The organism is Pantoea sp. EKM101V, assembly GCF_011800325.1.
In the GTDB taxonomy this organism is placed as follows: domain Bacteria; phylum Pseudomonadota; class Gammaproteobacteria; order Enterobacterales; family Enterobacteriaceae; genus Pantoea; species Pantoea anthophila.
Genome location: NZ_JAALFP010000001.1, coordinates 1 through 56,006 on the forward strand (window position 1 = coordinate 1; position 56,006 = coordinate 56,006).

Annotated in this window: 57 protein-coding genes, 2 tRNA genes and 3 pseudogenes (1 of these 62 running past the window's edge); 36 read left to right on the forward strand and 26 right to left on the reverse strand. The window is 53.2% G+C overall.

Features of this window, described 5'->3' with window-relative positions:
* Positions 1-147: 147 nt before the first annotated feature.
* Complete coding sequence (locus HFD92_RS00005; RefSeq protein ID WP_046102104.1) at positions 148-1,602, reverse strand: AMP nucleosidase; 1,455 nt, start codon at positions 1,600-1,602, stop codon at positions 148-150.
* A 464-nt stretch (positions 1,603-2,066) separates the two neighbouring features.
* On the opposite strand from HFD92_RS00005, the gene HFD92_RS00010 reads away from it, so the two are divergent.
* The 13 genes and pseudogenes from HFD92_RS00010 to HFD92_RS00075 all read left to right on the forward strand — a co-directional run bounded on the left by HFD92_RS00010 (position 2,067) and on the right by HFD92_RS00075 (position 24,762).
* Positions 2,067-3,476 carry an EmmdR/YeeO family multidrug/toxin efflux MATE transporter gene (locus tag HFD92_RS00010; protein WP_167428060.1) on the forward strand — a complete coding sequence of 470 codons (1,410 nt, stop codon included), beginning with the start codon at positions 2,067-2,069 and terminating at the stop codon, positions 3,474-3,476.
* A 179-nt stretch (positions 3,477-3,655) separates the two neighbouring features.
* Entirely contained in the window at positions 3,656-4,768 is a 1,113-nt protein-coding gene (locus HFD92_RS00015; protein WP_167428061.1) for a beta-propeller fold lactonase family protein, read from the forward strand.
* A 138-nt stretch (positions 4,769-4,906) separates the two neighbouring features.
* Positions 4,907-5,062 carry a hypothetical protein gene (locus tag HFD92_RS00020; protein WP_009089509.1) on the forward strand — a complete coding sequence of 52 codons (156 nt, stop codon included), beginning with the start codon at positions 4,907-4,909 and terminating at the stop codon, positions 5,060-5,062.
* A 395-nt stretch (positions 5,063-5,457) separates the two neighbouring features.
* Positions 5,458-7,125 (forward strand): ShlB/FhaC/HecB family hemolysin secretion/activation protein, encoded by a 1,668-nt coding sequence (locus HFD92_RS00025; protein WP_167428062.1) that lies wholly within the window; start codon positions 5,458-5,460, stop codon positions 7,123-7,125.
* Between the two features lie 15 nt (positions 7,126-7,140).
* A complete protein-coding gene (locus tag HFD92_RS00030) occupies positions 7,141-20,025 on the forward strand; it encodes a hemagglutinin repeat-containing protein (protein ID WP_255461674.1) in 12,885 nt (4,294 codons plus the stop codon).
* 1 nt (position 20,026) lies between these two features.
* Positions 20,027-20,518: a hypothetical protein gene (locus HFD92_RS00035; RefSeq protein WP_167428063.1), complete on the forward strand. Its 492-nt coding sequence runs from the start codon at positions 20,027-20,029 to the stop codon at positions 20,516-20,518.
* 310 nt (positions 20,519-20,828) lie between these two features.
* A pseudogene (locus HFD92_RS21695) lies at positions 20,829-21,731 on the forward strand (hemolysin); the annotation flags it as partial.
* Complete coding sequence (locus HFD92_RS00050) at positions 21,728-22,081, forward strand: immunity 8 family protein (protein WP_150029796.1); 354 nt, start codon at positions 21,728-21,730, stop codon at positions 22,079-22,081. The pseudogene HFD92_RS21695 and the gene HFD92_RS00050, both read left to right, overlap by 4 nt.
* Before the next feature lie 600 nt (positions 22,082-22,681).
* Complete coding sequence (locus HFD92_RS00055; RefSeq protein ID WP_167428064.1) at positions 22,682-22,888, forward strand: polymorphic toxin type 25 domain-containing protein; 207 nt, start codon at positions 22,682-22,684, stop codon at positions 22,886-22,888.
* Positions 22,875-23,336 carry a hypothetical protein gene (locus tag HFD92_RS00060; protein ID WP_167428065.1) on the forward strand — a complete coding sequence of 154 codons (462 nt, stop codon included), beginning with the start codon at positions 22,875-22,877 and terminating at the stop codon, positions 23,334-23,336. The genes HFD92_RS00055 and HFD92_RS00060 overlap by 14 nt, the downstream gene beginning before the upstream one ends.
* Positions 23,337-23,412: 76 nt before the next feature.
* Positions 23,413-23,553: a hypothetical protein gene (locus HFD92_RS00065; protein ID WP_160297551.1), complete on the forward strand. Its 141-nt coding sequence runs from the start codon at positions 23,413-23,415 to the stop codon at positions 23,551-23,553.
* Entirely contained in the window at positions 23,550-24,185 is a 636-nt protein-coding gene (locus HFD92_RS00070; RefSeq protein ID WP_221412759.1) for an SMI1/KNR4 family protein, read from the forward strand. Before HFD92_RS00065 ends, HFD92_RS00070 begins: the two co-directional genes overlap by 4 nt.
* A 199-nt stretch (positions 24,186-24,384) precedes the next feature.
* Entirely contained in the window at positions 24,385-24,762 is a 378-nt protein-coding gene (locus tag HFD92_RS00075; protein WP_167428066.1) for a hypothetical protein, read from the forward strand.
* 61 nt (positions 24,763-24,823) lie between these two features.
* Here the strand turns inward: HFD92_RS00075 and HFD92_RS00080 are convergent, their stop codons facing one another.
* Positions 24,824-25,018 (reverse strand): type I toxin-antitoxin system SymE family toxin, encoded by a 195-nt coding sequence (locus HFD92_RS00080; protein WP_167428067.1) that lies wholly within the window; start codon positions 25,016-25,018, stop codon positions 24,824-24,826.
* Positions 25,019-25,137: 119 nt separating this feature from the next.
* On the opposite strand from HFD92_RS00080, the gene HFD92_RS00085 reads away from it, so the two are divergent.
* The 10 genes and pseudogenes from HFD92_RS00085 to HFD92_RS00130 all read left to right on the forward strand — a co-directional run bounded on the left by HFD92_RS00085 (position 25,138) and on the right by HFD92_RS00130 (position 30,201).
* Positions 25,138-25,596 (forward strand): VENN motif pre-toxin domain-containing protein, encoded by a 459-nt coding sequence (locus HFD92_RS00085; RefSeq protein ID WP_167428068.1) that lies wholly within the window; start codon positions 25,138-25,140, stop codon positions 25,594-25,596.
* Positions 25,597-25,749: 153 nt separating this feature from the next.
* Positions 25,750-26,130, forward strand: coding sequence for a hypothetical protein (locus HFD92_RS00090; protein WP_167428069.1), 381 nt, complete (start codon positions 25,750-25,752; stop codon positions 26,128-26,130).
* Between the two features lie 8 nt (positions 26,131-26,138).
* The gene (locus HFD92_RS00095) at positions 26,139-26,378 is read left to right on the forward strand and encodes a hypothetical protein (RefSeq protein ID WP_167428070.1); all 240 of its coding nucleotides are present in this window, start codon (positions 26,139-26,141) and stop codon (positions 26,376-26,378) included.
* 1 nt (position 26,379) lies between these two features.
* A complete protein-coding gene (imm45, locus tag HFD92_RS00100; protein WP_167428071.1) occupies positions 26,380-26,712 on the forward strand; it encodes an Imm45 family immunity protein in 333 nt (110 codons plus the stop codon).
* Positions 26,713-27,514: 802 nt separating this feature from the next.
* Positions 27,515-27,865 carry a toxin glutamine deamidase domain-containing protein gene (locus HFD92_RS00105; protein ID WP_255461676.1) on the forward strand — a complete coding sequence of 117 codons (351 nt, stop codon included), beginning with the start codon at positions 27,515-27,517 and terminating at the stop codon, positions 27,863-27,865.
* Positions 27,850-28,128, forward strand: a complete 279-nt coding sequence (locus HFD92_RS00110; protein ID WP_167428072.1) for a YrhB domain-containing protein — start codon at positions 27,850-27,852, stop codon at positions 28,126-28,128. The genes HFD92_RS00105 and HFD92_RS00110 overlap by 16 nt, the downstream gene beginning before the upstream one ends.
* A 246-nt stretch (positions 28,129-28,374) precedes the next feature.
* Positions 28,375-28,665, forward strand: a complete 291-nt coding sequence (locus tag HFD92_RS00115; RefSeq protein ID WP_167428073.1) for a hypothetical protein — start codon at positions 28,375-28,377, stop codon at positions 28,663-28,665.
* A gap of 117 nt (positions 28,666-28,782) precedes the next feature.
* A pseudogene (locus HFD92_RS00120) lies at positions 28,783-29,088 on the forward strand (recombinase XerD); the annotation flags it as partial.
* Positions 29,089-29,235: 147 nt separating this feature from the next.
* Positions 29,236-29,574, forward strand: coding sequence for a hypothetical protein (locus HFD92_RS00125; protein WP_150029807.1), 339 nt, complete (start codon positions 29,236-29,238; stop codon positions 29,572-29,574).
* Positions 29,575-29,844: 270 nt separating this feature from the next.
* Complete coding sequence (locus HFD92_RS00130) at positions 29,845-30,201, forward strand: hypothetical protein (RefSeq protein ID WP_150029808.1); 357 nt, start codon at positions 29,845-29,847, stop codon at positions 30,199-30,201.
* Positions 30,202-30,252: 51 nt separating this feature from the next.
* Here the strand turns inward: HFD92_RS00130 and HFD92_RS00135 are convergent, their stop codons facing one another.
* Positions 30,253-30,402, reverse strand: coding sequence for a SymE family type I addiction module toxin (locus HFD92_RS00135; RefSeq protein ID WP_072052725.1), 150 nt, complete (start codon positions 30,400-30,402; stop codon positions 30,253-30,255).
* Positions 30,403-30,583: 181 nt separating this feature from the next.
* Between HFD92_RS00135 and HFD92_RS00140 the strand changes: the two genes are divergently transcribed.
* The 3 genes from HFD92_RS00140 (at position 30,584) to HFD92_RS00155 (ending at position 32,883) form a co-directional block, all read left to right on the forward strand.
* On the forward strand, positions 30,584-30,931 hold the full coding sequence (locus HFD92_RS00140) for a hemagglutinin repeat-containing protein (RefSeq protein WP_167428074.1): 348 nt from the start codon (positions 30,584-30,586) through the stop codon (positions 30,929-30,931).
* Positions 30,870-31,595: a hypothetical protein gene (locus HFD92_RS00145; protein WP_255461677.1), complete on the forward strand. Its 726-nt coding sequence runs from the start codon at positions 30,870-30,872 to the stop codon at positions 31,593-31,595. The genes HFD92_RS00140 and HFD92_RS00145 overlap by 62 nt, the downstream gene beginning before the upstream one ends.
* A gap of 1,096 nt (positions 31,596-32,691) precedes the next feature.
* Positions 32,692-32,883: a DUF4926 domain-containing protein gene (locus tag HFD92_RS00155; protein ID WP_167428076.1), complete on the forward strand. Its 192-nt coding sequence runs from the start codon at positions 32,692-32,694 to the stop codon at positions 32,881-32,883.
* 64 nt (positions 32,884-32,947) lie between these two features.
* On the opposite strand, the gene HFD92_RS00160 is transcribed toward HFD92_RS00155, so the two are convergent.
* The 3 genes from HFD92_RS00160 to HFD92_RS00170 all read right to left on the reverse strand — a co-directional run bounded on the left by HFD92_RS00160 (position 32,948) and on the right by HFD92_RS00170 (position 34,114).
* Positions 32,948-33,151, reverse strand: a complete 204-nt coding sequence (locus HFD92_RS00160; RefSeq protein WP_185185182.1) for a SymE family type I addiction module toxin — start codon at positions 33,149-33,151, stop codon at positions 32,948-32,950.
* Between the two features lie 295 nt (positions 33,152-33,446).
* Entirely contained in the window at positions 33,447-33,827 is a 381-nt protein-coding gene (locus HFD92_RS00165) for a YidB family protein (RefSeq protein ID WP_167428077.1), read from the reverse strand.
* A 26-nt stretch (positions 33,828-33,853) separates the two neighbouring features.
* Positions 33,854-34,114, reverse strand: coding sequence for a GlsB/YeaQ/YmgE family stress response membrane protein (locus tag HFD92_RS00170; RefSeq protein WP_150029815.1), 261 nt, complete (start codon positions 34,112-34,114; stop codon positions 33,854-33,856).
* 252 nt (positions 34,115-34,366) lie between these two features.
* Between HFD92_RS00170 and HFD92_RS21700 the strand changes: the two are divergent.
* Positions 34,367-34,528: pseudogene (locus tag HFD92_RS21700) on the forward strand (LysM peptidoglycan-binding domain-containing protein); the annotation flags it as partial.
* A gap of 205 nt (positions 34,529-34,733) precedes the next feature.
* On the opposite strand, the gene HFD92_RS00180 reads toward HFD92_RS21700, so the two are convergent.
* The 6 genes from HFD92_RS00180 to HFD92_RS00205 form a co-directional block, all read right to left on the reverse strand.
* A tRNA-Asn gene (locus tag HFD92_RS00180) sits at positions 34,734-34,809 on the reverse strand.
* Positions 34,810-35,023: 214 nt separating this feature from the next.
* Entirely contained in the window at positions 35,024-35,908 is an 885-nt protein-coding gene (locus HFD92_RS00185; protein ID WP_167428079.1) for a hypothetical protein, read from the reverse strand.
* 77 nt (positions 35,909-35,985) lie between these two features.
* Positions 35,986-36,414 carry a CesT family type III secretion system chaperone gene (locus HFD92_RS00190; protein WP_167428080.1) on the reverse strand — a complete coding sequence of 143 codons (429 nt, stop codon included), beginning with the start codon at positions 36,412-36,414 and terminating at the stop codon, positions 35,986-35,988.
* A 242-nt stretch (positions 36,415-36,656) separates the two neighbouring features.
* Positions 36,657-36,732 (reverse strand) — tRNA-Asn (locus HFD92_RS00195).
* Between the two features lie 104 nt (positions 36,733-36,836).
* Complete coding sequence (mtfA, locus tag HFD92_RS00200) at positions 36,837-37,613, reverse strand: DgsA anti-repressor MtfA (protein WP_009089517.1); 777 nt, start codon at positions 37,611-37,613, stop codon at positions 36,837-36,839.
* Between the two features lie 172 nt (positions 37,614-37,785).
* Positions 37,786-38,463 (reverse strand): hypothetical protein, encoded by a 678-nt coding sequence (locus HFD92_RS00205; protein ID WP_046102090.1) that lies wholly within the window; start codon positions 38,461-38,463, stop codon positions 37,786-37,788.
* A 610-nt stretch (positions 38,464-39,073) separates the two neighbouring features.
* Between HFD92_RS00205 and HFD92_RS00210 the strand changes: the two genes are divergently transcribed.
* Both HFD92_RS00210 and HFD92_RS00215 read left to right on the forward strand, forming a co-directional pair.
* Positions 39,074-39,778, forward strand: a complete 705-nt coding sequence (locus HFD92_RS00210; protein WP_111208699.1) for a phosphohydrolase — start codon at positions 39,074-39,076, stop codon at positions 39,776-39,778.
* A gap of 73 nt (positions 39,779-39,851) precedes the next feature.
* Positions 39,852-40,133, forward strand: a complete 282-nt coding sequence (locus tag HFD92_RS00215; protein WP_046102088.1) for an Arc family DNA-binding protein — start codon at positions 39,852-39,854, stop codon at positions 40,131-40,133.
* Between the two features lie 254 nt (positions 40,134-40,387).
* On the opposite strand, the gene dcm is transcribed toward HFD92_RS00215, so the two are convergent.
* Positions 40,388-41,764, reverse strand: coding sequence for a DNA (cytosine-5-)-methyltransferase (gene dcm, locus HFD92_RS00220; protein WP_167428081.1), 1,377 nt, complete (start codon positions 41,762-41,764; stop codon positions 40,388-40,390).
* A gap of 189 nt (positions 41,765-41,953) precedes the next feature.
* On the opposite strand from dcm, the gene HFD92_RS00225 reads away from it, so the two are divergent.
* The 5 genes from HFD92_RS00225 (at position 41,954) to HFD92_RS00240 (ending at position 44,209) form a co-directional block, all read left to right on the forward strand.
* The gene (locus HFD92_RS00225) at positions 41,954-42,433 is read left to right on the forward strand and encodes a very short patch repair endonuclease (RefSeq protein WP_009089525.1); all 480 of its coding nucleotides are present in this window, start codon (positions 41,954-41,956) and stop codon (positions 42,431-42,433) included.
* A 56-nt stretch (positions 42,434-42,489) separates the two neighbouring features.
* Positions 42,490-42,765 (forward strand): hypothetical protein, encoded by a 276-nt coding sequence (locus HFD92_RS00230; protein ID WP_009089527.1) that lies wholly within the window; start codon positions 42,490-42,492, stop codon positions 42,763-42,765.
* Between the two features lie 10 nt (positions 42,766-42,775).
* The gene (locus HFD92_RS00235) at positions 42,776-43,687 is read left to right on the forward strand and encodes a DUF808 domain-containing protein (RefSeq protein WP_009089528.1); all 912 of its coding nucleotides are present in this window, start codon (positions 42,776-42,778) and stop codon (positions 43,685-43,687) included.
* A gap of 33 nt (positions 43,688-43,720) precedes the next feature.
* Positions 43,721-43,852, forward strand: a complete 132-nt coding sequence (locus tag HFD92_RS21705) for a hypothetical protein (RefSeq protein ID WP_003854444.1) — start codon at positions 43,721-43,723, stop codon at positions 43,850-43,852.
* Between the two features lie 177 nt (positions 43,853-44,029).
* Positions 44,030-44,209 (forward strand): YodC family protein, encoded by a 180-nt coding sequence (locus tag HFD92_RS00240; RefSeq protein WP_009089530.1) that lies wholly within the window; start codon positions 44,030-44,032, stop codon positions 44,207-44,209.
* A gap of 164 nt (positions 44,210-44,373) precedes the next feature.
* On the opposite strand, the gene HFD92_RS00245 is transcribed toward HFD92_RS00240, so the two are convergent.
* From HFD92_RS00245 to HFD92_RS00255, 3 genes are all read right to left on the reverse strand, one after another.
* Positions 44,374-45,594 carry a glycosyl transferase gene (locus HFD92_RS00245; RefSeq protein WP_009089531.1) on the reverse strand — a complete coding sequence of 407 codons (1,221 nt, stop codon included), beginning with the start codon at positions 45,592-45,594 and terminating at the stop codon, positions 44,374-44,376.
* Positions 45,595-45,624: 30 nt separating this feature from the next.
* Positions 45,625-46,416 (reverse strand): mannosyl-3-phosphoglycerate phosphatase-related protein, encoded by a 792-nt coding sequence (locus tag HFD92_RS00250; RefSeq protein WP_167428082.1) that lies wholly within the window; start codon positions 46,414-46,416, stop codon positions 45,625-45,627.
* A gap of 354 nt (positions 46,417-46,770) precedes the next feature.
* Positions 46,771-47,004 carry a DUF2525 domain-containing protein gene (locus HFD92_RS00255; protein WP_009089534.1) on the reverse strand — a complete coding sequence of 78 codons (234 nt, stop codon included), beginning with the start codon at positions 47,002-47,004 and terminating at the stop codon, positions 46,771-46,773.
* Between the two features lie 317 nt (positions 47,005-47,321).
* Between HFD92_RS00255 and HFD92_RS00260 the strand changes: the two genes are divergently transcribed.
* Together HFD92_RS00260 and dsrB are read left to right on the forward strand one after the other, a co-directional pair.
* On the forward strand, positions 47,322-47,480 hold the full coding sequence (locus HFD92_RS00260; RefSeq protein ID WP_009089537.1) for a YqaE/Pmp3 family membrane protein: 159 nt from the start codon (positions 47,322-47,324) through the stop codon (positions 47,478-47,480).
* Positions 47,481-47,542: 62 nt separating this feature from the next.
* Positions 47,543-47,737: a protein DsrB gene (gene dsrB, locus HFD92_RS00265; RefSeq protein WP_009089538.1), complete on the forward strand. Its 195-nt coding sequence runs from the start codon at positions 47,543-47,545 to the stop codon at positions 47,735-47,737.
* 97 nt (positions 47,738-47,834) lie between these two features.
* Here dsrB and HFD92_RS00270 read toward each other — a convergent pair whose 3' ends face one another.
* The 10 genes from HFD92_RS00270 to HFD92_RS00315 all read right to left on the reverse strand — a co-directional run.
* Positions 47,835-49,541: a methyl-accepting chemotaxis protein gene (locus tag HFD92_RS00270; RefSeq protein WP_167428083.1), complete on the reverse strand. Its 1,707-nt coding sequence runs from the start codon at positions 49,539-49,541 to the stop codon at positions 47,835-47,837.
* A 142-nt stretch (positions 49,542-49,683) separates the two neighbouring features.
* The gene (rcsA, locus tag HFD92_RS00275) at positions 49,684-50,319 is read right to left on the reverse strand and encodes a transcriptional regulator RcsA (RefSeq protein ID WP_009089542.1); all 636 of its coding nucleotides are present in this window, start codon (positions 50,317-50,319) and stop codon (positions 49,684-49,686) included.
* A 628-nt stretch (positions 50,320-50,947) separates the two neighbouring features.
* A complete protein-coding gene (gene fliR / locus HFD92_RS00280; protein ID WP_009089544.1) occupies positions 50,948-51,733 on the reverse strand; it encodes a flagellar biosynthetic protein FliR in 786 nt (261 codons plus the stop codon).
* Entirely contained in the window at positions 51,733-52,002 is a 270-nt protein-coding gene (fliQ, locus tag HFD92_RS00285) for a flagellar biosynthesis protein FliQ (RefSeq protein WP_003854466.1), read from the reverse strand. The genes fliR and fliQ overlap by 1 nt, the downstream gene beginning before the upstream one ends.
* Positions 52,003-52,027: 25 nt before the next feature.
* Entirely contained in the window at positions 52,028-52,759 is a 732-nt protein-coding gene (fliP, locus tag HFD92_RS00290) for a flagellar type III secretion system pore protein FliP (protein WP_009089546.1), read from the reverse strand.
* A complete protein-coding gene (gene fliO / locus HFD92_RS00295; RefSeq protein ID WP_167428084.1) occupies positions 52,759-53,157 on the reverse strand; it encodes a flagellar biosynthetic protein FliO in 399 nt (132 codons plus the stop codon). The genes fliP and fliO overlap by 1 nt, the downstream gene beginning before the upstream one ends.
* 2 nt (positions 53,158-53,159) lie before the next feature.
* On the reverse strand, positions 53,160-53,567 hold the full coding sequence (gene fliN, locus HFD92_RS00300; RefSeq protein WP_058957683.1) for a flagellar motor switch protein FliN: 408 nt from the start codon (positions 53,565-53,567) through the stop codon (positions 53,160-53,162).
* Positions 53,560-54,567 (reverse strand): flagellar motor switch protein FliM, encoded by a 1,008-nt coding sequence (fliM, locus tag HFD92_RS00305; RefSeq protein WP_009089551.1) that lies wholly within the window; start codon positions 54,565-54,567, stop codon positions 53,560-53,562. The genes fliN and fliM overlap by 8 nt, the downstream gene beginning before the upstream one ends.
* 4 nt (positions 54,568-54,571) lie before the next feature.
* A complete protein-coding gene (gene fliL / locus HFD92_RS00310) occupies positions 54,572-55,057 on the reverse strand; it encodes a flagellar basal body-associated protein FliL (RefSeq protein ID WP_009089553.1) in 486 nt (161 codons plus the stop codon).
* A gap of 129 nt (positions 55,058-55,186) precedes the next feature.
* A protein-coding gene (locus HFD92_RS00315) for a flagellar hook-length control protein FliK (protein WP_167428085.1) crosses the window boundary here: on the reverse strand, positions 55,187-56,006 show its 3' portion. Its footprint extends 470 nt past the window's final position; the window shows 820 of its 1,290 coding nt (coding positions 471-1,290); its start codon lies beyond the right edge, outside the window; its stop codon occupies positions 55,187-55,189.

Genomic DNA, 56,006 nt, shown 5'->3' on the forward strand with positions numbered 1-56,006 from the left:
CCGGAGCCCGGGGTCAAGGGGGCGCGGCGACTGGCGCCCCCTTGTCGGTCGCCTGCAGAGGCGAAGCTGAAACTGCCCGGTTTACCCGGCGAACGAAACCTTCTCATAGCACGTTCGCGCAGCGAACATCCCCCGGCAGCGTCACTCTTACCGGAAAGGCGGCTCATTAAACGTCCGCAGCTTCCGCGAATGCAGCTTGTCACCCTCGGCGCGCAGCAGTTCTACCGCGTGGATACCAATCTGCAGATGCTCCGAAATCGCGCCTTCATAGAAACGATTGGCCTGACCCGGCAGCTTGATTTCACCGTGCAGCGGCTTATCGGAGACGCAAAGCAGCGTGCCGTAAGGCACCCGGAACCGGTATCCCTGAGCGGCAATGGTGGCGCTCTCCATATCGACCGCCACCGCGCGGCTCAGGTTAAAACGCAGCGCCGACGCAGAGTAGCGCAGCTCCCAGTTGCGGTCATCCGTGGTCACCACGGTGCCGGTACGCAGCCGCTGTTTGACCTCTTCACCCGGCATGTTGCTCACCGCTTTGGTGGCGTCATACAGCGCACGCTGCACCTCGGCGATACTCGGCACCGGAATGTCAGGCGGCAGCACGCTGTCGAGCACGTGGTCGTCGCGCAGATAGGCGTGTGCCAGCACATAGTCGCCAATCCGCTGACTTTCGCGCAGACCGCCGCAGTGACCAATCATCAGCCAGGCGTGCGGGCGCATGACCGCCAGATGATCGCAGATGGTCTTCGCATTCGACGGGCCAACGCCGATGTTAATCAGCGTAATGCCGCGACGGTTGGGTGAGGTGAGATGCCAGGCGGGCATCTGATGTTTCTTCCACGCCAGATCGGAGAGCATCGCCTCGCTGTCGGCCGTGTCGGCCGTCAGCACCACGTCCCCGGCGCAGGCCAGGCTGTCATACGGTGTCTCCGGGTCGCGCACCTGCTCGATCGCCCAGCGGACAAACTCATCAACATAACGGGTGTAGTTGGTGAACAGCACAAACGGCTGGAAATGTTCCACGCTGGTGCCGGTGTAGTGGCGCAGACGGGCCAGCGAGAAATCGGTGCGCAGCGCGTCGAAGTGGGAGAGCGGAAACTGAGCGTCGGCGTGGAACAGCCCGTCGGTGGTCTCATCCCCAATCTGCGACAGCTCGGTGGTCGGGAAGTGGCGTGCGATTCCGGCGCTCATGGTGCGATCCAGTGAGAGATCGGAGCCGTCAATCACGTAGGGATAGGGGATCTCCTGGCGGGAAGGCACCACGTCAATCTCCAGCTCATACTCCTTCTCCAGCATAGCCAGCTGTTCCGCAATGTAGTGGCGCAGCAACGCCGGGCGGGTAATGGTGGTGCTGTAACTGCCGGTATGCGTAAAGCGTCCCCAGGCGCGCGTGCGATTCTGTTGCGGGCCGTCACCGCGCCAGGTGATGCGCAGCTCCGGGTAAACAAACAGTCCCTGCTCCCGGGCGTCGGCGTCGGGCAGCGTGCCGTTTTCGGTAAAGGTTTTAATCGCCGCACGCAGTGCATCGACCGCGCCACTGTAAAGGCGTTCAAGTTCATCCAGCGCCTGCTGGCTGGTCAGGTTTTTCCGTAATGTCGGCATGGTTTCTCCTTCCATTTTTTTCCGCAGTTTGCCCCAAGCTTAGCGGGTTTGTTGCAGAGATTGGTGAAGAATGTGTGATCGCCTTTTTTTTGCACGAACCCGGCGGAAAATCTGAGCAGCGTGGCCGGATGCGCCCGTGAGCGGCGCTGAAAGCTCATAAGAAAATCTTCACGATCCAGGCCGGGGTTTTGTTTACGCTGCCCGCATTATGAGGGCGAAAAGAGGGCAGGATGAGTACCCGCTGGCGCGCGCTGTGTGTTCGTAACGTCGGGGAAATAAACAGGATTGCTACAGCGGGCAGGGCGACGGGGCAGAAAATGCCGTGACAGCCCGAAAAAGTTTGTAACGATGATTAATTTGTCCCGGAAAGACTTTGCATATTTCTCTGCCCACTATCATCATTAGAACTCCTGTCCAGTCTCTTCTGATTTGGTAATCCTTTGCAAAATCCCGGCGTAGCAGTGATGCAGGCGATCAGGCGCACGGCGTGGTACCCGAAACGTCGCGCTTATCGCACGCTCTACTGGCGTGAAATATCGCCATTAGCAGTGCCTATCTTTTTCGAGAACGCCTGTGTGCTGTTGATGGGCGTACTGAGCACCTTCCTGGTCAGCTGGCTGGGCAAAGAGGCGATGGCGGGCGTGGGCCTGGCCGACAGCTTCAACATGGTGATCATCTCGTTCTTTGCCGCCATCGATCTCGGCACCACGGTGGTGGTGGCGTTCAGCCTGGCTAAACGCAACGGCAAGCGCGCCCGCGCCGCTACGCGTCAGTCGCTGGCCATGATGACGATACTCGCCTTCGTGCTGGTGATCGCCATCGAGTTCTGGGGGCATCTGATTATTGATGCGATTGCGGGATCGGCCGAACCCAAAGTCAAAGCGCTGGCGCTGAGCTACCTGCAGACATCCGCCTGGAGCTATCCGGCTGCCGCCATTACCCTGATTGGCAGCGGGGCGCTGCGCGGCGCAGGCAACACCAAAATTCCGATGCTGATTAACGGCGGCATGAATATCCTTAACATCATCATCAGTAGCGTGCTGATCTACGGCTGCTTCTCCTGGGACGGTTTAGGGTTTATCGGTGCCGGGCTGGGGCTGACCATTACCCGTTATATCGGGGCAATCGCCGTGATTTACGTGCTGATGATCGGCTTTAACGCCTCCCTGAAAATCACCCTGTCGAGCTATTTCCGGCGCTGGAACAGCAGCATCCTGATGGAAGTTTTAGGTATCGGCGTGCCTGCCAGCATCGAGTCGGTGCTGTTCAACGGCGGTAAACTGCTGACTCAGGTCTTTGTCGCCGGGATGGGCACCAGCGAGATTGCCGGTAACTTTATTGCCTTCTCGGTGGCGTCGCTGATCAACCTGCCGGGCAATGCGCTGGGGTCCGCTTCGACCATTATTACCGGCACCCGACTGGGTAAAAATCAGGTGTTTCAGGCGGAGCGCCAGGTGCGGCATGTTTTCTGGCTGGCGACGATCTGTCTGAGCGCGATAGCGCTGATGACGGTGCCGCTGGCCGGATTGCTGGCGCGCTTTTACACCAGCGATCCGGAGGTGATAAACGTGACGAAACACCTGCTCTGGCTCAACGCCCTGTTCATGCCGCTCTGGGCCGCCTCCTGGGTGTTGCCCGCCGGACTCAAGGGCGCACGCGATGCGCGTTACACCATGTACGTGTCGATGTTCAGTATGTGGGGCGCGCGCGTGGTCGCGGGCTATCTGCTCGGCATTGAACTGGGCATGGGCGTCACCGGCGTCTGGCTGGGGATGTTCCTCGACTGGACGGTGCGCGGCGTCTTCTTCTGGTGGCGACTCTACAGCGGTAAGTGGCTCGATCGCTATCGTCAGATGCTCGCCAGAATCGGCTAGCGGCCTGCTCACGCCTTCTCCGGTGCGGGGAAGGCGTGGCGCATTCCGGTCTGAAACACTTCCGCCGTCACATCTCCAGACTTTTACGCTACCGTTCAGGCAGTTACACAATGCGCGACGCGCCCGACCTGGCTATCGTCATTCGGATGCCCGGACCCGATAATCAGAAAGGTGATTCTATGAACCGTTTTAAAACGGCGCTGGCACTTTTGCCGCTGCTCTGTAGCCCGTCAGTATGGGCAACGACCTTTGTTTATGTTTCGAATGCGGAGTCGGGCACCGTCTCCCGCTATGCGCTTAATGAGGCCACTGGCAGCCTGCACTGGCGCGGCGAGACCCCCGCCGGGGGAAAGATTATGCCGCTGGCGGCCAGCCCGGATGGCCAGCACCTCTATGGCGCACTGCGCAGCCCGCCTTACGCCATCGTCAGCTGGCGCGTGACCCGTCCGCATGGCGACCTGCAGAGAATGGCGGTGACACCGGTCGCGGCCAGTTTTCCGTGGATCACCACCGACCGGCGCGGTCACTTTCTGCTGGCGGCCTCCTATGACAGCGATATCGTCACCAGCAACCGGATCGATAACCAGGGCAGAGTGACGGAGCAGGTCACGGGCGAGGTGAAGACCGGGCCGCACGCCCATTCTGTGATCACCGACGTCAGCAATCACGCCCTGTACGTCGGCAACCTGGGCACCGATCGGGTGCTGCAGTATGCCTTCAGTGACGATGGCGTCATCACCCCGCTGGGTAAAGGGTTCGTTCAGGGCGAGAAAAACAGCGGGGCGCGGCATTCGGTGATCTCACCGGATAATCGCTTTATCTACAACCTCGCGGAGATGAGCGGCACCATCACCCAGTTCCGGCGGGCGGCGGATGGCTCTCTGACGGCGCTGAAACGCTGGCCGAATGCGGTGGCGAAGCACTATAACCTGCAGCACGGCGAGCAGCGCCCGGCGGGCTACAGCGATCCCACGCCACGTATCTGGGCGGCAGACATTCAAATTACGCCGGACGGGCACTTTATCTATGTGACCGAGCGGACATCCAGCACCGTCAGCGGTTACCGGGTCGATAAAGCGTCTGGTGAGTTAACGCTGATCGGCAGCTGGCCGGTGGAAAAACAGCCGCGCAGTATCGCGATTGATGCACAGGGAAAATGGCTGATCGTCAGCGGAGAGAAAAGCGCAGTGACAGGCAGCTACGCCATCGACCCCGCCAGCGGCGAGCTGAAACGGGTGTCAGAAGCTCCCGCCGGTAAAGGGGCTAATTGGGTTACGCTCATCGCACAGTAAAGCGGCGCCATCCGGTGGCTGGCTGGCCGGGCAGGGCGCGTTATGCCAGTTCCGGCATAAGCAGTGCAGAAATTTTTGGTTCAGATCCGGCCGATAAGCAGGTTTACTCAGGGCATCAACTGATGCGGAGAGTCTGAGATGAAACAGAAACTGAAAGCCTGGTTTGAACAACTGCTGAGCGGCCCTGCGGCGGATGACGCCGGGCGCGATATTAACGTCGAACTGCTGCTGCCGCTGAGCCAGCTCTATGGGCTGGAATATTACCCGGCGGTGCATCGCTACCATGAAAAATAGCGGTTGTTCTCTTCCCGGTTAAAGGCCCGCTTACTGAGCGGGCCTTTTTGCGTTCTATAAGCGGCAATGACTTTCGCCCGCAACCCTGAGCGAGACAACATTTAATTCCCGCTCAATCCTCAGCGCTGTTACTTAAATCAGGCATCCTGCGTCGATATTCCTTCACAACCGCATCGGATTATATTCACATCGTTAACACTCGCAAAAACACCCTTTGTAAATAATGTCTCAGGTGCATTGAAAATTTGGCTTAAAGAATGTTTTTACACTGCCAGTTTTACTTTCGCCGTCATGAGGTTGTTATTTTAAGTCAATAAGGAACTTCTGATTATTAAGGTGTTAATCTGCACGCCTGTCCTTACACAAAACTTACAATTAGCGTTGTTAAACCTTCGATGAAAATGCCGCAGACAGGGATGTGGCTGGCTTTCGGAGCCAGTGTTTTTATGAGCAACGTCATGGCGGCGCCGGTCACGCCCGGCGACCTTGATGTTATTCAGAATCAGCAGCAGCAGCGTCTGCAACAGGATCAGCAGCAGCGCGATGCGTTAACGCAGTCACATCAGGTGGCACTGCCTCAAAGTAAGCCCGCGCAGGTCGGCGGTCCCTGCTTTGATATTCGCCAGATTATCCTGCAACAGGCCTCCTTAATCACGCAAGCGCAGCAGGCGAAACTCGTCGCGCCTTATATCAATCAGTGTCTGACGCTGGAACGCATTAACCAGCTGGTACGCGCAATATCGGACTGGTATGTCCAGCGCGGCTATATCACCAGCCGTGCTTTTCTGACGGAACAGAACCTCTCCCGCGGAGTGTTAACGATTACGGTGCTGGAAGGCAGGCTGGAAGAAATTCGTTTGCAGGGTGCCCCTTCACACCAGCTGAAAATGGCCTTTCCGGGCCTGGCCGGTCGCATTTTAAATTTGCGTGATATTGAACAGGGCATGGAGCAGATCAACCGCCTCCGCACAGAGCCGGTGCAGATTGAGATCATCCCGTCGACTCAGCCCGGCTACTCCATCGTTAATCTGACCAGTAAACCTGAATTTCCGCTGACGCTGGGTCTGAACATGGATAACAGCGGCCAGAGAAGCACCGGCGTCGGCCAGCTTTCCGCCTCGCTGGTGGGGAACGATCTTCTGGGGTTGGCCGACCGCTGGTTTGTGAGCGGCGGTCGCAGCAGTGCGTTCAGCGACTGGCGTGACGCGCAGAATTTTCAGGCGGGTGTCAGCGTGCCTTATGGCTACGGGCTGCTGGATTACAGCTACAGCTGGAGCAACTACCACAGCCGCTTCAACGCGAACAGCTTCGACTGGTACAGCAACGGCGATAACATCTCAAACCGTCTCAGCGGTTCATGGGTCCTGTTCCGCAATGGACAGATCAAAACCGGTGTTCAGGTCGGACTCAGCCACTATGTCAGCCATAACTGGCTGAATCAGACACTGCTTCAGAGCAGCAGCCGCAAAATCACCAGTCTGCAACTCGGCGTGAATCATACGCAAAAAGTGGCAGGCGGCGTGGCAACCTTTAATCCGATGCTGAGCCGCGGGATGCCGTGGTTCGATGCCGAAAGCGACAGCGGTAAACGCGACGATCTCCCCAAAGCGCAATTCCGCAAGTGGAGTGTCAGCAGCAGCTATCAGCGACCATTGACGCAGAAAATGTGGTGGCTCAGCAGCCTCTACGCCCAGTGGTCGCCCGATCGCCTCTATGGCAGCGAACGCCTGACGATAGGCGGTGAAAGCTCAGTTCGCGGCTACAAAGAGCAATACCTCTCCGGCGATGTCGGCGGTTACCTGCGCAACGAACTCAACTACACGCTGTTTACGCTGCCAGTGATTGGCGAAGTCAGCTCCACGCTGGCCGTGGATGGCGGATGGCTGCAGAGCGACAGACAGGATCGCTATGCCGCCGGCACGTTGTGGGGCAGTTCGCTGGGGCTGGGTACCCGCAACGCTCATGTCTCCACGCAGCTGTCGCTGGGCATTCCCGTCAGCTATCCCGACTACCTGGCGCCCGATCGCCTCAGCGTTTACGCACGTATTGGACTCGTTTTCTAAAAAAAGGCCCTGATTATGGATGATCAATTACCGATTTCACTGCCGCGTCGTCTGCTGAGCTATCTCATCTGCTCGCTGATTGCGTTTCAGCCTCTGCTGCCTGCTTTTTCAGCCGTGATTACGCCTGCGACGCCGGGAACGCAGGTAGATAGCGCCGGAAATGGCGTGCCGGTCATTAACATCGCGACACCCAATGCGTCGGGCCTGTCCCACAACCAGTACCAGAATTATAACGTCGGCCAGGAAGGGCTGATCCTGAACAACGCCACTGGCCGGCTGACGCAGACGCAGCTGGGTGGACTCATCCAGAACAACCCGAATCTGAAAGCGGGGCAGGAAGCCCGGGCAATCATCAATGAGGTAGTGGGGGCCAACCGCTCGCAGCTTCAGGGCTACACCGAAGTGGCGGGAAAAGCAGCCAACGTGATGGTCGCCAACCCCTACGGCATCACCTGTAACGGCTGCGGCTTTATCAATACGCCAGATGTGACGCTCACCACCGGTAAACCGCAGCTTGATGCGCAGGGAAATCTGCAGTCGCTGGAAGTGACGAAAGGCGCCATCACCATTGAGGGTAAAGGGCTGGATGGCAGCCAGGCCGACGCTGTCTCGATCATCGCGCGCGCAACAGAAATTAACGCGGACATTCATGCCAGAGATCTCAATGTCATGCTGGGCGCAAACCGGGTCGGTGCTGATGGCAGCCTGACACCTGTCGCGGGCGAAGGGGCTGCGCCGTCAGTCGCCGTGGATACCGGTGCGCTGGGCGGGATGTATGCAAACCGCATCCATCTTGTCTCCAGCGAAAACGGGGTCGGCGTTAATCTCGGCAACCTCAACGCCCGTCAGGGCGATATGGTGCTGGATGCGCAGGGGCGGCTGAGCATCAATAACAGCCTGACCAGCGGTAACCTGACGGCCAGAGGCAGCAGCATTGCGCTGCAGGGTGAGCATAAAGCGGGTGGCAACGTCGCACTGACTGCACAGCAGGAGATTGCCTTAACAGGCGCAAAACTCGGCAGCGACGCGTCGCTCGACCTTAACAGTCAGGGTCAGATAACGCTTAAAGGCAGCAGCCTGACCGCAGGCCAGAGCGCCCGTCTCAGCAGTGGCGCTCTGAGCATCGATAAAAACAGCAGCGGCAATGCGGCTGACCGGATGCAGCTTTCCGCCACCTCGCTGCTACAGAATGAGGGTCAGCTGACCGCAACTAAGCAACTGGATATCCAGGCCGCACAGGTGGTTAACCGTGGCAGCCTGACCAGCCACGGCGAGGCGAAGCTCCGCAGCAACAGCCTGCAGCAGCAGGGCATGCTGCTCTCTAAGGGCACCAACACGGTCGTCGTTGCCGGCAACCTGAGTAATAGCGGGGAGATCAGCGGCAGCAGTCTGAACGTTCAGGGCGACACCATCGATAACAGCGGCAGGCTGTTAAGCGCCAGTGATGCACTAATCACAGCGAACACTCTTCAGCAGCGCGGCACTCTTTCAGCCAGCAGAAAAAATCAGCTTAACTTGACCGGTGCGCTGAACAACAGCGGGGAGATCAGCGGCGGTAGCCTGAACGTTCAGGGCGACACGATTGACAACAGCGGCAGGCTGTTAAGCGCCGGTGACGCGCTGATCACAGCCAGTAACGTCAGGCAGCGCGGCATCCTGTCCGCCACTAACCGTAATCAGCTGAATGTTGCTTCAGAACTGAACAACAGTGGCGAACTAAGTGGCAGCAGTCTGGCGATTCACAGCGGTTCGCTGCTCAACAGCGGCAGCCTGCTGGGCAGTCAGGAGGCGGATATCACGTCCGGTAGCCTGCAGCAGGATGGGACGCTCTCCTCTCAGGGAAGGGTGCAGCTGAACGTGGCCGATTGGCTAAACAACAGCGGTGAGCTGAGCGCGGGCCGTCTTGATATCAACAGCGGTGCGCTGACGAACAAAGGAAAAGTCATCAGCAGCGGTGACACCACGCTGACGGCGAAACGTCTGGATCAGGACGGTGCACTCTCTGTACAGGGTAACGCAACGCTTAACCTCGCCGACGCGCTCAGTAACAGTGGCAACATCGTCAGTCAGCGGTTGCAGATTGACACTACGGCCCTGAAAAACAGTGGCGAAATGGTCAGCCAGGGCGATGCCGTGGTTAACGCCGACACGCTGCAGCAGAATGGCTCCATCACAGCTCGCGGTGACGCGCAGATGACCGCCCGTGGCTGGCTGGAAAATCAGGGAGCCATCAGCAGTCAGAACGCCCTTATCCTGAACAGCGCAGAGCTGCGTAATAGCGGGTCATTAACCGCGCCTGAACTGACGCTGAACGCCGCGCAAATCAGCAACGGCGGCCTGCTGCAGGGCAACAGATTACTCTCCATCAGGGCCACACAGCTGGATAATCTTGCTGCGGGCACAATCAGCTCCGACAACGATTTTACGCTTGGCCTGCCACAACTCAGTAACAGCGGACTGATCACCAGCGGCAAAACGTTGCTGCTGAGTGGTGACCAGCTGAACAACAGCGGCGAGATTAACGCCGCCAGCCTGAGCAGCACATTCAGACGCGTAAGTAATCAGCCGAGCGGAAAATTGCTGGCGGACGACCAGATCCGCCTGCAGGGTGATGCGCTGAACAATCAGGGGACAGTCGCTGCCGGCGCAGTGAACAGTGACGTCAGCCTGCTGGAAAACAGCGGCACGCTGCAGGGTAACAGGGCGCTCTCGCTGCAGGGCAGCGGGTTAACCAACAGCGGCACGCTGCTCAGCGCAGGGCAGCTGAGCGTGAAACAGCAGACCCTGGAAAACAGCGGCACGCTGCAGGGCAAACAGCTTACCGTTCAGACCAGCCGCTGGCAGAACAGCGGCAATGCGCTGAGCGAGACCGACGCCGATCTGCAAAGCAGTACGCTGGAGAATAGCGGTAAAATTCTGGGGCAGCAGGGCATCGGGCTGAAGGCTGACCACACTGACAACAGCGGCTGGCTGATGGCCCAGGTACTGACGCTGCGCGGTGACATGATTAACAGCGGTCTGCTGCAGGGTAATCGTCAGCTTTCACTGGCAGGCAGCCAGCTGGACAATCAGCAGGGAGGCCAGCTGCTCACGGATGGCACGCTCACCGGAAACGTGGCGACGCTGACTAACCACGGCGCCATTCAGGCCGATGAGATGGTGCTCAACGCCGATAGGGTGCAGAACGGCGGGAATGTCCGCGCCGGCAAAGCGTTAACCGCCGTGGTCAATGGTGCGCTGACTAACAGCGGCAGTCTGCTCAGCCAGCAGCAGATGAATCTGCAGGGCACAGCCATTGAGAACACGGGAACGCTGGCGGCGAATAACCTCAGCCTGCATTCACCTACCCTTAGCAACGCCGGGCTGCTGCAGGGCAACAGCAGCTTAACGCTCGATCATCAGCAACTCCATAACCTCCATGACGGCCAGTTGATCGCCGGGGGACCGCTGACCCTGACGCTCGATCAACTCGATAATGAGGGCCTGCTGCAGGTCAACGGGGCGCTGGCAATCAACAGCAACCGTCTCAGCAACAGCGGACGCCTGTTAAGCGATAACCTCGGTCTTCAGATTAGCGATTCGCTGAGTAACAGCAGCACAGGAGAGATCGTCAGCGCCAGCCAGGCCGATCTGCATGCGCAGACGCTCAGCAACAGCGGGCAGATTGCGGCGAAGCAGCTCAGCGCCAGCGGCAACACGCTGGAAAATAGCGGGCTGCTGCAGGGCGAGACGCTGCTGGATCTCCGGTTCGCCCAGCTCCACAACGGCAACGGTGGTCAACTGCTGAGCGGCGATCGGCTGGTTATCCAGGGTGGCAGCGCAGTCAATGATGGCAGCTGGCAGGGTCAGCAACTCGATTTCACACTGGACTCGCTCAGTAATCACGGCAGCATTACTGGCATTAATGCTTTGCAGGGGCATGTCGCCAGCGATCTGATTAACAGCGGCACGCTGGTCAGTCAGGGTGATAGCGATCTCAACGCCAGCACGCTGCGCAACAGTGGCAAAATCATGGCGAACCGGCTGGGGTTACAGGCTACCCGCCTGAACAATGACGGTCTGCTGCAGGGCAGCACGGCACTGACTGCACAGGCTGATAACCTCACACAATCGGCCGGTGGCAAAACGCTGAGCGGTGGAGCGCTGACGCTGAACGCGGGCCAGCTCACCACTCAGGGTGTGCTGCAGGGTGAGCAGGCAACGGTAAACGCGGACAACTGGCTGCATCAGGGATCGCTGCTGGGCAGCAAGGATCTGAGCGTCAGCATCAGCAACGAACTGCAGAACGCCGGCGCTTTACTGAGCCAGGGCAGGGCGCAGATCGCGGCCAACACGCTGAACAACAGCGGTTCACTGCTCGGTGAAGGGGCGATGACCCTGAACGGAGCCATCCTGAATAACCGCGGTTCGGTGCAGGGTAAAACCCTGACCATTACGCCCGCGAGCGTCATTAATCAGGGCAGCCTGATCGGCCTGCAGGCATTAACCTTTGCAGCGATGCCGCAGGTCAGCGGGCGGATGCTGCTCAGAGCACTGGCCGCGCCAGCACGCCAGTTAATGAATAACCACGGGGGATCGCTACTGACGCAGGGCACGCTGACCATCAACGGCGGAGATGTTGTGAATAACGGCAGCTGGCAGGGACAGCAGATCCTGCTGAATGCCCGGCAGCTGACCAATAATGGCGCGATCCAGAGTGCGGATGCGCTGCAGCTGATTCTGTCCGATCGCCTTGATGCGGGCGCAGGCAGTAAGATTTCGGCGAATGGTACGGCGGCGCTGCAGGCTCTGACGCTGGCCAATCAGGGCGAATGGATCGCCCGTAACCTGACGCTGCGGGGCGACACGTTAAACAATAACGGTGCCGTAACCGGTGTCGAGGCGCTGACGGTGGGCCTGAATGGCGCACTGACCCAGCAGCAGGATAAAACGCTGCTCAGCGCAGGCAGGTTAACGCTTCAGTCATCCTCGCTCAATAATGCCGGGCGCGTGCAGGGCGGCGACCTGCAGATCACCAGTGGTGCGGTGGATAACAACGGGCGCTTACAGGGTGACAGCAATCTGCTGATTAATGCCGGCGGACGCATTACCAATGGCGGCAGCGGCACCCTGATCACGCAAAATACCCTGACGCTGACCGGGCCGGAACTCTTCAACTCTGGCCTGATTCAGGGCAACGGCAACGGTGTGGCGACCCTAACCGGTTTAACGCAAAACGATGGCCGGTGGCTTTCGGGTGGTGCGCAGACACTGAATACGCCGCAGCTGAATAACAACGGCTGGTTACAGGCGTCGCAGCTGATTCTCAACGCGACCAATGCCAGCAACAACGGCACGCTGCTGGCCGACGGCCAGGGCACGCTGACCGGTAATGGCTTCAGCAACCAGGGCACAGCCCAGGGCGGCAATCTTGAGGTCAATTATCAGCAGGTCAACAACAGCGGAACGCTGCTGGGTAACAACCGGCTGAGCGTGATGGCTGCTCAGGTGGGCCAGCCGGGCAGCGGTCGCCTGTTCAGCGGTGGCGATCTGCTGGTTCACAGCAACGGCTTTGATCAGCGCGGTCAGGTGGTGGCGCTGGGTAACGCCACGCTGGACATCGCCAATGGCTTTACCGGTCGCGATGTGCTGGCGGCAGGCGGGCGACTCACCGTCAGCAGTAACGGCGCGATAGATAACCAGGGCACGATGCAGGGCGGGGCGCTGACGCTGAGTGCAGGCGGCGATCTCACCAATAATGGTCAGCTCACTACCGGTGCCGGTGACAGTGCGTTAAGCGGCAATCGCATCGCCATGAACGGGAATGGCACGCTGCAGGGCGGCGGTAACATCAACTTAGCCAGCCGCAGCGATATCACGCTGGACGGGTTCACCGGGACTGCTGGCAATCTGGTGCTCAGCGCACCAGGCAGTATCGTTAATACCGCGCTGCTCTATGCGGGCGGTAATCTCTCTCTGTTTGCTAACAGTATTCGTAACCAGCGTGCCGATATGCTGGCAGGCGGCAGTATGTGGCTTCAGGGTGACGCGGCGGGGAATGCCAACGGCGAAGTGATTAATACCTCCGGCACCATCGAAACGCAGAACGGCGATATCACGATTAATACGGGGCATCTGCTGAATACGCGGGATGGGTTGCGGACGTCGCAGACGGACACGAGTTCACCTTCACGGGCTGGTGTAGGTAACGCTACAATCAGAATTAATGTTAATGAGTTACCTGCCGGTTCTTATGGCTATTATACCGTTACTACTACAACTGAAAATGGTGGCGGGTGTGCTGGCGCTGATGGTGGCTGCTCTGTTCACACAACCACAAAAAGTTACTACGCGCCCTATGAGTCAGCGTTAATACAAAAGTTTGCACTTTCCAGTTCAACGATAGATGTCAGCAGTGACGGTGCAGCAGGACAGGTTTCATCCGGGCGCGACTTGCTGATCAGGGCTAATAGTCTGGATAACCAGGCGAGTAATCTACTAGCGAATCGTAACATCAGCCTTGATGGGGGCAATTTAAATAATCAGTCCTGGCAGGCTGGTGTGCAAAATAACTATGCGGTCTATAAATACAAAGGTAATAAACCCAAAAAAAGTGTAGGTGGGTCTAACACCGGTCCCTTTAAAAGTTCGGGCCAGTTAGGTACAGAAAGTAATTTTATTACCTATACCCTTGACGGCCAGGAGACGACTTTTACGCCTGGCCAGCTCTACCGCGCCGTTATTCAGGCAGGCGGTAACGTCTCTGCTAACTTCAGCGGCGATATCAGTAATACCAATACCACCGCAAATGCTGGCTGGAGTGGTAATACGCTTTCTGCTCCGGCCCTGCGCGGATTAACTGCCATAGGCACCGCTGGCGCGCAGTCTCACCAGCAATTGGCTAATGCTGATAAAGCCGCAATCAATACACCGCAATGGCGCGATCAATTGCAGAATGCGCTGCAGCAGGTCAATGGCGCAGGAGCGCTGGAGACGGCCTCACCTGGCAGCGCCTCGCTGACGCAGTACGCAACGGCAGGTAAAAACAACGCGCTCCTGGGCAAGGCCCTTAACCTGAATAACGCTGCTCAGGGATCTGCGACACTGCATAACTACAAGGCTGCTGAAGTTGATATCAGTGCCTATCCTTTACCTTCGGGCGAAAACGGCTACTTTGTCGCGTCAAAAGCCAATAGCCGCTACCTGATCACCGTTAACCCTAAACTCAACGGCCTCGGGCAGGTTAATCAGGGGCTGTTCAATGACCTGAATACACTCCTTGGCAAACAGCCCGCTACCACGCCAGTTCAGGAAACGCGTCCTCAATATACAGACGAGAAGGCTTTCCTTGGCTCCTCGTACATGCTCGACCGCCTTAACCTGAAGCCAGATTATGATTATCGCTTCCTTGGCGATGCGGCATTTGATACCCGCTATGTCAGCAACACGGTACTGAATCAGACCGGTAACCGCTATATCAATGGGCTGGGTTCCGACCTTGAGCAGATGCGCTATCTGATGGATAACGCTGCCGCCGCTCAGCAGTCAATGGGCCTGGAATTTGGTGTTTCACTCTCTGCAGAACAACTCGCTTCATTAGACAAGAGCATGCTCTGGTGGGAAGCCACCACGATCAACGGTGAAACGGTAATGGTGCCGAAGCTCTATCTGTCGACAAAAGATGTTGAAGTGCGTGATGGCAGTGTGATCGCCGGGAACAACGTGACGCTGAACGGCGGCAACGTCACCAACACCGGCAGTAGCGTGATGGCCAAAAACGATCTGACCATCGACAGCCAGAATACGCTCAGTAACCTCAACGCTGGTCTGCTCCATGCGGGTGGCGATCTGCAGCTCAGTGCGTTGAATGATATCAATAACGTCAGCGCAACCATCAGCGGTAAGAAGGTGGCACTGGAGAGTATTAACGGTGACATCAACAATCTGACTACGTCACAGCTCTGGCATCTGGATGCAGACAACGGCAAGGGAGCGAAGAAATCCTATACCGAAACGCTGACCGGGCCGACCGCGAGCATCACGTCACTGGATTCACTTAGCCTCAAGGCGGGCAATGATATTGCTGTCACCGGCGCGAACCTCAAAGCGGGTGGCGATCTGCTGCTGAACGCATGGAATGATATTGCCATCACCGGCAATCAGAACGTCACTGGCAGCGCGCAGTCCGGTTCCGGAAATCGCTGGCAAAAAGTTGATGCGACCAGCACTAAGACCGTCAATACCGTCGGCAGCCAGATTGCCGCAGGCGGCAACATGGCGATGCAGGCAGGCCACGATCTGACCGTTACTGCCAGCAGCATCAACGCCGGTAAAAACGCGGCGCTGGCAGCCGGTAATGATCTTAATCTCAACAGCGCGACCAGCAGCAAGAATGAGGTGAAGGGTAAACGTGAAACCCATTCAACCGGTCTGGATCGCACGACGCTGACCAGTGGCGGTGATTTAACACTCCAGGCCGGACGCGATCTCAATAGCCAGGCAGCAGGCATTGCTGCCGACAAAGACGTCGCCTTGCAGGCAGGGCGTGACATCAATCTGCTGGCGGCGGAAACCGGTTCTGGCAATAGCTATAAAGCCGGTAAGAAGGTTGAGATTAATGAGTCGGTACGCCAGCAGGGCACGGAAATTGCGAGTGGCGGGAGTACCAGGCTGCTGGCGGGTAATGACATCACAAGCCAGGCCGCAATAGTCACAGCCAATAAGGATCTGGCGCTGCAGGCTGGACATGACGTCAATATTACCACTGAGACGGAGAGCGATTATGCCTATCGCGAAGAGACCAAAACCAAAAAAGGTTTCCTGAAAAAGACGACTACGCACACCATTCAGGAAAACAGCGACACCCGTGAAAAGGCCTCACAACTGAGCGGCAACACCGTGTCTGTCATTGCTGGCAACGACCTGACCGTACAGGGCTCCTCTGTTGCCGGTGACAAAGGCGTCGCACTGAGTGCAGGCAATGACCTTAATATTGTTACTGCCACCAATACTGAATCTACCTACAGCCTGAAAGAGAAAAAGAAAAGCGGTCTGATGGGTGGTGGACTCGGTCTCAGTTATGGAAAACAGTCGGCTAAAAGCGAACGTAACGGCGACCAGGTCACGCAGAGCGATGCGCGAAGCCTGGTGGGTGCAGGCAACGGTGTGGTCAGCATGACGGCAGGTCACAACGCACTGATTAAGGGAAGCGACGTTGTTGCGGGCGGCCAGAATGGAGAAATCAGCGTGACGGCGAAAAACATCGCTGTCGTGGCGGGTCAGGATCAGGTGCGCGAAACCGCGAAGCAAACGTCGAAAAGCAGCGGTTTCGGATTGAGTCTTAATCTCACGCCGCTGGACACCATTCGCAATCTGCGCGACATCATGAATAACACCAGTTCAGTGTACGAGCAGGTGAAGCAGGTCGGCAATGAGTTGGGCGCCAGCACGCTGGATTCTCCGGCACCGGGACTGACCTATGGCCGTTCAGGCAGCAAAGTCAGCCAGAACAGCGAGAGCACCTTTCAGAGTGGCAGCACGCTCAATACCACCGGAAATTTGCTACTGAAGGCACGCGGCGATTCAGATACGCATACCGGCAATATTCTGGTGGAGGGCAGCAACCTTAACGCTGGTGGCAGAGCCTCACTGGACGCTACGCGTAATATCAACATCACCACCGCCTCTGACAGCCAGAAGGCTGCAACCAATAGTAGTAGCAAGAGCTGGTCAGCAACAACATCAGCCTCACTTGGTGCGCTGGCACGCAGCGGCGGTGGGTCGCCGAACAATGGTTCGGCAGGGACTAATTACGGCTCGAAAAACAACCAGATGAGCGGCGACAGCAGCATGCTCGCGCAACACACTTCCGCGATAACCGCTGGCAGTGTTGACATCACCAGTCATAAAGGTGACATCGCCATCAGCGGTTCAACCCTGACCGGCACCACTGGCGTCTCGCTTAACGCGGAGCAGGGTAAGATCAGCGTCGTAGCAGGCGAAGACCGCCAGCAGGCATCGGCCTCTGGATCTGACCACGCTATAGGCGATCTGGGCGGCGACGGTTACAGCGGAACGGTTGGTGTGGGTCATAACAGCTGGAAAAACGCCAGCACGGGTACGCAGCAGAACACCGTGCGCAGCGGTATCGTCAGTACGCTGGGTAACGTTTCGATTAATGCAGGCAAAGAGGTAAACCTGCAGGGGGCAGACGTTTATGCAGGCAATTCGCTGAGCGTTAACGGTGAGAATATCCACCTTGATCCTTCAAAAGATACGCACGAAGGCAGTAGCAGCAGCAAATCCTCACAGTATGGCATCACCGCGCAGGTCTCCGGCTACGGCGTGAGCATGGCACAGGCGGCAGACAAGATGGCTCAGTCGCACAAACAAAGTGACGATCCTCGCCTGCAGGCTATTTATGCGGCGCAGGCGGCCATGACTGCGCTGTCGGCTTACAACCAGAACACCGCAGCCGTCAAAGTCACAGTGAGCGCCACCGCGGGCAGCAGCCATCAGTCCGTGGAACAGAAAAGCACGCTGCAGAGCGGAAGCGTGCTCAAGGCAGGCGGCGACTTAGCGGTCACGGCGAAACAGGACATCACCGGTGAGGGGGTAAAAATCAGTGGAGATAACGTCTCGCTGAATGCGGGTCGCGATATCGCCCTGAAAAGCGCCGAGGATAGCAGCAGCCAGCAATCAAGCAGCGGTGGCAGCAAATACGGTGTCGGTGTTGGCTTCGGCCTTGGCGGTAGCCAGAACGGCTTCTCCATTGAGCTGGCGGCCAGCCAGAACAGCGCAAACGGAAACGGTAGCAGCATTACTCACCACAATAGCGAAGTCTCCGCTGCGGGTGATCTCACGGTCAAAGCGGGTCAGGACGTCACGCTGAACGGAGCAAACCTTAACGGTAATCACGTTGACCTCACTGCGGGCCGCAATCTGGACATTGCCAGTCAGCAGGATCGTGCAACCTACGACAGCCATCAGAGCTCTTCCGGCTTCAGCGCAAGTATCTGTATACCTCCTATCTGTGCGGGCGTACCGGTGCAGGGCAGTGCCAGCATGAGTGGAAGCAATATATACAATGATTTTGATTCTGTGCGACAGCAGAGCGGGATCAGCGCGGGTGATGGTGGCTACAATATTTATGTCGGCAACCATACCCAACTTGATGGTGCGATTATCGCCTCATCCGCAACGCCGGACAAAAATCATCTCAGCACCGGGACGCTTGGCTGGACGGATATTGAAAACCACGCCAATACGGGCGGTAACGGCTTTAGCGTAGCTGTCAGCGGCAGCATGGGAAAAAACACTGCCCATACCTCTGACAGTTCAATAAACAACGCATCGAAATCGGGTCAGTCTCAGTCGGCGGGCGGCAACTCATTGCCTGTGGGCACGCTGCAGCAGACGAAAGACCTTGCCAGTTCAATTACTTATAGCGCTATCTCGCCGGGAACGATTGAAATCCGCAATCCGGATGCGCAAAAGCAGGATGTGTCACAAATCAGCCGCGACACCGCTGCGGCAGAGAATGTGCTGAAAGATAAGTTTGATGTGCAAAAAGCAGAAGGCAGCCTTGCCATCCAGCGTGAAATGGCCGTACTTGGCCAGCAGGCGATTCAGCAGACCTTTGATGCACTGAAGAAGCAGGAGAAAGAACAGGAGAGAAACAAGCTTAAAAACGATGCCGCGTTCAATAAGCTTTCAGAAGCGGATCAGAAAAAAGCGCTTGAGAAAATCGATCAGAATGTTGAAGAGAAGTATGGTATCGGGTCGGACCTGCAGATTGCTGCGCAGGCTATCAGCGGGCTGTTTGCCGGGCTTGCTGGCGGTAACGTCAGCGGCGCGGTGGCGGCAGGTGCAGCCCCCCTGCTGGCGCAGATGGTCAAACAGGTCTCGCAGGGTAACGAGCCTGTGCGCGTGCTATTGCATACGCTGGCGTCAGGGCTGATTGCGAAAGCACAGGGAGGCAGTGTCATTGGCGGTGTGGCGGGTGGACTGACGGCAGGGATGCTAAGCTATGACGACGCGCTTAGTCACCTGCTATACGGCAAGAATGCTTCAGAACTGTCCGCCGATGACAAGATGCTGATTGCAAACATTGTAACGCTGGCAGGCGCAACAGCAGGCGGTACGGTTGATGGCAGCGCTGGTGTGGGTAGCGGTGCGTTTGCTGGCAGAACTGAGGTTGAGAATAACTATCTTAGCAGCAAACAGATAGATGCCTGGTCTGCTGAAATGAAGTCCTGTCAGGCCAGCGGCGGTGACTGTGATGGCATCATCAGAAAGTATGAGGAACTGAGTACTTCCCAGCAACAGCAGCTTATCAGTGACTGTGCGGCCAATCCTGCGACCTGTCAGCAGAAATATGGTGATGTGCTGGCTGATAGCATGGCAGTGAAGCATGCGCTGGATAAAGCACTGGGTCAGGACATTCCGGCTAAGATGGCTTATGATCTTACTGCAACATGGATGCATCAGATCCAGGCCGATGGAGTTATTTCAACCAACAAAGTCTCGGAAGCTCTTCAGAAAGAATATGGTCTGGATGCGATTCAGGCTGATATTGTAGCGGGTGCGGCGGCAGCGGCGTTTGGGGGGATTAGTAAGGTCACCAAGCCTAATTACACCTTAAACAAAGAAGGTGCCATGCTTGGTATAAATGGCCCAAAAGTTCCAAGCAAGACATTGTGGATGGGAAAAGGCAAAGAGAGGATTGATGTTGAGAACCCAGCACCAGGAAAGAGAGCGGGTCAAATACATTATCAGGATAATAGTAACAACAAGTACTATTATGACCCTGTCACGCAAAGTTTCCCTGATGCACCTAAAAGTGTGAATGATAAGTTGAAAGATTCGGCTTTCAAAAATGCTATAGATAAAGGTATGACTAAATATCTGGGGGAAAAATGATATGCTGGCTAACTATTTAATGCTTCCTCAACTAGAATCCATATGTTGGGAGGGTATGAAGAAAATTACTCTTCCTCATGAGCTAAACGAAGTTGTTGAACAGGGTTTTGTTGAGTTATTCAGTTGTTTTTTATCAAAAAAACTCCTCGGTTATAGTGGGGCAATTAAACCTGATTCTTTTGAAGATGAAATAGCCTTGGAGTGTTTTGTAAATTCTATCCATATAGAAGATTACGTAAGTGAAAATTACTTCCAACATTCTATTGTCTTTTGTAATTCAATGATTAAGAAATGGAATGAAAAACATGCTGGGGTTCTAAATGTTATTATATCGTTGGATGATGAAACATTACTGCCAACAATAAAATTTCATTTAAAAAGAAAAGACACTTCATGGCTAGATGAAGATAATCTTGACTCAAGTATTCAGGCTGTCTTAGTGACTACAGATGAAATTAATAAGGATAAATTATCAAGTCTACTGATTAAGTAAAAGAACCCAACCTTTACGGTTGTGATCTTTTTGTCTGTCACTCAGCAGGCCGGATCGGCAGCTGCCCCTGTTTAAAGATTAGGTGCTTGAATGCACGTAAGGAAGAAGCAAGGAAAGCATGATGGGGCGAATAACAAAGCTGATGGCATGGCTGCTGTGCGTTGGGGCGGTAGCGTGTTCGGACGAAAAAGACGCGTCGGGGCAAAAAGTTGCTGCTGTAGAAATGCCTTAGCAAAAATGGCCTGTAGCCCGCTGACTGCGCAGGGAAAATGCCAGACTGTTCTCAATAACCGTGTCGGAATGAGTTGTTGTAGAGAATAACTACCTGAGCAACCAACAGAAGGCTCAGAAGAAGAAGGAGCTTGAAGAGTGTCAGACTCAAGCCTGCAAAGTGCAGACTGAGGTGAAGTGGACAGCGATAGATTTAGGGCAGGATGGGAGCTTTGCGGCCGGCATGGTTGCCGGGGTTCCGGCAGGTCTGTATGACACGATCGACGGTATTGTGAAAACGGCAAGCAGCCCGATGGAGACATATGAGGCGCTGAAATCGCTGTTTAACAGCGGTGATGTGCTGGGTAATGTGTCGGATGCGGTAAAGCAGTCGTATATAGACCGCATCAACAACATGGAAGCGGAATACCAGAAGGCCGGAGCCAGTGGCTCATTCAATGCCGGTGTTGAAGGCGGAAAACTGGTTACGGATATAGCGGGTCTGCTTGCCGGTGGTACGGGTGTGGTAAAAGTGACCGCAGGCGTAACGGAGAAGATCGTTGCCAAAGTCGCGGGTAAAGCTGAATCAACGGCGGTCAGTGCCGGCAAAGTCACCAGCGGCGCGGAGAACGTGGCAACCTATCCGAAGCTCAAAGAGGATTTGTTGCAGCAGAACCTGAACAATATTGCGAAGCAAGATCCGAGACTGGCGGCGGTGGTGCAGGGTGATAATGGGAAGCTGAATTACGGTGTTGGTTCTGGCACTAAAGAAGAAGCTGAGCGATTGGGTCAAATCTGGTTTGGTGATGGGGCCAAATTGGTAACTAATTAAAAAGATTGTCCAGGATGTTTAATTAGTGCCGATGGATTACGCATTTATAGACCGCCATCTGAAAAGCCCAATGCACCAGCACATTTAAATCCGACGGGAATACAGGCTAATTTTGTCCAACAAAAAGACGGAAAGATCACTGGCAACGCGCACATGAGTATTGAGAAATGAAAGCGATCTTAAAAGGCATATGGGTTGATTCTCCAGATTTCAGTTTAGAAAGTTATCAGCCCGAAGAAAAAAACTGTTTTATCCTATTAGTCAATTTGAGAATAGGTCCAGAAAGTGAAAAGGGGATAAATTATTTCCATCTAAATATCTGTACCCCTGAATGGCTCTGCAAGCACCGATGGTTGCCAGAGCTAATGCGGCACACGTTGCTGGTTCGTAAATACGATCTGGATGAGATTAAAAAGACCATTACAGACTATATCGATCAGTGCGAAGGTGAAGACTGGATGGAGATCGCGCAGAAGCTCTCCCGCGTCTTTGCCTGGGAATATGAAGATTACCAGCCTTGAGCAAGATCCCGGCCCTCGTGCAGGGATCGTCGTTATTAACAGTCAGACTCTACGTGCCGCCGTCGTTCTGCTGTCCTTGAGCCTGATCGGCGGGCTTGCCTGAAAAAGCATCAACCCCCGAACAGGAAATGTTTTGTGGCCACTGCCCGTGGGCCGTGTTCCCAAAACCACCCGGTCAGGGCGATGCCCCGACCCCCCTCGGTTAAAACAAAAACCCCCGGCGCGGGCCGGGGTGAGGTGTTGGTTACCCGGCGAACTTAAGGCCGCAGGGATAACAGGAAGCCGTTCCGGCTCCAGCGAGCCTCGCCAGCCAGCGTCCGGAATGAAAAGCGATAATGGCAGCGTATAAAGGGCTGTTAAAATGCGCAGGTGCTGGCAGGACGGCACGCTGAGGCGGTAGCGTGCGCGGCGGAAAAGGGCGTGTTAGGGCAAAAAGTTATCGCAGCTGAAACGTGACAGGAAAAGCGGCTGTAAGTGGGGAAAAGCACAGGGAAAAGGTGGTTCGTCGCCAGACTGCGTGCCGGTTAATACACTAATGAATTTGGTATTTAGGCTGGACCTTCAATCGGTATTGACTTCGGTCCCTATTTTCCAGAATTGTTGGGAGACTTAAGTCGTGATTATTCAACTAGCGCAGGTTTTGGTCCCGGTTTTGTAGGAAGCTCTGGCGGAAAAGATGGTATTGGTATTTCCTTTTCTATTGGGCCAGGCATTGGTTTTACAGGTTCTGCAACTGGTTCTCTTGCCGAAAAAGTAGATCTGAACGGTGACTCCACTAAGGAAAGAGATCACTATGATTTCAAATGATTTAGTTTCAAATATATCATCTTTTATGTTGTTGTTTTTTTTAATTTTATGGGGCGGTTGTTTTTTTATCTTTGTTTATAGGTATCTTGGTGGGCCTAAGGTAGGTAAAGATTCCTTACTTTATTTTAATTATATTTTTTTTAAACGGGATGCTTTATCAAACTACGCATTGGTTTTTCTTGTTCTTGGATATATTGCAGCAGCGATAGCTGAATATCGAAGAGAGGCTAATAATCTATTTTTAATATCTAATCTTTGCGGCGGGATTTCATTTGTTCTCTTTGCAATATATGGGAAGTTTTTTCACCAAAGATTAACTGATGATGAGAAACCATTTTATTTTATTAAGGTTTTTTTGACAAAAGCAGACCTATCCTTCGGCTCGATTTTTCTTTGGCTATCGAGAATAGCGTATGTAACATGGCTCATTGTTTTTATTGGCAACTAAAAATTGTTGGGCATAATGCACGGAGAAAAGATGATGATGAGTTGCAGAATGAATTTGGTGAAAAGTGAATTCGTGGATGAAAGAGAGAATATACAGGCAGTCGGGGGGTATGGTTATTATAAATAAATCAGATTCTGCTAAGCATATTCAGGATGCGCTTGCAGCAGGAGAGACTACATCTTTAATCATTAAAATGGATGGAGAAAATAAAGAATGAATGATTCCGTTGAAAAACTGCTGTCAATTTGTAGCAACCCTCTTTCACCACTGGAAGGGGTTAAAGATTGCTCGAAGTTTTTTAGCTCCCCATTATCCTGTGAACTCAATACTCTGCTAGATAGAAAAAACGGATGCTATGGGTTTGAGTCAGCTTTACACGTTTTTCCCTATCAAACAACCCATGAGGAAATCGGTTTAGCAGACTGGAATAACAAAAATCTCTGGATTTCTTCTTATGGAGATATGGCGATTGGTGCACTATATTTTGCTGAGGATATTTTTGGTGGTCAATTTTGTTTGAAGAGTGATGGTGTTTATTTCTTCGAGCCTGAAACTGCAGAGTTCAAGAAATTGACTAATACCATAAATGAATGGTGCGAGATGGTATTATCTGATTATCAAGTCATTACTGGGTACACACTGGCTCATTCATGGCAAAAAATAAATGGCCCCATACCATCAGGATATCGTTTGGCTCCGAAAATTCCATTCGTTGCTGGAGGTTTATACGAGCTTGATAATCTTCATATTTGCAAGTCACTTGAGTTGATGAAAGCCGCAGCTAATATCGCATTACAAATAAGAGACACTCCGAATGGTAGTAGTGTAAAAATAATTGTAATAAATTAAATGTTCTGTAATTCAACCTGAAGGACTTTTAAATTACAATTTACTTGCTGAGTTTCTCTCAAACCTGGAAAGCTGATTGTCGGAGTGCTGTTCAGGATTCGGGCTACCATCATGGCAGGGGGTGTCGCCAGCATCATATCCTTTTGGCTGACGAGACAGCATTTGGAAAGGTATTGAAACAGCTAAGAAGATAGAGAATATGACTTTATTTGAAGAGTGTCAAAAGGCACTTAGTGCCGATTTCGAAATTTTTGAAGGAAAGGATGAGAAAAAAGCTGTTGATATTCTTAATAGCTACTCTTTTGTAAAAGGAGTTATTTCGTGGGAAGAAATTGAACATGCAGATTATGAAAGCATTTATGATTTATTAAATGTAACTACCATGAAAAATACAGAAGTATACGTTCTTATTGATGATGCCAGCATTCCGGTTTTCAGGACAAACTTGAGTCTGATAGCTAAAAATATTTATGATGTTATAGCTTTATCACCAAGGTTATTTATTTTTAATGATGAAATTATACTACAACCTTTATTTCCAACAGAAACCTTCCGTTTGGGAATAAGATCCAGATGAAATATAATCTAAAAATAAACCTCAGACGGTTGGCTGGGGCTGATTTTTCAGTCAGTTACTCTTAAGTCGTCAGCTGGATGATCAACTGCCCCAGACTGGTGATCAATTCGATCTTCTGCCCGGTCGTAAAATCCAGCGTCTCCAGCCAGCGGCTGTTGAAGGTGAGCAGTGCCAGTGGGTTCGACTGGCCTTCATCAGGCCGGTATCCTGCACCCGGCCCATGCCTGAATCCTGGCGCTCGCAGAGTTCTTTCCACTCTGTTTTATCGGTCACGGTTGTTACCGACAGCGTGCTATCCCGTAGCACCAGCCGGATCGGCGTATCGGTAGTAATCCGAGCGTGGCCAGTTGGCCACTCGTGATAGATAGTTCCGGATTGGGTGCAGCACTTCAGCTGAGCACCAGCGCGGTGACGGCGAAGGTACAGAGCCTGTCGGGAGGAAACGTGGCGCAGTTGATTAGCGGCGCGTCGGCACCTTATCTTGCGGAAAAAATAGATGCTCTGACAACGGACGCGAACGGTAAGGTGAATACCGAAGCGGAACTGATGGCGCACGCGGTGCTGGGGGTGGAAATCTCGTATGCGGCGGGCTACGCAGCGCTCTCCAGAGCATCGGGCGCGGTGATGGGCGAGTACATCGCAGAGAAATACTTGGGCGCGGACACGCCGGAGAAGATAGCGGCACTGGGGCAGGAAGACCGTGAGCAGCTGAGCCTCCTCGGCACGCTGGCAGCAGGACTGGCGGGTAACAGCAGTGCTACAGCGACGAGCGGTACGGTTGCCGGGAAGAATGCTGTGGAGAATAACCTTTTGTCTGCCAAACGTAGTCAGTAGCGTTAAGAGAAACTGGCTGCATGTGATGGCGACAAAGCTTGTGTTGCGGAGGTTCGTCGGGAGTTTGGGCCGGAATCGGATGAACAGCGGCAGCGGGTAGAAACCTGTTTCAGTGCGGCAGACTGTTACACAGTTGAGCAGGAGCTGAAGTCCATGCGTGCAGAGTACAGCCAGCAGGAATCGGCACTGGCAGAAAAAGCACGTACACAAGGAGTTGGCTCGTTAAGCGAGGCGGAGCAAAAAGAGTGGATTGCAGCCCGTAGCGCTTTGACGGAATTAGATTCGCAGAAAAACCTGTCGTTGCACCGTGCGCAGACAATAGGTAGTTCGGTGGAGGTCTCGGCGGAAACCACCAATGTGATGGGCCACGCGGCGATTGTCTCGGAAGCGGGAGCTGCCGAAGGGATATCGAAAGGTGGTGCGAATGGCTCAAAAAACAAGGTGGTAATATTTAAAAATTACCTAACGGACAGCAGGTTAATCATTTTGAAGAGAGTTTATATGATCTTCCGCCTGGAGAACGGGCTGCTCTAGTTAAGCAAATGGTGGAGCAGGTAGCGCCATCGAATGGAATGGTAAAAAATAATAAACTGACCAGGATAAATAACAGGGATGGTTATCCTGGTGATGATGGTCACTTATATACGGTAGATACATCACATGGTCGATTTGAACGGGTGAATGCTCAGACGGGCAAACATCAGGGAGAAATTGATATGGGGATGATGCCAATAAGTAATAGTATGGATAAATCAGGCGGCCATGATTTAAAGGTAAAATAATATGCAAGAGCCAGTAAAATTAATTGAAATAAAAAACATAGCGTTAAGACATGGAAACATTTTTCGCCTTCCTGCTGTGTGGCCATATGAAGCCCTAGTCGATTTTATGGTTGTTGATTTGTCTAATGCTGACAGACCTTATGGGTTAATCGTGTCATCCGGTCATAAGGCTGGTCTGATATTAGTTAAATTACCTGCTGAATGTTGTTTATCAGAGGTTAGAGGCCTCAGTGTTGAATGGGTAATAGATAACTGGGATAAATGGATTTACCCAGAGTGCGATGTGAAAGACGTATATGTAATAGACCGATATGAGATCCTTCATTCTCAATGAGTAATAACGACCCCGGCCATTGCGTCGGGATCGATATTTTGACCGGTTAGATCCTAATTTCCGCCTCAATTACCAGCCGCCCACGCTCGACGATGACGATAACCGGCTGTGGGTTGACGATGTTGCTGACCGAAAAGGGTTGATTAGTGCTTATGGTTTAGGGGGATATCGTTACCCTGATACAACACCAAATGATCCAGCATATTCAAACCCAACGGGTATACAGGCTAATTTTGAAACATACAAATAAATCCGGCAATCGGAGAGCGCGTACGTGTTGGTAACGGCCATATGAGTATTATATCGACCAGTGTGAAGGTGAAGACTGGATGGAGATAGCGTAAAAGCTCTCCCGCGTTTTTGCCTGGTAGTATGAAGATTATCAGCCTTGAGCAAGATCCCAGCCCTCGTGCAGGGATCGTCGTTATTAACAGTCAGACTCTCCGTGCCGCCGTCATCATGGTGTCCTTGAGCCTGATCGGCGGGGTTGCCTGAAAAAGCATCAACCCTCGGACAGGAAATGTTTTGTGGCCACTGCCCGTGGGCCGTGTCACCAAAACCACCCGGTCAGGGCGATGCCCCGACACCCCTCGGTTAAAACAAAAACCCCCGGCGGCGTCCGGGTCAAAGGGTTCGATGCTCAGCCCTTCGACTATATCGCGATGGCTGGCGTTCATACCACGGCGGCGATAGGTAGTGCGGTTTATGGGATGAAGGGTACAGGAGCAAGTGGGGGGGGAATGCTGGCTCTATTAAAAATGTTAATCCAGGATACCCGGAACCAGGCAGAACACATAACTGTGTGAACTGTTCTGTTTCCACTGGTGCTACTTTGGCTGGAAATCCTGCATCGGCGTTGCCTGTAAATCATAAAAACGGTATCCCGTTGGCCGTTTTGGAAATCCAATACGGTACGAAATTTAAGTATATTTCTTCGTCCGAAAGCATTACACAGCAAATGAAAAGTACAGGCTCAGGTTCCCGAGGAATTGTTTTTGGTTCATATGAGCCGGGTCAACCTGGACATGTGTTTAATGTTGTAAACCAAAACGGAACAGTCCGATTCCTTGATAGGCAAACGGGTAAGCCTGCTGATCTCAGCCAGTTTAAACCATTCCAATTACTGAGGACGAATCAATGGTTAATTTTATAGAGGCTGTAGAAAAAGCGACAGAATATCTAAAAGATACAGATGTTCCGGTAGTCATTACTCTTCAAGGCCGTTTTTCTGAAGGATGGTTTTTTTGTTTTCAATCTCGAGAGTATCTTGGAACGGGAGAATTTTCTGCTCAACTCGCAGGTAATTCGCCTTTTCTAGTTGATAAGGATACAGGTGAAATACATGAACTTGGAACTGCGTATCCAATTGAAAAATACTTACAAGATTATGAAGAAAAGAAAAACAACCTAAGTTAGAAGAATCCCGGCCATCGAGCCGGAATATTTTTATCTGCCGATTACACCTCAGCCAGCCGGATGATCAACAGAAGCCAGGTAGTGAAAAACCGAAATATGATGGTGAGGCTGATCAAATTTTGATGCCAGGGAATTATCCATCAGAATGGTTAAAGTCGGTACGTGACGGTAAGACTGGTAAAGTTTATACCTATGATGAATTTAGAAAATCGTTTCCTGATCAAGTGACAAATAAAAGGTGATTAGATGTTAACAGAGAATGACATGCAGGATATATCAAGGCTTATAGATCTGTTAAATAAGGTCATCGCATATGCCGTTGAAAACGAAGGTAATGACTTGCGTTATAAGGGAATCCTTAAGTCTTTAAGAATACTTGAGGGCAATCAGCGTAATGGCCTTCCAAATTTATATAATCATATCATGGGTGATTTTAGAATGATGGTTGATCAAGTGTTGTATGGTGACCAATATATAGATGAAATAACAAATGAAGTATATAAAATAATAAAGTCAAATAGCTTGTTTTATAAATAGTCAACAATGTGATCCCGGATACCGAACCGGTCGGGGTGGCGCCGGACGTGGTAATCAGGGGAAAAGAAAAATCGTCATCCGCGCCGCTGCCTGCGGTCGGGAAAACGAGGGTGACACATGGCCAACCGTAAACCTCACGCCGATGCGCTGCTGACGGTGGATAAGGTGTACAGAAAGCCCATCGGCCCGGCCAGCGACCCGAAAAGCCTGTATGCAGCTGCTGCTGCGGTTCGTGGCGTGGCGTGGCGTCGGGAGCGGAACTGGTCGGAGACCACGCTGAAGACGCAAACCCATCATCAGTACCGGTTCATCCTGTGGGCGGTGGAGCGCGGGTTGTACTATGGACGTGACATCACCTTACCGATACTGGAGCACTATCAGCGTCACCTGTACCAGTACCGCAAGCAGAACGGGGAGCTCCTGCACCCGGCCCGCGCCTGAATCCTGGCGCTCGCAGAGTTCTTTCCACTCTGTTTTATCGGTCACGGTTGTTACCTACAGAGTGCTATCCCGCAGCACCAGCCGGATCGGCGTGTCGGTAGAAATTCGAGCGTGGCCAGCTGGCCACCCGTGATAGATAGTTCCGGATCGGGTGCAGCACTTCAGCTGAGCACCAGCGCGGTGACGGCGAAGGTACAGAACCTGTCGGGAGGAAACGTGGCGCAGTTGATTAGCGGCGCGTCGGCACCTTATCTTGCGGAAAAAATAGATGCTCTGATAACGGACGCGAACGGTAAGGTGAATACCGAAGCAGACCTGATGGCGCACGCAGTGCTGGGCGCGGAAATCTCGTATGCGGCGGGCTACGTAGCGCAGTCCAGAGCATCGGGCGCGGTGATGGGCGAGTACATCGCGCAGCAGCTGTATGCGGGCGTTAAGTGTGACGACCTGAGAGAAGAGCAGTGGTAAACGATCAGTGCGCTGGCAGCGTAATGAGTGACATCACTACAGATATTGTTGCGGAGAACTACCGGAAAAAATGCTGTTGGGAGTAATGCTTTGAGGGGCAAGACCGGACATGATGAAATTGAGCGGAAAGAGGAGCGTGGGGATTATTCATTAAAAAACATACCGATAAATCCGATGGCTCCGGGGATTTTTAACGCGTATGGAGAAGCTCAGATAAAGGAAATGTCTAAAACTTCAGTGCCAAAGATACCGCTAAAAAGGGAAGGTTAAATGATTACTGAGAATGAGCTCAATGAATTTGAGGAAGCGATATTAACTGGGGTTACCGTTGGAGTAGGGTCATTGATTTTGCTGTTCTCATCAGGAACACGCATACTGATCCAGTGTCCCTTTAGATGTGAGGAAAAAAACGCTTTTCATATAGGGCATGGAGAGGATATATCAACAAGTAATCTCCTGTTTTCATATCTTAATCAGAGGGTTGAGTTGTGCTCTTTGCTAAATGGTGAAATTTTAAAATTATTCTTTGGCAACGAGAAAAATATGTATATCGTTCCTGAAAACAACGGCTTTGAATCTTATGTAATTACTACAAGCCAGGGTGATTATCCTGTAATCGCTTACTGATTAAAATCCCGGCTATCAAACCGTGATTTTAATTTTATCAGCCATTTACCCTTAAGTCGCCAGCCGGATGATCAACTGTCCTGGCCCGGTAATCACTTCAATCCTCTGTCCGGTCGTAAAACCCAGCACCTCCAGCCAGCGGCGGTTAAAGGTGAGCTGTGGCAGCAGGTCCGGCTGGCCCTCATTCGGCTGGTATCCCACTTTGTAATAATGCGTCTGTGATTTGCTGTCGGCGGTTGTAGATGACTAATGATACGTGTCAGTCATAATAAACTCCTCAGCAATAGGTTATGAGCAGCAGGATCGGGTGTCCGGGCTTACTGCCCGGCAAAGGGAAATCTAAGAAGAGTAGCGTTAAAACAGCAGCAGCAGCGGTGGTGGTGTGGGCATCAGTATTGGTGCCGGACAGGGTAGTGCGGACATCAGCATGTTTGGCAGCGTTTATGGTATTAAAGGCAAAGAGAACGGCAACGGCACGCGATGGACTGAGACCACACTGGACAGTGGCGGCAGACTCAGCCTCACCAGCGGGCGGGACACCACACTGGATGGCGCACAGGTCATCGCAAACGCAGGCCGCGATTTAACCCTGACCAGCCAGCAGGACAGCGATCGTTACGATTCAAAACAGACCAGCTATGGCGCGGGCGGCAGGACTGGCGGGCGGCATGGCGGGCAACAGCAGTGCTGCGGCGACGAGCGGCGCGATTGCTGGGAAGAATGCGGTTGAGAATAATGCGGTGTCAGGCATAGACGGATTTGGTAGTGGTTTCTGGGATAATAAGCAAGCCCAGGGATCACTGGTAAATAACACCAATCTTGTAGATGAAACTGGCAAAGTCCTGAATCCGGCAACACCAGAAGAAATTAAGTATGCCTCTGATAAACTGGTCTCAGGAGATTTACCTGCCGGACAGAATCCGGCAACCGGTTTATTAACGGCGTGGGGTTCTGGTGCTACTGCTGTTGTGGAACTAGTTCTGTTGCCATCTGGTGCAACAGCAGGAAGTATCATTGGGGCAGGTGTTATTGGGGGTTCCGCAAATATCCTCAATCAGCTTCAGAGTGACGACCCATTTAGTGCCACCGATGCGCTTATTGCTACGGGCGTCAGTGGATTAACACAGGGCAAAGGGTTCTGGCTCACTGAAGTAGCAGGTATAACTGGTGCTTATACAGGGGCTGAGTTGCAAGTAAAAGAGGAACTTCAAATTGTTGCTGGGGCTGCTTTTGGTACGGGGGGGGGTGCTGCAGGAGGCAGAGCAGTAAAGATAGGGAATAAATATCTACCTTTAATTTCAGAAAAAGCAGCTGGTTTGGCCGGCGCTGTAATTGGTTCCGGAGCTTCAGAGGTCGCTGGCTCTGAACTTCAAAAACAGTTGGAGAATAAATAATGAAAAACATTATCCTAGTCATAAGGCTAATCTTTTTTTTCTTTCTTATAACCACATTAACTCTATTTTTTGTTAGGTTAGGTGTGGCATCTTTTTTTATGATAAAAAATGGAGCCTTTATTTATGAATGGCGAGGAAATATATTCGATTCGATACAAAGAGGTGCGGTTATTGGTTTGGTTTTAGGTGTTGGTATTATGTTTTTATCGAGATTAAAATGAAAGTAAGTTGAGAATAACTCTCTCGCCGATATCGCGCAGGCGCAGTCTGAAGGTAAAACGCTTGAGCAGAAGGCCGGTAAGCAGGTTGAAGCCGAAAACGAGCGCTATAAGAAGGCCAACTGCGGCGGCATGAGCGCCGAAACCTGCTCGGTGAAGATGTATCAAGAGCGGCGTGAAGCGCTGAAAGATATGGCGTCAGCGAGTGCAGAGTTTGGCAGCGACTTTAGATGTTGGCAGGTTGCAGGCTGATTATGCTAGCCGTACCAGTGAGTTGCTGGAAAAAGTCCGAGCTGATGGCGGTCTGAGTCCGGCAGAACAGAACGAGCTTTCCATCCTTCAGGTAACGACGCTCCAGCTGAGGCGGACAGAAATGTAGCGATTCATAATCAGTTGATGTCCGATGATTCGGAATAGGCGAAGCAGCTAGCCATAAACTCTCTGGTTCAGGCGGTTGGAACAAGTGCAGCGGGTATTGCGGCAGGAGTTGGGAAAAATAAGCCTAACACTGGAGAAAGTGCAGTCAAAAATGGAGTGAAAAACGCATCTGACACGCAAACTAGTGTTGATAGTAAATTAACTAATTATCTGTTAGCAAAAGATCATCCTGTTGGCGGAAGCAAAGCTGAATGGTGTGATAAAGCCCTCGGTTTTAACTAAGGGAATTCAAGCGATGTCGCGAAACAAATTGTTTTTGAACCAAGCAAAGCGGTGAAAACAGCAGAAACGCAGCTCGGTGTTAAATATGACCAGGTAATATCTATCACTGGTGCTAACGGAAGAACAATAGATGTGAAATTCGGTTGGATTAAGAATAATGATGGTATCGTTAGACTTGTGACAGCTATTCCGGCCAAGAAATAACTGGTGCTAAAATTATGATTAAAGAATATGACGTTGTTAAGTCCACAAAAGCGTTATCTGACGCAATAGCCGCAGGATGTAAGGGTGCTGTTGTCATGGTACATACAGAACCTACAATAGGTTATGAAGTAGAATTTGTTGATGATAATGGTGAGACGTTAGATGTTTTGACTGTTTATCCAGATGACATTCAACTATTGAACTAATATTACGCTCCAATAAATGAAATCCCGGCCTTATTACCGGGATTTTACCGTAAAGGTCAGCCAGTTATCCTTCATTCGTCAGCCGGATGATCAACTGTCCCGGCCCGGTGATCACTTCGATCTTCTGCCCGGTCGTAAATCTCAGCGCTTCCAGCCAGCGTCCGTTGATTGTCAACTGTGGCAGCGGGTTCGGCTGGCCTTTATCAGGCCGTATCCCACGTTGTAATAATGCGCCCGTGAACTGCTGTCGGCAGTTTTGGGCATGCATATCTCTGATTATGATGCGTGTCAGCCTTAATTATTTCCTAAAAAATATTATTATTATGCGCCTGACAAAAAGGTAGGAAAAATCAGTATCATTCAGGTGGATAGTAAAATAATTTATAGATTTCGTCTGGCAGAGAGTGAAGGATAAGATAAAAATTTTTTATAAAAGTAAATGAATGCCTTTCATTAACCTTTAGCAGGGTTTTTCAGTAATTGTCTTAATTCATCCTGACTCATTTAAAAGATAAAAGCCTCATGCTTTCGTAACAGGCTTTTACCTTCCTTTTATCTCATCCTCAGTGCATCAACTGGCTAATCACGCCAGTCATATCGAATTTTTTATTAACGACACCTTCCGCCGAAGCCTTGTCCACCAGCTGAGGCAGATATTTTACCAGCAAGTTCAGTGCATCGCTGGTGTTGATACCCATCCGCGCAGCGAGCTGTTCAATCGCTTCTGAGTGAATCATCTTCTGCACCATGTCACGGCTCAGGGCAACATTCTCCTCATTGCCGAGCCAGGAGTTCACTACCTCGCTGTACTCACCACTCTGAAGATGGTTCACAATCGCATGTAAACCGCCTTGCTGCTCAACCCACTCCAGCACAGCTTTCACTTCCTGACTGGTCTGATTATTCAGGCCGCACATGGCCAGCACCTGGTCCAGTAAAACCATTCTTTTATTCCCCGATTTAAAAGATATCAAGACTGCCTGCAGGCTCTGATTTTATGAATGATGAACAGCACGATAACCGATCCCGCTGTCGCAATAGCAATGCTGTATATATTGAAACCGCTGACCTTGCCAAAGCCCAGAAAGGTGCTGACTAACCCGCCAGTCAACGCACCCACAATACCGAGTATCATGGTCATGAAAATACCCATATGTTCCTTACCCGGCATAATACATCTGGCGATGATGCCGGCAAGCAACCCAAATACTACCCATGACAATAGACCCATTTCCTGCATCCTTTATTCTTTATTAATCCTATCAGCGTTTAACTGTGGTTTAATTCGTCAATTAAGAGCGGGTGTATCGTACGCCGCCTGCCTTTTATCTGGCAATGGTGTTTTCTTAATTAAATTAAACGTATCGGAAACGACGGGAGAAGAATTATGAGCATTCTGGATAGTATTAAAAGTATAGGTGAGGAGTTGTTAAATACTGATAATAAGAATGTTGAAAATAAGCCTGATATCACCGCAGCAGGTAAGCGCACCTACACGGTAAAATCCGGTGACACGCTCAGCGCCATTGCAAAAGCATTCTACAGCGATGCCTCTCATTATATGAAAATCTTCGAGGCCAACAAAAATATTCTCAGCAGTCCGGATAACATCGCGCCAGGTCAGGTGTTGATTATTCCGGAATAACCAGCAGCCAGCAGTTCACAGAGCGTGGCCTGCTGATTTTTATTTGCCGCTTACAGTGACACAGGATTTCTGACAGGGCAGAGAGCATTTACGGTGTTCTGGTTTAGTCAGCGTTGCGGGAGAACAGGGCTGTTGAAGTGAACAAAGAGTGGGGCATCTGAAAAGCAAAAAAGCAGCTATCCGGGGATAGCTGCTTTTTCTAATCTGGCTCCTCTGACTGGACTCGAACCAGTGACATACGGATTAACAGTCCGCCGTTCTACCGACTGAACTACAGAGGAATCGTTGGAACGAGGCGCATAATATCCAGCGGGCGAGGGGATGTCAAAGCCTGATTGCACCTTTATGACTGGCTGCTGAATAAATCAGCATTTTCCTGAGATTTCCTCAGGTTAGAAGGTATTCCTCCCTCCTGATCGTTAAATAAGACCAGACAGATTTCTTCTGGCATGCTACTGCCCTGTAGCGAACGGCGATCCGTTACTGACGCTCTTTTCAGAAACGCTTTGCTTTGCCATAGCCCCCGGGATCGGCGGCGGCAGCCTGTTCATATTTCTCAATCGTTCGGCGGGCACTGGATAATGATGATGCAGACATGACGTCATAAGGCTTCGCCGGATGGGCGGGATCGTCAGTGAAGCGGGTGCTGGGATCGTTCGCCAGCGAGCGTACATCATAACGTCCAGGTTCCTCTGCGCGCGCTTTTTCGACCATATGTCTGACAAACTTTTTCCCCACGGGGGGGTAGGTTGTCGAAGTCAATATACTTTCTATCTCCGACATTGGCATGGTACGCACATGACGCAGCGCCCACTGGGCGTGCGGATCGGGGCGGGGGTCGTTTCGTTGCTGGATAACGTCAAGCCTGCCCGGATCGAGTTTGCTGTTTTCCAGCGTGGTCACTATCGGCAGATGTTGCCATGCATCAAGCACGACCGGATCTTCCTGACGTTTGTCTCCTAACAGCACCAGAACGTGGTCATTATTGTAGAGCGTATTAAAAACGGGCTTACCGGCTCCTCTGGCTGCCACCTGTGTATAGGCCAGATCGGCAAATTCCTGACAATGTCCTCCCTGCACTCTCAGGGCGCTGTGTCCACTGGCATAAGCCCGATCCAGGCCTGTCGCAGCAGTAGGAAACCGTTGTGCAAAGCTTTCTCTGGCTTCATCACTGAAGCGCTCTGCTGCGCGCACGGCCATGATACCGCGCATTGCACTCTCTCCCTTATCAGCAACAAGCGGTAACCACTGATTACCCCCAGATCCTGCTTGCCTGCGCACTTCCTGCTGGACCTGCGCCGCCAGATCCATGCTTTGCAGCGTTTGTGGAGAAACCACCCTGACCTGATGCTGAAAGGGGCCGGATGCCTGCATTTGCATGGCACTGAGTCTCTGGTGAGCAGGCTGGCTCTGTGGCGTCTGGCGGCTGCTACCAGTTGAAAATATACGCATCATAATCAGGCTCCGGCTTCATCAGTAATATGCTGGCTGATAATGCCCAGACGCTGTCCAAGCGTATGAGTATAAAAAGCCATGTTTTCGTAGAGGGCAATCAGGGTCTGAGGATCAGCGATGCTCATCGGTAAACGTGACCATACAACCAGCTCATCACTGTTTGCCGAAGCCGCCAGCACAATGGCAGGATTACCTTCGTTCATCAGATTTACCTGCAGAAGTTCCCAGAGAAGCCTGGTGGAGATGTCATCGGGTGTCCTGAAAGGAAGCAGGCAGCTAAAGGTGATGTGGTTAGCGGGATAATGTAAAAGCCGTAGCGATAAGTCTGACCACATCACGAGTTCAAAGGCTTCCTCATCGCCCCGTATCTCAGGCATAAAACTCAGGTAACGGAATAAAGGAGTCAGTGCACTGCTTAAAGATGTCGACATCATTCTTCCTTACTTATTTGTTTCGGATAGCAAACCGGCATGGCAAGGGCAGCCCGGCCAGCAAAGTATGAAAGAGTGAGTGAACAGAAAAAGCGTTTGGTTCCCTGTCCTGAGCAACAATGGCGAGCAGATGTGATGGGGTTAAAATAGTCGCGGTGATGAAGGAACGTCAGGTAAAGAGTAAAACAGGATCGGAAAGCAAAAAGCCCGCTCAGGTTTCCCTGAGCGGGCTTTTCTAATTCTGGCTCCTCTGACTGGACTCGAACCAGTGACATACGGATTAACAGTCCGCCGTTCTACCGACTGAACTACAGAGGAATCGCTGGAACGAGGCGAATATTAACGGCGACGCTCTGAAGTGGCAACAGCTAAAAAAGGGTTTATCATTCAACTGGCTAGGATTAACACAAAGCGATCGCGATTTAAGCAATTTGTACGCTGTCAGTGGCGATTCGGCTCAGAGGATCCTGCTGATAGAACTGACGCAGATGCTGATACATGGCCGGAAAGCGCTCAGCCAGCAGAACCGGAGCGGTAAAAAAGTATTCGGAGAGTACGGCGAAGCACTCAGCCGGATCGCTGGCGGCGTAGGGATCGATAGTCGCCGCCTGTTCTCCGACCAGCTCGACTTCACTCTCTATCTCCGCCATCGCAGCATGTAAATCCTTTTCCCATTGCGCCACGTCGCGCAGCGGGATCACCGGCACACCGCTGGTGTAGCCACTGCCGCGCGCATCAAGTTTGTGGGCGACTTCGTGGATCACCAGATTGAAGCCAGAGAGATCGAAAGAGTCCTGAATATCGAGCCAGTTAAGCACCACCGGCCCCTGCGTCCAGCTCTGACCGGCGTGAACGGCAGGCGCACTGTGAACCAGCCCATCCTCATCCTGCCACTGATCGTCCACCTTAAACGGCTCTGGATAGATCAGCACATCATGAAAACCGTCCAGCCATTCCAGACCCAGTTTAAGCACCGGCAGAGAGAAGAGCAGGGCGATGCGCACGCTGCGCAGTTCATCCAGCGCTGTTCCTTCCAGCGGCACCAGCTTCTTCTGTTGCAGGAAGCGTTGCGCCAGCGCTGTAAGCGCCTGCTGTTCGTCTTCACTAAGCAGGCTGAAGATGGGCTGGGCCAGCCCCTGCTGCCAGGGCAGCGCAGCCAGAAGGGTGTCGTTTTGCGTTTTCCAGGGCCATTTAAACATCGCAACTCCTGCACAGAACCGGACTCTTTCGCTATCCTGACTCGCCAGATATAAAAATGCCAGCATCGAATGCTGGCACCTTTGATCCGGCTGCAGGCCTGAGGGCTGTCTATTCAACCCGTTAGCGCGGCCGTTGTCTGTGATACAGCCCGCAAAGCGCAGGGCTGAAGGGCTAGTTGCGACCCACCCGCTGAAACTCAATCACCCAGACCCAGGGATTCACTTCCCAGCTGGTCGCGCCATACTGTTTTTGCCAGGCTTTGCGATAGGCCTCTTTCGGCGACTCTGAGTTTACGTTCATGGTGAAGAAGTTATTGAGGAAGTGCGAATCGGTCTGTACGCCCTCCGCCATAATGTCATCTTCGCTGATATCCTGAATCTTCTCAGCGCGAACGCCGGTGATCTCCAGATTGATGCGGCTGGCCCAGCGCGGCATGTGGATGGCGGTCTGCCAGCCAAACTCTTCCGCTTCCGGGGTGCTCATCGCGTGCTGACCCAGCTCATTGCTGTCGGCGCGGTACTGACAATATTCCGGCAGGCGGAACGGCGTCGGGTCACGCTCATATTCGGCCAGATCGCTCTCCGGCACCATCGGACCGCGCCAGGTTTCGCGTACCCACAGCAGATCACCCGGTTTACCATAAGGACAGTGATAGCTGATGTCGCTCATCGACATCAGTTTATAGCCGTGCAGATGATTCGCACTGACATCAAAAGCGTGTACGCCTTCATGATGATCCTGACCCGGACCAAAAGCCTGAGTTTTCATAATGCGCCGGGTTTGCGTTTGCTGGCCAACCAACAGGGCACGGACACGCTGTTCGGAAAAAAGAATCGGCCGTTCTTTCATGGAATACCTCTTGTTATTAGTAAAACCCGGTTACTGCTGTATACGTCCATTTGCTTCACATCTCATAACTATCATAAAAGCTTTAAATCATTTTGCTTAATAATTTGTCGCCTGACAGTCACTTTAAAATTGTCACAGAGGTAGTCAGTATTCCGCAAAATGCAAAAAGTGCACCAGAGCTTATCATGCAACCTTCGCCAGACGACGAATAGCCGGGATACAGTACGTTATAACGGTAAAAATGGGAACCTTTTCAGATTTTTTCCCCTGTCAGCGGCCACACTTTTACAAATAATGACGTGACAAAAGCCTCTTCCGTACCCTCTGGCAAGGCTATCCTGTTCAGATTAAACATTACCCCCGTTAAACTAATCTTCTTAGCCACAATTTATTAAGGAAAGGCTGAAAACCGATGAAATTGCGGTTATTGTCTGACAGAGATGCTATACAGATGATCCAGATCTCATTTTTCTGCCGGAAATTGCTGGCAGCCCCGCTCTTATCCACCGCTCTGTAAAAAAAATGTCATTAGCCAGTCGCTATGATGGCCTGACGTTCGCGCACCGATCACGACAGAGAACTGCTGTCGATCACCACAGGGAGATAGACTATGTCACTTACACTCTGGCAATCCCGTTATGAAAGCTGGTTTCAGGCGAACTGGATCCATGACGACGGCGCGCACGATATCGCCCATCTGCGCCGTGTCTGGATGAGCGCACAGCGTATCCTGAACGGTACTCCCGCTGATCCGCTGGTGGTGCTCACCGCCTGCTATTTTCACGATGTGGTCAATCTGCCGAAGAATCATCCGGAACGTCATCTGGCCTCCACCTATGCCGCCACGGAAACCCAGCGCATTCTGCAGCAGGATTTCCTCGATTTTCCGGCTGAAAAGATAGAGGCGGTGATGCACGCTGTGAAAACCCACAGTTTCAGCGCCGGTATCCCGCCTCAGACGCTGGAAGCGAAAATCGTTCAGGATGCTGACCGGCTGGAATCGCTGGGCGCCATCGGACTGGCACGGGTTTTCTATACTGCCGGGGCCCTGAACCGTCCGCTGTTCGACAGTCAGGACCCGCTGGCAAAAGATCGCGAATTGAATGATGCGCTGTGGACACTGGATCATTTCCAGAAAAAGCTGCTGCGTCTGCCGGAAACGATGCACACGGAAGCGGGGCGGATGCTGGCTGAACATAACGCAGATTTCCTGGTGCGCTACATGGCGAAACTTTATGCAGAGCTTCAGGGAAATCTGGTGGGAATGGATGAGGCCGTACTGCGGGATTTCACGCCGCTGCGCAGTGAATATTAAATTTTTATGACAGTATGTTAATCGAAACGGTCATCCGGTAGCGTGTCAGCAATAACAAAAAAGGAGCTGCCTGATGACCGAAACTGTTAATTTAACGATTAAAATTGATCCTGAATTAAAAGAAACGATTAAACAGCTGGCGCTGGAAAACCAGATTTCCATGAGTCAGGAGATTGTGCAGCGGTTGCAGGCCAGTCTGGAAACGCATCCGCATCCGGCGATTGATAATCAGGACATTACCGAAGCGGCGGCGGAAGCCTCAGCCGCTTCTGATGCACAGGCCGATGGATTAAGCGCCAGCGAACTGAAACAGATACGGTTGCTGCTGAAAAAGCAGAGCAAGAAGAAGAAATAAACATGAAACCCGTCGCCAGACGGGTTTTTTTGCATCAGGCTGGACTGTTTTGTGGTGAGACTGTGCCTGCGAAGAGAACAGGGTCAGATCGGAAAGACGCAAAAACCGTCATCCCTGACACGCTCGACCCGCGCCATCCCTGGCGCGGGACGCTTTCCTCTTCTGATCCTGTTCCCTGCGCGTTGAGCTTATTCGTTGCTGTTGAACTCGCTTTGTCTGGGCCTGCATCATCAGGTGATTTTTCTTTTCAGGAATCAGGGTTTCAGCTGACGGATATGGGGCAGCAGCAGCTGCGCTACCGCGGCGAACACCGGGACCACCACCGAGTTACCAAACTGCTTGTAAGCCTGCGTGTCTGAGACCGGGATGCGGAACGGCTCGTGGCCCGGTACATCAAAGCCCATCAGCCGCGCACATTCGCGTGGTGACAAACGGCGCGGTCTGCGCGCCATGTTTGCGGCATCGTGAAACTCCGCTTCCCCCAGCGCGCTGTCCCAGCCGCGGTCAATCAGGATCTCCGAGCCATCTTTGTAGTAGCGCGCCGACAGGGTGCGCACGCAGCAGTGCGGATTACGCGGATCGTTGAGGCCAAAGCCAAAGCCATTGCCTTTCGCCTTATGCTTTTTCGCATACTGATAGAGATAGCGCCAGAGCACCGGCGAGAGGATATATTTGTCATCCGGGTCGCTCTCCAGCAGGCTCTGCAGCGCAGGGACCTGAGCCGGGAAGAAGCGGCGGATATCGCGCAGCGTGAAATCCTGTTTTTTCAGGTCACGGCGGATCCCGACCAACACAATTCTTTCGCGATGCTGCGGCAGGAAATGACGCGCATCGATCACTTTGGCATCCGGGCTGGTGTCACCGGCATCCGCGACGTCATAGCCCAGTTCATCCAGCGTCTCCATGATAATGGCGAAGGTGCGGCCTTTATCGTGGCTCTTGAGATTCTTCACGTTCTCCAGCACGAAAAAGGGCGGTTTCTTCGCGGCAAGGATGCGCGCCACGTCGAAAAACAGCGTCCCCTGCACCTGGCATTCAAACCCGTGTGCGCGGCCCAGCGCATTCTTTTTGCTGACACCCGCCAGTGAGAAGGGCTGGCAGGGAAAGCCTGCCAGCAGCACCTGATGATCCGGGATGGCAGCATCGATAGCGCGATAGATCGCCTCATCGTCGCTCAGGCCCGCTGGCTGTGTGACCTCACGGATATCGGTATTGAAGTGATGCTCCAGCGGATCGCTATAGTGGTTAGCTTTATAAGTGCGAACCGCCTCTTTGTTCCATTCACTGGTGAAGACACACTTACCGCCTATCGCCTCAAATCCTTTGCGAATGCCGCCAATCCCGGCAAAGAGATCGATAAAGCGAAATTCAGGATTATCATAATGGGCGGGCCGGGCCGGCAGCAGATCCTGCAGCAGAAGCTGTTCGGCTTCACTCAGCGGCGGCACGGCGCATTTGCCCTGGCGGATCCGGTTCAGGAGCGCAGGGCTCCAGCGGGAGAAACCCGCCTGCTGCAGGCGGGCCGTAAGATCACGAACCGAATAGATTGCCAGGACCTGCTGTAAGCGATCGGACGCTTCAGGAAGTGAATGTGCAGCAGAAAGTGGTTCAGCGAGGGCGGCGGGATGCATGCGTTTTTCCTTAACAGTGAGGCGCCTATGCTATCACTCCTGAGGCAGTGAGGAAATTGCCCCGATGTGCCCTGAGCCGGCGCGCCGGAATCGTCTGTTTTTGCGGCGCACGTTGTGAAGGTTCGGTTGCCAGCTTTCGCTTTTCGTGGCGCAGACTAAAGTTGAAGAACCAGCAAAAAAGGAGAGGCTATGGCTGATGTTCACTCCAGCGAAACACGCAGCAAAAATATGCGTGCCATTCGCGCTCAGGATACGGCCATTGAGCAACGAATTGCGCTGTTGCTGAAAGACCGGGGATTCAGCTTTCGTGTGCAGGATAAAAATCTGCCAGGACGGCCCGATTTTGTTCTCAACGACCAGCAGGCGATTATTTTTGTTCATGGCTGCTTCTGGCATCGCCATCACTGCTACCTGTTTAAACTGCCGGCTACCCGCACAGAGTTCTGGACGGGCAAGATTAACAGCAATGTTGAACGTGACCGGCGCTATGTGCAGCAGCTGCAGGCGAGTGGCTGGAAAGTGTTGATCATCTGGGAGTGCGCGCTGCGCGGCAAACTGCGGCTGGCGGATCAGGATCTGCTGGAGCGGCTGGAGGAGTGGCTGCTGGTCATGCCGGAGAGTGCCGAAATCGACCATCAGGGCATTCATCATTACAACGCTGATTGCTAATCAGAGTCATAATTGATTAGATCGACCTTTTCTCCGAGGCCAGGAAGGAGCCTGAAATGAGCAGCATAAAACTGACGGTAAAACGCCTTTACCAGCTTCGTGACGAGCGGATGGTGAATACCCGCGCCACTGCGCGGGTCTACAGCGGCGACAGGCTGATTGCCACGGAGGAGATCACCGGCATGACCGAAAGCCCGGTCAGCAAATACCTGCATGCTGAAGGAACAGCAGGCGAGACGATTAGGGTGGAGTGGGAATGTGAGGGCATCGCCGACATGACCGTAACGGAAATTGAGCGCTGCCCATGTTGTCAACATAACGAACCAGACTAAGGATACAATTTTGGCGGGAACCAGTTTACTGACTTTACTTGATGATATTGCAACACTTCTGGACGATATTTCCGTCATGGGGAAAGTGGCGGCGAAAAAAACGGCCGGCGTGCTGGGCGACGATCTGTCGCTGAATGCCCAGCAGGTCACCGGCGTGAAAGCCAACCGGGAGCTGCCGGTGGTGTGGGGCGTGGCAAAAGGATCGTTTCTGAACAAACTGATCCTGGTGCCGCTGGCGCTGGTTATCTCTGCGTTTGCGCCCTGGCTGATTACGCCGCTGCTGATGCTGGGCGGAGCCTATCTCTGCTATGAAGGGGTCGAGAAGGTGATGCACAGCCTGCAGCATGACAAGCAGAGCAAATCGCCGGAGGCGCGCCAGCAGCGGCTTGATTCACTGGCGAAGCAGAACGCGGCAGAGTTTGAGAAAAAGAAAATCAAAGGCGCAGTGCGCACCGATTTTATTCTGTCGGCCGAAATCGTTGCCATTACCTTAGGCATCGTTTCCGAATCGCCGCTGCTTAATCAGGTGATTATCCTGGCAGGCATCGCCATTCTGGTGACCATTGGCGTCTACGGCATCGTGGCGGCCATTGTAAAAATTGATGATTTGGGCTTCTGGCTGCGGGAGAAATCGTCGCGCGTTGCGCAGGGCATCGGCAGCGTGCTGCTGGCGGCCGCGCCCTGGCTGATGAAGATCCTTTCGGTCGTGGGCACCATCGCCATGTTCCTGGTGGGCGGCGGCATTGTGGTGCATGGCATTACGCCGCTGCATCACCTGATTGAAGAGGTCAGCGCTGGCTTCAGCGGCTGGATTGCGACGCTGCTCAGCAATGGCGCGAACCTGGTGCTCGGTTTTATCATTGGGTCGATCGTGCTGTTAGTGGTCAACCTTATTGCCAGAGTGCGTGGAAAATCGGTATAAAGCGCACTGCGATTTACGGTCAGGAGAATGACGATGAACGACGATATGTTTGAATTTGATATTGACGCACAGCTTGAGCAGGCGGAAGCGAAAGCAGAGAAAAAAGCCAGCGAAGTGCCGGACGATCTCGGTGATGAAGCCGATTGCGAAGGCTGTAAAATCTGACGTCAGCGTCGGTTCCTCATCAAAGCGGATAATATTTTTTATCCGCTTTTTTTATTTTCACTATATCCATCTGCTTAATTCCGAATTTGCCCTTTTTATGCGTGCCTTAACAGGCAGGAACCGCATTCGCCTGCTATAAAGAAAATAATCACTCAGGTTAATAAAAAGGAGCGCAGCATGGTTTTCGCAATCAGTGAAGAGGTTCAGCACAAGGAAGAAGGGCACACCATGGTGGTGACCGGCTACGCCAGTGGCATGGTCGAGTGTCGCTGGTATGACGGCTATGCGGTGCGCCGTGAAGCCTTTCGCAGTGATGAACTCTGCGCGCTGAATCCTGAGCAGCAGCTGGCGAGCTGAATCGCAGGCAGACAGCGCGCCGCGAAGAACGGGCCTGTCAGGCCACGGCGCTTTATCCCTGAAAGGCCTGCCACTCTGCAGGCCTCTTCTTCTATCCTGAAGCTTTACTGAGGCTCTGCGCCTCCACCGTCTGAACGCGGACACACTCCCTGTGCCGCTCCTGCTCAGACGTTGCCGTCGTTATCCTCCTCTACCGCCTGATAGATACGCTGCAGCACGTCAGGAAACGCTGACTGGACGCGGCTCCAGCTCGGAATAAAGGGCTTATCGTTGGGACGCTCGATAAACGCCTGACCCGCCTCCAGAATCGACTGGGTAAACATCTCGACCGCCGCCTCTTCCACATGCTGATCGAACTTCAGGCCATTCATGACCGCTTCGTGGTTGTAGGTCTCCATCATATCCAGCGCATTGCGGTAGTAGGTGGCTTTCAGCACCCGGAATGAGTCGCTGGTGAGCGGAACGCCCATGGTGGCCAGCTTACGCAGCAGTGACTGAACAATGTCGCTGCTCATTCGCTTCAGGCCGCCTGTGCCATCATCCTCGGCCAGCGGCTGATGTTTATGGTCATAGTTATCGGCGATCTCGACCTGACACGACTGGCGGGTGGTGTAGTTGCGGTAAATCTCCGACAGCACGCCGATCTCCAGTCCCCAGTCGCCAGGAATTTTAATGCCGTTGAGTACATGGGTGCGCATGGCAAACTCGCCGGAGAGCGGATAGCGGAAGCTCGACAGGTAATCGAGATACTCTGAGTGGCCATAGACTTTCTGCAGCGAGCGCAGCAGCGGCCCGACCAGCAGGCGGCCCACGCGGCCATTCAGCTTGCCGTCGGCCACGCGCGCATAGAAGCCCTTACAGAACTCATACTGAAACGCCGGGTTCGCCAGCGGATAGAGCAGACGTGCCAGCATGCCGCGCTCATAGGTGACGATATCGCAGTCATGCAGGGCCACACAGCTGGTGCGGTCGGAGGCCAGCGTGTAGCCGGTACAGAACCAGACGTTGCGCCCCTTACCCGGATTGGTGGGGGAGAGCCCCTCTTTATCCAGCTCCGCATCGATCGCCTTCAGGCGCGGGCCATCGTTCCACAGGATGCGGTGGCGCTGCGGCAGCCGGGAGAAGAAGTCGCGGGCAAACAGGAACTGGTCGCGGTCGGCCCGATCCAGCCCGATCACAATTTCATCCAGGTAGGGCACTTTTGCCAGCTCATCGACGATATTGGTCAGTGCCGGACCTTCAAGTTCGGAAAACAGCGACGGCAGGATCAGCCCCATTTTGCGTTTGCGGGCAAAGCGAACCATCTCTTTTTCCAGCGACTCCACGCTGCGGTGGGTGAGGTTATGGAAGTTGGTGATTACGCCATTCTGATAAAAGTCACTCATCGCTTCATCCTTTTCATGCCCATGGGCAGCTCATTGAGGTTGAGTCAAAAAATAGTCGAGCCCTTCACGCCAGCCTTCAGGGCCGTGGTGAGCGGTGTGATAAACCTGCTGCTGATCGGTGCGGCTGAGGGTCACCGGCGTTTTACTGTAGCCTTTGATGACGACCGCATAATCCACCGCATCCAGCATCGGGGCGTCGTTTGGCCCATCACCCAGCCCGATAGTGACGCGTGGCTCGCCGGGAGAGTGTGCCAGCAGCCAGCGCAGGGCTTCGCCTTTGCCACTGCCTGCCGGCATCACATGCCAGAAACGGCCGCCCTGAGTGAGCGCCAGCCCTTCTGCATGCAGTGCCTCATGAAACCGGTTAAAGGCCTCATCGCTGTCGCGCCAGACCACCACTTCTGACGCATCCCGCTGACGGGAGAGGGCCGCATCCGCTTCACTCAGACCGGTCATGGCGGCCACCTCCGGATCGGAGAAGTCGTGAAATCCGGTGAAGCGGAAGTGGCTTTTCAGTCCAGCCAGACGCTCACAGAGCGCCTCATAGCTGAGGGCGCTATCAGGCAGACGAATCCGTTGCTGATCCAGGGTCTGCACCACGGCACCGTTTTCCGCAATAAAGGGGGAACCGGCGATGCCGAGCTTTTTCTGCAGCGGGACAATTTCAGCTGCGGTCTTGCTGGAGCAGATGACCAGCGGCACCGCATGCTCCCGGAGTGTGGTCAGCCATTCCGTGGCCGCATCCCAGCGATAGCTGTGATGGTCGAGCAGTGAACCATCCAAATCGGTAATTACCATTAAGGGGTGCTGAAGATCGGGCATGAACAAGCTCCTTTCATCACGTTCGCCGCTAAAGCAGCGATTTTTCAATATTATAGTTGAATATGGCGCACACTTTTTTTCCTGCCACACCGGCCAGAAATCCAGGAATATTCTTAAAAACAGGCCCGCAGAAACGTGGGGCATGCAGGAATTGTGCAGGGCTAAGTGACTGTGCAGCGCGGTGTTTTTAACCTGTATCGCGTCAGCGTGAGTGGGGCGATTGCAGAAACGTGCATATCTGATACTTGTTCAGTCCGGGCAATCAGGTATTCTGCAACGGTGTTAAGAATTCCCTGGTGTAACGAATTGAATTTTTACCCGGCTTCCATGCCGGGTATTTTTTTGAAATCGATTTCAGCGGTTAGCTTCACAGGCGCGACAGTCACTGATGTCGATCTCAAAAGCCTCCCCCAGTTCGGCGCCGGAACGAAAAACCTGACCATCAATCTCGCGTCGTGGCGACGGTCCCGCTTCCATAGCGTCCCGTATCTCACCCGACGTTCTGGCCTGAATCGCCGCCAGTAACCCTTCCATATCTACTCTGAGTTCGGCTGGCTGCGCCGCGCTGTCGTGCTTTTCCTCTGTCATTTTCAGACTCCTGAGAGCAAACAGAACTGTAAGTATAGAAGGCGGCAGAGAAAGGCGAGGAAGGGTTAATCGCAGATCAAAAAAAGCCCGCAGAGTGCGGGCAAAATCCTTGTTATTGCAGGAATGCTGCGCTGCCGGGGGGGCGATGCAGCAGGGAGAGTGTAACAGTCAGGCGCGTATGAAATCCTGCCGTGCACTGTTAAAGAATCGAAAAAGGGCATCCTTACTCAGATTTACCTGACTTTTCCTGTTAACAGAGCAGATTCAGCTATAGTTGAGAATAAAGCTGATTTTTTTCAATACCTAAAGGAATGGTTATGGACCTCTTAAGAATTATTATCGCTATCCTGCTGCCGCCACTGGGCGTGTTCATGCAGGTCGGGTTTGGCGGCGCGTTCTGGCTGAATATCCTGCTGACCCTCTGTGGTTACATCCCCGGCATTATCCATGCCGTATGGGTCATTGCCCGCCGCTAACGCGCTGCATCCCTCAGGTTCTTCGGTTAGACTGTACGCAGTAAATCATCAGGAGAACCGACATGAAGGTAAATGATCGCGTCAGCGTCAGAACGGATGGCGGCCCGCGTCGCGTGGGCACCATTCTGGCGATGGAGCCGTTCAACGAGGGCACGATGTTTCTGGTTGCGCTCGAAGATTATCCACTGGGTATCTGGTTTTTTAATGAGACGCATCAGCCGGATGGGATCTTCGTTGAGCCTTACCACGACGCCTGAGCCTGACGCGCATAAAAAAGCCGCCTTTCCGTTCCCGGAGGCGGCTTTTTGCATAGAAGGGCCCTGAGCGCTGTCGCCCGCGACCCTGCTTAATGACTCAGAAAGTTTCCCAGTTTTCGTTGCTGCCAGCCAGTGCCTGGCGAGGCGCGACGGCCACCGTTTTAACCGGTGCAGCCGGACGGGAAGCCATCGCGGTGGTCGCCGGTGAAGCCTGCAGGCGGAAGGCGGCGACGGCCTGGGTCAGTTTACCCGCCTGATCCTCCAGTGACGCGGCGGCGGCTGTCGCTTCTTCCACCAGCGAGGCGTTCTGCTGAGTGACGTTATCCATCTCGGTCACCGCCTGGCTGACCTGCTGAATCCCGCGGCTCTGCTCGTCGGAGGCGGCCGCAATCTCTGACATGATATCGGTCACCCGACGCACCGCCTCGACAATCTCACCCATCGTATTCCCGGCTGCGCCCACCTGCTGTGAACCGTCGTTAATCAGTGCGACTGACTCGGCAATCAGGGACTCAATCTCTTTTGCCGCCTGCGCACTGCGCTGGGCCAGATTCCGCACTTCGCTGGCGACCACCGCAAAGCCGCGCCCCTGCTCACCGGCACGCGCCGCCTCGACGGCCGCGTTCAGCGCCAGGATGTTAGTCTGAAACGCAATGCTGTTGATGACGTTAGTGATCTCCGCAATCTTCTTCGAACTGCCGGAAATATTGGTCATGGTTTTCACCACACCGCTGACCAGCTCGCCGCCGCTGCGGGCCTTGCCGGAGGCATCGGCAGCCAGCTGACTGGCGTGATGCGCGTTCTCCGCATTCTGCTTCACGGTGGCGGTAAGCTCTTCCATGCTGGCCGCGGTCTGTTCCAGCGCGGCGGCCTGCTGCTCGGTGCGGGAAGAGAGGTCGGTGTTACCGGCGGAGATTTCGCTGGATCCCTGATAAATGGCGACAGCGCCTTCTCGCACCGTTCCGACCGTGGTGACCAGTGCCTGCTGCATCAGTTGCAGGTTATGGATCAGCGTACCAATTTCACTGCGCCCATAGGGCAGGGGAGCGGAGGTCAGATCGCCCTGCGCGATGCGTTCGATGCGTTCCACTGACTGCCGTAAAGGATTGATCACAATCCGCCGCAGGAAGACAAAGGTCAGCAGAACCAGTACCAGTGCAGCCACAAACGCGACGCCCATCGCTATAAAACCTATGCGTGACTGCGCATCGGCTTCAGCGGTAATGGCATTTGCCCGGTCGGTCCGGATTTTAATCGCCTTCAGCAGCACCTGATTATATTCATCATCCAGCTTGCGGGTGACATCCGTCTCCTGAGCAATGATCCCCTCAAAGCTGCCCTGCTTACCGGCATTGATCATCGGCAGCAGGCCTTTAGTAATGTAATTATTGAAGCGTGCCTGCAGCGTGGCATCGAGTTCGGTATCAGAGGGCGACTTCACCTTACGCGCTTCATAGACCGCAAAGCCCTCTTTGGCCTGCTTGATACGTTTTTCGGCTGCCGCGACGTTAGCGCGAAACTCATCCATTTCGCCAATACGGGCGGCCGCACCGGCCTGAATAATCGTCAGACGTGCCGTACGCAGATGGTTTGAACTGTTGGCGAGCCCCATACGAACCTGAATTTCGTCGGTGGCATCATCGAGGGAGTGATTGCTTAAGGTAAGAAAGTAACTGGCGACGCCAATACAGAGTGCAAACAGCAGCAGAATGCCGCCGAAGATGAGGCTAAACAGCGGTACCAGGCGGAGGTTCTGCCAGATGCCCGCGCTTTTTTGTCCATCATTATCTAATGCAGTGTTCATATCCTTGCTCTCTCAGGGCTGTTGTTATAAGGCTTAACATCGGCAAAAGAGAGTAAAGACTTAGCGGTAAGAGTGAGACGTGGCTCCCAGTTCTGAGCAAAAAAAAACCGGCCCATCGGAGCCGGTTTTTCTGGTTTAACGATCAGCGGATATTAACGTAAATACCCGAGGTCACATTATCGGTTAAACGCACCACATGATAAATCACCTGTTTATTATGGGTTTTGATTTTGCGTTTAATATTACCTTTGTGTGACGATACCGTTTTGGCCTTAATTTGCATTTTATCTGAGATCTGAATGGTGTCATGACCTGACATCCACATTTTCAGCATGTTTGACTCGGTCTGGCTCAGCGTCAGCGGGTGAACATCCATGCCCGAAGAGATGCGCGCAGACTGGTTGAGTTTCTTCTGCAAATAGGTGCTGAGTAAGGAATCCAGGGTCGACGTTTTCATCGATTTTGATGTAATAATCAGGTTCTTACGAACGTAGAGATATTCCTCAAAATGGATATTGCTAATCGCCATAAAGATAAAGAAGAGTGTATCTGGATGCTGCGTAATAATGCTGCGGATACGCTCACTGGAATCGGATTCATGAATGAAACAATCTTCATTAATAAATACGACACCAGGATTTAATTGCTCACATTTCTGCTGTAGTTGCTCAATGTCGGAGACGGAAGAGATATTTTTCTTCTTAACTCCTTTCAAAGACATGTAGTCTGTTAATCCCAGGCGTGTGTAGTTGCAGGAATCCATAATAATAGTTGGCATAATAGCGACCCTCACCAATTTGTTATCCGTTTAAATCAACGATGAATACGCGTTGCGATACGAGAGAGATTTCTTAGGTACTTTTTTATTCTGCTCGTGCAGTGTGGTAACAGGCAATCGCCCGTAAAAGTCTTCATCCCTGACCCGTTCTGCAAAAAAATTTGTGCTGCCCTGACGTCACACATTCTCCGACTATGGCGGGGAGTGCCAGTGAAATGCCGGAGGTTAAGTATTACTCAATTTTTGGGAGCCTTGTCACTATCCCTGAAAACCCGGAGTTTTCTGATAGGACAATTCTCAAAAACATTTGTTTTACGAAAGTGTGATGTCTCAGCGTGCGTTGACAATGCCGGAAAAAACATTTTTTAACAAGAAAAATTCGTTAAAGTTTTTTTCTTCGTAATTTCAATGGTTTGACCGATTTGCCTGCACATTCACAGTCTGAGAGCTTCTGTGAACCACCCAACTAAAATACGCGAAGCCCGGTTTAATAAGAATTATTTTCAGACTCTCAGCACATTTATCAGAATATCCTTAGTTGCATTCTGGAAAACATGGTTCGGAAAATGCACGGATGGTTTTGCGATACTTAAGTGTGGTGATGGAAAGATAGTTAGAAAGTTAATGTTCAGGTTCGGGATAGTTCTGTCAGGAACAGGGCGAGTAAATCAAATACTTCACCGAACAAATGCTCACAGAACGGGGCGAGAAGGGGCATCAGCAGGCTGATGGTTAAAATTCCGACTGATAAGGTAATCGGGAAGCCGATTGCGAAGATCGATAACTGTGGTGAAACGCGGTTTAACAAACCCAGTACCAGATTTAGCATGAGTAACAAAACGATTAAGGGCAGCGCTAACATCATGCCATTAAGGAAAATTAATCCGCCCGATTTCACCAGCGCCATAAAAGCATTGGCATTCAGCGGGTGACCGCCAATCGGCAGGGTATGAAAACTGTCCGCCAGTAACGACATCAGCCACAGGTGCCCGTTAAAGGTCAGGAACAGTAACATCGCCAGCATGTCGAGAAAGCGGGCCAGCACCGGCATGTTCAGACGGCTGCCGGGGTCGAAAAAGGTGGCGAACGACAGACCCATCTGCAGGCCAATCACTTCCCCGGCGCAGCGCACGGCTGCGAAGGCAAACTGCATGGTGAAGCCCAGTGCGATGCCAATCAGCATCTGCTGGATCAGCAGCCAGAATCCGGCAGGCGAAAAGAGCGTGACATTAACAGCAGGCAGCAGCGGCATCAGCAGCCAGGTGATCATCACCGCCAGTCCGATTTTGACACGCTTACTGACGGAACGTTCACTGAGGATCGGTGCGGTGGCGAACAACGCCATGATACGCACCAGTGGCCAGAAGAACTGGCTGACCCACTGAACCAGCTGGCTGCTGTCGAGAGTAATCATCAGCCGATGATGTAAGGCAGGTTAGTAAAGACGGTGCGGATATAGTCCAGCAGCAGATTCAGCATCCACGGGCCGGCAATAATCCCGGTGGTCGCCACCGCCAAGATCTTAGGAATAAAGGATAAGGTCTGTTCGTTGACCTGGGTCGCCGCCTGGATCAGGCTGATCAGCAGGCCGCTGACCAGCGCAGCCAGCAGCAGCGGGGCGGCCAGCATCAGGGCGACGCGCATCGCTTCCTGTCCCATTACCATTACTGATTCGGGTGTCATGTGTTGCTCCGGGAAGAAAAGGGGATCAGGAGTAGAAGCTTTGCGCCAGTGAACCGACCAGCAGCTGCCAGCCATCGACCAGAACAAACAGCATCAGTTTAAATGGCAGTGAGATGGTCGCGGGCGGCACCATCATCATCCCCAGCGCCATCAGCACGCTGGCGACGACCAGGTCAATGATCAGAAACGGGATAAAGACGGTAAAGCCAATCTGGAACGCGGTCTTCAGCTCGCTGGTCACGTAAGCGGGCAGCAGAATGCGCATCGGCACGGCTTCCGGACCGGCAATCGGTGCCACGTTTGCCAGCCGGGCAAACAGGGCTAAGTCCGCTTCACGCGTCTGGCGCAGCATAAAATCACGCAGCGGCTGGGCTCCTTTCTCAATCGCCACATCCATGCTGATCTTGTCCTGACTGAAGGGCAGATAGGCATCCTGATAAATCCGGTCAAAGGTCGGCGCCATGATAAAGAAGGTCAGGAACAGCGACAGGCCAAGCAGCACCTGATTTGGCGGGGCAGAGGGCGTGCCCAGCGCGTTACGCAGCAGACCAAACACAATGATGATACGGGTGAAGCTGGTCATCATCAGCAGCACCGCCGGAATAAAGGTCAGCGCCGTGATAAAGACCAGCGTCTGCACCGGCAGCGACCAGCTCTGACCGCCATTAGGCAGCGAATGACTCACCAGGCCCGGCAGCTGGGCATGGGCAACCGGTGCCAGTAACAGAAGTGGCAGTAAAGGAAGCAGTCGACGCATCATGAGTTTTTTCCGGGACGTTTAACCAGGTTCTGTAACAGCTGACGAAAATCCTGTGGTGCACTGTTGACCGGCGTCACTGACGCCGGTTCACCCGGCGGCAGGGTGTGCAGGTGAGTAATCTGCTGTGCGGTAATGCCCAGCACCAGACGGGCATCGGCGGTATCCACAATCACCACCCGCTCACGCTGGCCCACGGAGACGCTGGCTGTGAGCTTCAGCTCCTGGCTGCTGACCTTTTTCGGCGCGAAGCCGACACGGCGTGCCAGCCAGGCGCAGGCCAGAATCAGTAAAATAATTAACGCTAATACGCTGCTGACCTGAGCCAGCATCGAGCCGGTGGAGATCGCCTGGGCCTGAGGTGCAGCCGGTTGCAGCGTTTGATTCTGGCTGGTCATATTCAGCGACTCAGACGACGCATACGTTCAGACGGAGTGATGATATCGGTGATGCGAACGCCATATTTGTCGTTCACGACCACGACTTCACCCTGAGCGATCAGGTAGCCATTAATCAGGATATCAAGCGGTTCACCCGCCAGGCCATCCAGTGACACCACGGAACCCTGCGTCAGACGCAGCAGCTCTTTGATGGTCATCTTGGTGCGGCCCAGTTCCACGGTGAGCTTCACCGGGATATCCATAATCAGATCGATGTCCTGCAGCGAGCCTGCCACATTCGGGCTGTCGAATGACTTAAAGACGTCATCGGTTTGCGGCGCGCTGCTGCTGCCGACCTGCTCATTCATCGCTTCAGCCCACAGATCGTCCGCAGAGATATCGTCAGACGGTTTATTACTGTCAGTCATGGGGCTGTTCCTCGTTCAGCGAATTCAAAATCGGGTTAATCAGGTGTTCGACACGGAGCGCATACTGGCCGTTCATCGTGCCATATTGGCTGGTTAAGACCGGGACGCTATCGACATGGGCGATAATGCGTTCCGGCTTCTCAATCGGCAGCACATCGCCGGGTTTCAGCTGCAGGATCCGTGACAGACGCAGCGAGGTTTCGGCAAAGTGAGCGATCAGTTCCAGCTCAGAGTGCTGCACCTGTTTGACCAGGTTGTCACGCCAGTGGTTATCTTCCTGGCGGGAGTTTTCGAGCGGTGGGTTCACCAGCAGCTCGCGCAGCGGTTCAATCATTGAAAACGGGATGCAGATATTAAACTCACCCACCAGGTTACCAATCTCCACCTGGAACGGCGTGTTAACCACGATATCGTTCGGTGAGGTGGTAATGTTGGTGAACTTTACCTGCATCTCTGAACGTACATATTCGACGTCCAGGGGATAAATCGCCTTCCAGGCGTCGCTGTAACCATCCAGCGCCAGCTTTAGCATGCGGCGAATAACCCGCTGCTCGGTATGGGTGAACTCACGACCCTCGACCTTGGTCGGGAACCGTCCGTCGCCACCAAACAGGTTATCAACGGCGATAAAGACCAGGCTGGGTGAGAACACCACCAGCGCGGTGCCGCGCAGCGGTTTCAGGTGGATCAGGTTCAGGTTGGTTGGCACCGGCAGATTGCGGGCAAACTCATGATACGGCTGAATCTTGATCGCCCCGACGCTGACATCCGGGCTACGGCGCAGCAGGTTAAACAGCGCCATACGGAAACTACGGGCAAAACGCTCGTTAATGATCTCCAGCGCCTGTAAACGCTCGCGCACCACGCGGCGCTGGGTGTTCGGGTCGTAAGGACGAATATCGCCTTCCGGCCCGCTTTGTTTCTTTTCTTCTTCCGCGCTGCCACTGTCGCCGTTTAAAAGGGCGTCAATTTCAGCCTGGGAGAGAATGCTATCGCCCATTGATTCACCTCAAAATGAAGGCGGTAAACAGCACGTCGTTTACAGCCTGCGGAGGTTGACCTTTCACCAGCGGAGGTGTCAGCGCCTGTTTGATTTGTTCAACAAGCGCCTGTTTTCCCTGCTCTGTCGCCAGGGCCGAAGCACTCTGACGCGAGAGCAGCAGCAGCAGACGGCTGCGCACCTCAGGCAGATAGTCATTCATCCGACGACGGGTATCCTCATCGGCCAGACGCAGGGTAAAGCCTACGTACAGCACGCGGTCAGGATCGTTGTCGGGATTGACCAGGTTAACCGTAAATGTATCAAGTGCAAAAAAGACCGGAGCGGGAGGCGGTTCAACTTTCGCCACCTCAGGCTTATCGCCCTCGTGTTTGTTCATCATTCGCCAGACTGCATAGCCTGCCACGCTGCAAGCGGCCAGCGTCACAATGAGCAACACCGGTATTAAGAGTTTACGTTTGCGGCCTTTAGCTTTCGCGTTATCAGACATGGTTGCAGTTACTTCCTGTGAATTATGGGCAAGCCTCTCGGCTCACGGGACAGATTATCCCGCGTCTTAAGTCAAACCAATGGGCAGAATAGACGCGGGTTTTACGCTTACCTTCAGCGTTTATCGCTGTCAGGCAAAAGTGTCGACGGCGCTGTTACCGCTGACGCGAGCCTGAAGGGCGGCGGGGACGGCAATCGGCGTAATGTCGGTGTTACTGTCCTGGGGGAGGGAGAAGCGGCCATGCTGTCCGTCGCGGCGCGCCTCCTGTTGATTCTGGAAGCTCTGGCTCTGCGCGGAACTGTCACTGCTCACCTGACTCTCGCCCAGGTTGATACCGCTCTCTGCCAGCGCGCTGCGCAGCTGCGGTATCGCGGCTTCCAGCGCCGATCTGACGTGGCTGTGGCTGGAAACCAGACTAATCTGTGCCTGGTCGTTATCCAGTTTCAGGCTGATCTGGATAGCGCCGAGGTCTTCCGGATGTAAACGCAACTCCGCGTTCTGCTGGCCGTTGCGACTGAACATCACAATCTGCTGACTCAGCGCCTGCTGCCACTCGTCGCTGCCCAGCTGCGCATTCAGCATCGGCGTTGAGGGAGTGCTGCTGGTCGCTGACGCGGTCACCGGCGCGGGCAGGGTGCTGGCGCTCGTAATCGGGCCGCTGATGTTCAGACCAGTGTCGCTGGCGCTGCTGTGCGCCGGGGCCTGATCATCCTGCTTCATCATCGCACTCAGCGCCTGCTGGAAATGGCTGTCTGAGGCCAGGTTCAGGCTGCTGTTGCTGCTCTGCGCGGTACTGCTGCTCTGGCTCGCCGCGTTGCTCGCCGCAGGGGCGTTCAGCGCCGCACCTTTTATCTCGTGCTTCTCATCTTTACCCGGTGCAGTGCTCTGCGATGAGCTGCTCTCCGGTGTCGTGTTCAGCATCTGTGTCAGCGCGGTCAGCGCTTTACGG

Coding starts and splice junctions, on each gene's coding strand:
- HFD92_RS00005 (WP_046102104.1), bottom strand. CDS start 1,602: ATGCCGACATTACGGAAAAACCTGACCAGCCAGCAGGCGCTGGATGAA.
- HFD92_RS00010 (WP_167428060.1), top strand. CDS start 2,067: ATGCAGGCGATCAGGCGCACGGCGTGGTACCCGAAACGTCGCGCTTAT.
- HFD92_RS00015 (WP_167428061.1), top strand. CDS start 3,656: ATGAACCGTTTTAAAACGGCGCTGGCACTTTTGCCGCTGCTCTGTAGC.
- HFD92_RS00020 (WP_009089509.1), top strand. CDS start 4,907: ATGAAACAGAAACTGAAAGCCTGGTTTGAACAACTGCTGAGCGGCCCT.
- HFD92_RS00025 (WP_167428062.1), top strand. CDS start 5,458: ATGAAAATGCCGCAGACAGGGATGTGGCTGGCTTTCGGAGCCAGTGTT.
- HFD92_RS00030 (WP_255461674.1), top strand. CDS start 7,141: ATGGATGATCAATTACCGATTTCACTGCCGCGTCGTCTGCTGAGCTAT.
- HFD92_RS00035 (WP_167428063.1), top strand. CDS start 20,027: ATGCTGGCTAACTATTTAATGCTTCCTCAACTAGAATCCATATGTTGG.
- HFD92_RS00050 (WP_150029796.1), top strand. CDS start 21,728: ATGAAAGCGATCTTAAAAGGCATATGGGTTGATTCTCCAGATTTCAGT.
- HFD92_RS00060 (WP_167428065.1), top strand. CDS start 22,875: ATGATTTCAAATGATTTAGTTTCAAATATATCATCTTTTATGTTGTTG.
- HFD92_RS00065 (WP_160297551.1), top strand. CDS start 23,413: ATGAAAGAGAGAATATACAGGCAGTCGGGGGGTATGGTTATTATAAAT.
- HFD92_RS00070 (WP_221412759.1), top strand. CDS start 23,550: ATGAATGATTCCGTTGAAAAACTGCTGTCAATTTGTAGCAACCCTCTT.
- HFD92_RS00075 (WP_167428066.1), top strand. CDS start 24,385: ATGACTTTATTTGAAGAGTGTCAAAAGGCACTTAGTGCCGATTTCGAA.
- HFD92_RS00090 (WP_167428069.1), top strand. CDS start 25,750: ATGCGTGCAGAGTACAGCCAGCAGGAATCGGCACTGGCAGAAAAAGCA.
- HFD92_RS00095 (WP_167428070.1), top strand. CDS start 26,139: ATGGTGGAGCAGGTAGCGCCATCGAATGGAATGGTAAAAAATAATAAA.
- imm45 (WP_167428071.1), top strand. CDS start 26,380: ATGCAAGAGCCAGTAAAATTAATTGAAATAAAAAACATAGCGTTAAGA.
- HFD92_RS00110 (WP_167428072.1), top strand. CDS start 27,850: ATGGTTAATTTTATAGAGGCTGTAGAAAAAGCGACAGAATATCTAAAA.
- HFD92_RS00115 (WP_167428073.1), top strand. CDS start 28,375: ATGTTAACAGAGAATGACATGCAGGATATATCAAGGCTTATAGATCTG.
- HFD92_RS00130 (WP_150029808.1), top strand. CDS start 29,845: ATGATTACTGAGAATGAGCTCAATGAATTTGAGGAAGCGATATTAACT.
- HFD92_RS00145 (WP_255461677.1), top strand. CDS start 30,870: ATGGCGGGCAACAGCAGTGCTGCGGCGACGAGCGGCGCGATTGCTGGG.
- HFD92_RS00155 (WP_167428076.1), top strand. CDS start 32,692: ATGATTAAAGAATATGACGTTGTTAAGTCCACAAAAGCGTTATCTGAC.
- HFD92_RS00160 (WP_185185182.1), bottom strand. CDS start 33,151: ATGCATGCCCAAAACTGCCGACAGCAGTTCACGGGCGCATTATTACAA.
- HFD92_RS00165 (WP_167428077.1), bottom strand. CDS start 33,827: ATGGTTTTACTGGACCAGGTGCTGGCCATGTGCGGCCTGAATAATCAG.
- HFD92_RS00170 (WP_150029815.1), bottom strand. CDS start 34,114: ATGGGTCTATTGTCATGGGTAGTATTTGGGTTGCTTGCCGGCATCATC.
- HFD92_RS00185 (WP_167428079.1), bottom strand. CDS start 35,908: ATGCAAATGCAGGCATCCGGCCCCTTTCAGCATCAGGTCAGGGTGGTT.
- HFD92_RS00190 (WP_167428080.1), bottom strand. CDS start 36,414: ATGTCGACATCTTTAAGCAGTGCACTGACTCCTTTATTCCGTTACCTG.
- mtfA (WP_009089517.1), bottom strand. CDS start 37,613: ATGTTTAAATGGCCCTGGAAAACGCAAAACGACACCCTTCTGGCTGCG.
- HFD92_RS00205 (WP_046102090.1), bottom strand. CDS start 38,463: ATGAAAGAACGGCCGATTCTTTTTTCCGAACAGCGTGTCCGTGCCCTG.
- HFD92_RS00210 (WP_111208699.1), top strand. CDS start 39,074: ATGTCACTTACACTCTGGCAATCCCGTTATGAAAGCTGGTTTCAGGCG.
- HFD92_RS00215 (WP_046102088.1), top strand. CDS start 39,852: ATGACCGAAACTGTTAATTTAACGATTAAAATTGATCCTGAATTAAAA.
- dcm (WP_167428081.1), bottom strand. CDS start 41,764: ATGCATCCCGCCGCCCTCGCTGAACCACTTTCTGCTGCACATTCACTT.
- HFD92_RS00225 (WP_009089525.1), top strand. CDS start 41,954: ATGGCTGATGTTCACTCCAGCGAAACACGCAGCAAAAATATGCGTGCC.
- HFD92_RS00230 (WP_009089527.1), top strand. CDS start 42,490: ATGAGCAGCATAAAACTGACGGTAAAACGCCTTTACCAGCTTCGTGAC.
- HFD92_RS21705 (WP_003854444.1), top strand. CDS start 43,721: ATGAACGACGATATGTTTGAATTTGATATTGACGCACAGCTTGAGCAG.
- HFD92_RS00240 (WP_009089530.1), top strand. CDS start 44,030: ATGGTTTTCGCAATCAGTGAAGAGGTTCAGCACAAGGAAGAAGGGCAC.
- HFD92_RS00245 (WP_009089531.1), bottom strand. CDS start 45,594: ATGAGTGACTTTTATCAGAATGGCGTAATCACCAACTTCCATAACCTC.
- HFD92_RS00250 (WP_167428082.1), bottom strand. CDS start 46,416: ATGCCCGATCTTCAGCACCCCTTAATGGTAATTACCGATTTGGATGGT.
- HFD92_RS00255 (WP_009089534.1), bottom strand. CDS start 47,004: ATGACAGAGGAAAAGCACGACAGCGCGGCGCAGCCAGCCGAACTCAGA.
- HFD92_RS00260 (WP_009089537.1), top strand. CDS start 47,322: ATGGACCTCTTAAGAATTATTATCGCTATCCTGCTGCCGCCACTGGGC.
- dsrB (WP_009089538.1), top strand. CDS start 47,543: ATGAAGGTAAATGATCGCGTCAGCGTCAGAACGGATGGCGGCCCGCGT.
- HFD92_RS00270 (WP_167428083.1), bottom strand. CDS start 49,541: ATGAACACTGCATTAGATAATGATGGACAAAAAAGCGCGGGCATCTGG.
- rcsA (WP_009089542.1), bottom strand. CDS start 50,319: ATGCCAACTATTATTATGGATTCCTGCAACTACACACGCCTGGGATTA.
- fliR (WP_009089544.1), bottom strand. CDS start 51,733: ATGATTACTCTCGACAGCAGCCAGCTGGTTCAGTGGGTCAGCCAGTTC.
- fliQ (WP_003854466.1), bottom strand. CDS start 52,002: ATGACACCCGAATCAGTAATGGTAATGGGACAGGAAGCGATGCGCGTC.
- fliP (WP_009089546.1), bottom strand. CDS start 52,759: ATGCGTCGACTGCTTCCTTTACTGCCACTTCTGTTACTGGCACCGGTT.
- fliO (WP_167428084.1), bottom strand. CDS start 53,157: ATGACCAGCCAGAATCAAACGCTGCAACCGGCTGCACCTCAGGCCCAG.
- fliN (WP_058957683.1), bottom strand. CDS start 53,567: ATGACTGACAGTAATAAACCGTCTGACGATATCTCTGCGGACGATCTG.
- fliM (WP_009089551.1), bottom strand. CDS start 54,567: ATGGGCGATAGCATTCTCTCCCAGGCTGAAATTGACGCCCTTTTAAAC.
- fliL (WP_009089553.1), bottom strand. CDS start 55,057: ATGTCTGATAACGCGAAAGCTAAAGGCCGCAAACGTAAACTCTTAATA.